This is a genomic window from Luteimonas sp. Soil_C_16 (assembly GCF_057657295.1).
The window spans coordinates 115,344-170,857 of record NZ_JBDGIS010000007.1 but is presented as its reverse complement, the minus strand read 5'-3'; the positions used below and the strand labels follow the sequence as shown (position 1 = coordinate 170,857).

General features: G+C 68.3%; 52 protein-coding genes (2 of these 52 cut by a window edge). 25 read left to right on the top strand and 27 right to left on the bottom strand.

Annotated features, from left to right (window positions below; all coding sequences use genetic code 11):
- Window positions 1-1,780: the 5' portion of a TonB-dependent receptor gene (locus tag AC3A5T_RS14060; protein WP_487629105.1), read on the bottom strand. It extends 416 nt beyond the left edge of the window; only the first 1,780 of its 2,196 coding nucleotides appear in the window; it begins with the start codon at window positions 1,778-1,780; the stop codon falls past the left edge of the window.
- A 74-nt stretch (window positions 1,781-1,854) separates the two neighbouring features.
- Between AC3A5T_RS14060 and AC3A5T_RS14055 the strand changes: the two genes are divergently transcribed.
- Window positions 1,855-2,250, top strand: coding sequence for a MerC domain-containing protein (locus tag AC3A5T_RS14055; RefSeq protein WP_487629104.1), 396 nt, complete (start codon window positions 1,855-1,857; stop codon window positions 2,248-2,250).
- 107 nt (window positions 2,251-2,357) lie between these two features.
- Entirely contained in the window at window positions 2,358-2,540 is a 183-nt protein-coding gene (locus AC3A5T_RS14050) for a 30S ribosomal protein THX (RefSeq protein ID WP_232134518.1), read from the top strand.
- Window positions 2,541-2,611: 71 nt separating this feature from the next.
- On the opposite strand, the gene hutI is transcribed toward AC3A5T_RS14050, so the two are convergent.
- Entirely contained in the window at window positions 2,612-3,832 is a 1,221-nt protein-coding gene (gene hutI, locus AC3A5T_RS14045; RefSeq protein WP_487629103.1) for an imidazolonepropionase, read from the bottom strand.
- Entirely contained in the window at window positions 3,822-4,040 is a 219-nt protein-coding gene (locus AC3A5T_RS14040; RefSeq protein ID WP_487629102.1) for a hypothetical protein, read from the bottom strand. The genes hutI and AC3A5T_RS14040 overlap by 11 nt, the downstream gene beginning before the upstream one ends.
- A gap of 61 nt (window positions 4,041-4,101) precedes the next feature.
- On the opposite strand from AC3A5T_RS14040, the gene AC3A5T_RS14035 reads away from it, so the two are divergent.
- Window positions 4,102-5,349, top strand: a complete 1,248-nt coding sequence (locus AC3A5T_RS14035; protein ID WP_487629101.1) for a formimidoylglutamate deiminase — start codon at window positions 4,102-4,104, stop codon at window positions 5,347-5,349.
- A gap of 132 nt (window positions 5,350-5,481) precedes the next feature.
- Here the strand turns inward: AC3A5T_RS14035 and AC3A5T_RS14030 are convergent, their stop codons facing one another.
- The 3 genes from AC3A5T_RS14030 to AC3A5T_RS14020 all read right to left on the bottom strand — a co-directional run bounded on the left by AC3A5T_RS14030 (window position 5,482) and on the right by AC3A5T_RS14020 (window position 9,168).
- Window positions 5,482-6,024: a methylated-DNA--[protein]-cysteine S-methyltransferase gene (locus AC3A5T_RS14030; RefSeq protein WP_487629100.1), complete on the bottom strand. Its 543-nt coding sequence runs from the start codon at window positions 6,022-6,024 to the stop codon at window positions 5,482-5,484.
- Window positions 6,021-7,562: a DNA-3-methyladenine glycosylase 2 family protein gene (locus AC3A5T_RS14025; protein ID WP_487629099.1), complete on the bottom strand. Its 1,542-nt coding sequence runs from the start codon at window positions 7,560-7,562 to the stop codon at window positions 6,021-6,023. Before AC3A5T_RS14025 ends, AC3A5T_RS14030 begins: the two co-directional genes overlap by 4 nt.
- Window positions 7,563-7,890: 328 nt before the next feature.
- A complete protein-coding gene (locus AC3A5T_RS14020; protein ID WP_487629098.1) occupies window positions 7,891-9,168 on the bottom strand; it encodes an alkaline phosphatase family protein in 1,278 nt (425 codons plus the stop codon).
- A 161-nt stretch (window positions 9,169-9,329) separates the two neighbouring features.
- On the opposite strand from AC3A5T_RS14020, the gene AC3A5T_RS14015 reads away from it, so the two are divergent.
- Window positions 9,330-9,650 carry a hypothetical protein gene (locus AC3A5T_RS14015; protein WP_332076446.1) on the top strand — a complete coding sequence of 107 codons (321 nt, stop codon included), beginning with the start codon at window positions 9,330-9,332 and terminating at the stop codon, window positions 9,648-9,650.
- A 60-nt stretch (window positions 9,651-9,710) separates the two neighbouring features.
- Here AC3A5T_RS14015 and AC3A5T_RS14010 read toward each other — a convergent pair whose 3' ends face one another.
- Window positions 9,711-10,475, bottom strand: a complete 765-nt coding sequence (locus tag AC3A5T_RS14010; protein ID WP_487629097.1) for a ThuA domain-containing protein — start codon at window positions 10,473-10,475, stop codon at window positions 9,711-9,713.
- A 106-nt stretch (window positions 10,476-10,581) separates the two neighbouring features.
- Between AC3A5T_RS14010 and hutU the strand changes: the two genes are divergently transcribed.
- Window positions 10,582-12,255 carry a urocanate hydratase gene (gene hutU, locus AC3A5T_RS14005; protein WP_487629096.1) on the top strand — a complete coding sequence of 558 codons (1,674 nt, stop codon included), beginning with the start codon at window positions 10,582-10,584 and terminating at the stop codon, window positions 12,253-12,255.
- On the opposite strand, the gene AC3A5T_RS14000 is transcribed toward hutU, so the two are convergent.
- Complete coding sequence (locus AC3A5T_RS14000) at window positions 12,195-12,515, bottom strand: hypothetical protein (protein ID WP_487629095.1); 321 nt, start codon at window positions 12,513-12,515, stop codon at window positions 12,195-12,197. The two genes, hutU and AC3A5T_RS14000, sit on opposite strands and share 61 nt — an antisense overlap.
- A 124-nt stretch (window positions 12,516-12,639) precedes the next feature.
- On the opposite strand from AC3A5T_RS14000, the gene AC3A5T_RS13995 reads away from it, so the two are divergent.
- Both AC3A5T_RS13995 and AC3A5T_RS13990 read left to right on the top strand, forming a co-directional pair.
- Entirely contained in the window at window positions 12,640-14,103 is a 1,464-nt protein-coding gene (locus AC3A5T_RS13995; RefSeq protein WP_487629094.1) for a leucine-rich repeat domain-containing protein, read from the top strand.
- Between the two features lie 134 nt (window positions 14,104-14,237).
- Window positions 14,238-15,020 carry a hypothetical protein gene (locus tag AC3A5T_RS13990; protein WP_487629093.1) on the top strand — a complete coding sequence of 261 codons (783 nt, stop codon included), beginning with the start codon at window positions 14,238-14,240 and terminating at the stop codon, window positions 15,018-15,020.
- Between the two features lie 145 nt (window positions 15,021-15,165).
- Here AC3A5T_RS13990 and AC3A5T_RS13985 read toward each other — a convergent pair whose 3' ends face one another.
- Complete coding sequence (locus tag AC3A5T_RS13985) at window positions 15,166-16,188, bottom strand: alpha/beta hydrolase family protein (RefSeq protein WP_487629092.1); 1,023 nt, start codon at window positions 16,186-16,188, stop codon at window positions 15,166-15,168.
- Window positions 16,145-16,597, bottom strand: a complete 453-nt coding sequence (copM, locus tag AC3A5T_RS13980) for a CopM family metallochaperone (RefSeq protein ID WP_487629091.1) — start codon at window positions 16,595-16,597, stop codon at window positions 16,145-16,147. The genes AC3A5T_RS13985 and copM overlap by 44 nt, the downstream gene beginning before the upstream one ends.
- A 280-nt stretch (window positions 16,598-16,877) precedes the next feature.
- On the opposite strand from copM, the gene AC3A5T_RS13975 reads away from it, so the two are divergent.
- From AC3A5T_RS13975 to msrB, 3 genes are all read left to right on the top strand, one after another.
- Window positions 16,878-19,691, top strand: coding sequence for a PAS domain-containing hybrid sensor histidine kinase/response regulator (locus tag AC3A5T_RS13975; RefSeq protein ID WP_487629090.1), 2,814 nt, complete (start codon window positions 16,878-16,880; stop codon window positions 19,689-19,691).
- Between the two features lie 107 nt (window positions 19,692-19,798).
- Window positions 19,799-20,377: a hypothetical protein gene (locus AC3A5T_RS13970; protein WP_487629089.1), complete on the top strand. Its 579-nt coding sequence runs from the start codon at window positions 19,799-19,801 to the stop codon at window positions 20,375-20,377.
- Window positions 20,378-20,446: 69 nt separating this feature from the next.
- Window positions 20,447-20,911, top strand: coding sequence for a peptide-methionine (R)-S-oxide reductase MsrB (msrB, locus tag AC3A5T_RS13965; protein WP_487629088.1), 465 nt, complete (start codon window positions 20,447-20,449; stop codon window positions 20,909-20,911).
- A gap of 75 nt (window positions 20,912-20,986) precedes the next feature.
- On the opposite strand, the gene AC3A5T_RS13960 is transcribed toward msrB, so the two are convergent.
- The 3 genes from AC3A5T_RS13960 to AC3A5T_RS13950 form a co-directional block, all read right to left on the bottom strand.
- Complete coding sequence (locus tag AC3A5T_RS13960) at window positions 20,987-22,150, bottom strand: zinc-dependent alcohol dehydrogenase (protein WP_487629087.1); 1,164 nt, start codon at window positions 22,148-22,150, stop codon at window positions 20,987-20,989.
- A 383-nt stretch (window positions 22,151-22,533) separates the two neighbouring features.
- Complete coding sequence (locus AC3A5T_RS13955; RefSeq protein WP_487629086.1) at window positions 22,534-23,190, bottom strand: hypothetical protein; 657 nt, start codon at window positions 23,188-23,190, stop codon at window positions 22,534-22,536.
- A 10-nt stretch (window positions 23,191-23,200) separates the two neighbouring features.
- A complete protein-coding gene (locus tag AC3A5T_RS13950; RefSeq protein ID WP_487629146.1) occupies window positions 23,201-23,698 on the bottom strand; it encodes an RNA polymerase sigma factor in 498 nt (165 codons plus the stop codon).
- 228 nt (window positions 23,699-23,926) lie between these two features.
- Between AC3A5T_RS13950 and AC3A5T_RS13945 the strand changes: the two genes are divergently transcribed.
- Window positions 23,927-25,300, top strand: a complete 1,374-nt coding sequence (locus AC3A5T_RS13945; protein ID WP_332076458.1) for an MFS transporter — start codon at window positions 23,927-23,929, stop codon at window positions 25,298-25,300.
- 95 nt (window positions 25,301-25,395) lie between these two features.
- Here the strand turns inward: AC3A5T_RS13945 and AC3A5T_RS13940 are convergent, their stop codons facing one another.
- Window positions 25,396-26,202 (bottom strand): dioxygenase family protein, encoded by an 807-nt coding sequence (locus AC3A5T_RS13940; protein WP_487629085.1) that lies wholly within the window; start codon window positions 26,200-26,202, stop codon window positions 25,396-25,398.
- 274 nt (window positions 26,203-26,476) lie between these two features.
- Between AC3A5T_RS13940 and AC3A5T_RS13935 the strand changes: the two genes are divergently transcribed.
- The 4 genes from AC3A5T_RS13935 to AC3A5T_RS13920 all read left to right on the top strand — a co-directional run bounded on the left by AC3A5T_RS13935 (window position 26,477) and on the right by AC3A5T_RS13920 (window position 30,030).
- Window positions 26,477-27,055 carry a sigma-70 family RNA polymerase sigma factor gene (locus tag AC3A5T_RS13935; RefSeq protein ID WP_487629084.1) on the top strand — a complete coding sequence of 193 codons (579 nt, stop codon included), beginning with the start codon at window positions 26,477-26,479 and terminating at the stop codon, window positions 27,053-27,055.
- The gene (locus tag AC3A5T_RS13930) at window positions 27,052-27,714 is read left to right on the top strand and encodes a ChrR family anti-sigma-E factor (RefSeq protein WP_487629083.1); all 663 of its coding nucleotides are present in this window, start codon (window positions 27,052-27,054) and stop codon (window positions 27,712-27,714) included. The genes AC3A5T_RS13935 and AC3A5T_RS13930 overlap by 4 nt, the downstream gene beginning before the upstream one ends.
- Before the next feature lie 83 nt (window positions 27,715-27,797).
- Window positions 27,798-28,835, top strand: coding sequence for an SMP-30/gluconolactonase/LRE family protein (locus tag AC3A5T_RS13925; RefSeq protein ID WP_487629082.1), 1,038 nt, complete (start codon window positions 27,798-27,800; stop codon window positions 28,833-28,835).
- A 34-nt stretch (window positions 28,836-28,869) separates the two neighbouring features.
- A complete protein-coding gene (locus AC3A5T_RS13920; RefSeq protein WP_487629081.1) occupies window positions 28,870-30,030 on the top strand; it encodes an AAA family ATPase in 1,161 nt (386 codons plus the stop codon).
- Between the two features lie 12 nt (window positions 30,031-30,042).
- Here the strand turns inward: AC3A5T_RS13920 and AC3A5T_RS13915 are convergent, their stop codons facing one another.
- From AC3A5T_RS13915 to AC3A5T_RS13900, 4 genes are all read right to left on the bottom strand, one after another.
- Window positions 30,043-32,121 (bottom strand): M13 family metallopeptidase, encoded by a 2,079-nt coding sequence (locus tag AC3A5T_RS13915; protein ID WP_487629080.1) that lies wholly within the window; start codon window positions 32,119-32,121, stop codon window positions 30,043-30,045.
- 143 nt (window positions 32,122-32,264) lie between these two features.
- Window positions 32,265-34,067: a M56 family metallopeptidase gene (locus tag AC3A5T_RS13910; RefSeq protein WP_487629079.1), complete on the bottom strand. Its 1,803-nt coding sequence runs from the start codon at window positions 34,065-34,067 to the stop codon at window positions 32,265-32,267.
- A 1-nt stretch (window position 34,068) separates the two neighbouring features.
- A complete protein-coding gene (locus AC3A5T_RS13905; RefSeq protein WP_232114558.1) occupies window positions 34,069-34,458 on the bottom strand; it encodes a BlaI/MecI/CopY family transcriptional regulator in 390 nt (129 codons plus the stop codon).
- 324 nt (window positions 34,459-34,782) lie between these two features.
- Window positions 34,783-35,406 (bottom strand): dihydrofolate reductase family protein, encoded by a 624-nt coding sequence (locus tag AC3A5T_RS13900; RefSeq protein WP_487629078.1) that lies wholly within the window; start codon window positions 35,404-35,406, stop codon window positions 34,783-34,785.
- A gap of 204 nt (window positions 35,407-35,610) precedes the next feature.
- Here AC3A5T_RS13900 and AC3A5T_RS13895 point away from each other — a divergent pair, with 204 nt between their 5' ends.
- Entirely contained in the window at window positions 35,611-35,985 is a 375-nt protein-coding gene (locus AC3A5T_RS13895) for a hypothetical protein (protein WP_487629077.1), read from the top strand.
- Between the two features lie 107 nt (window positions 35,986-36,092).
- On the top strand, window positions 36,093-36,479 hold the full coding sequence (locus tag AC3A5T_RS13890; protein WP_487629076.1) for a hypothetical protein: 387 nt from the start codon (window positions 36,093-36,095) through the stop codon (window positions 36,477-36,479).
- 67 nt (window positions 36,480-36,546) lie between these two features.
- Here the strand turns inward: AC3A5T_RS13890 and AC3A5T_RS13885 are convergent, their stop codons facing one another.
- Entirely contained in the window at window positions 36,547-37,659 is a 1,113-nt protein-coding gene (locus AC3A5T_RS13885; protein ID WP_487629075.1) for an alkene reductase, read from the bottom strand.
- A gap of 219 nt (window positions 37,660-37,878) precedes the next feature.
- Here AC3A5T_RS13885 and AC3A5T_RS13880 point away from each other — a divergent pair, with 219 nt between their 5' ends.
- On the top strand, window positions 37,879-38,400 hold the full coding sequence (locus tag AC3A5T_RS13880; protein ID WP_487629074.1) for an MgtC/SapB family protein: 522 nt from the start codon (window positions 37,879-37,881) through the stop codon (window positions 38,398-38,400).
- A gap of 116 nt (window positions 38,401-38,516) precedes the next feature.
- Window positions 38,517-39,338, top strand: coding sequence for a hypothetical protein (locus tag AC3A5T_RS13875; RefSeq protein ID WP_487629073.1), 822 nt, complete (start codon window positions 38,517-38,519; stop codon window positions 39,336-39,338).
- Window positions 39,339-39,589: 251 nt separating this feature from the next.
- Here the strand turns inward: AC3A5T_RS13875 and AC3A5T_RS13870 are convergent, their stop codons facing one another.
- Window positions 39,590-39,961 carry a DUF1428 domain-containing protein gene (locus tag AC3A5T_RS13870; RefSeq protein WP_487629072.1) on the bottom strand — a complete coding sequence of 124 codons (372 nt, stop codon included), beginning with the start codon at window positions 39,959-39,961 and terminating at the stop codon, window positions 39,590-39,592.
- A 140-nt stretch (window positions 39,962-40,101) separates the two neighbouring features.
- Window positions 40,102-40,491 (bottom strand): MerR family transcriptional regulator, encoded by a 390-nt coding sequence (locus AC3A5T_RS13865; RefSeq protein WP_487629145.1) that lies wholly within the window; start codon window positions 40,489-40,491, stop codon window positions 40,102-40,104.
- A gap of 88 nt (window positions 40,492-40,579) precedes the next feature.
- Between AC3A5T_RS13865 and AC3A5T_RS13860 the strand changes: the two genes are divergently transcribed.
- Window positions 40,580-41,359 (top strand): MauE/DoxX family redox-associated membrane protein, encoded by a 780-nt coding sequence (locus AC3A5T_RS13860; RefSeq protein WP_487629071.1) that lies wholly within the window; start codon window positions 40,580-40,582, stop codon window positions 41,357-41,359.
- Between the two features lie 21 nt (window positions 41,360-41,380).
- Here AC3A5T_RS13860 and AC3A5T_RS13855 read toward each other — a convergent pair whose 3' ends face one another.
- Window positions 41,381-44,278: a DUF2135 domain-containing protein gene (locus AC3A5T_RS13855; protein ID WP_487629070.1), complete on the bottom strand. Its 2,898-nt coding sequence runs from the start codon at window positions 44,276-44,278 to the stop codon at window positions 41,381-41,383.
- 138 nt (window positions 44,279-44,416) lie between these two features.
- Here AC3A5T_RS13855 and AC3A5T_RS13850 point away from each other — a divergent pair, with 138 nt between their 5' ends.
- Window positions 44,417-44,644, top strand: a complete 228-nt coding sequence (locus AC3A5T_RS13850) for a hypothetical protein (protein ID WP_232148123.1) — start codon at window positions 44,417-44,419, stop codon at window positions 44,642-44,644.
- A 53-nt stretch (window positions 44,645-44,697) separates the two neighbouring features.
- Here AC3A5T_RS13850 and AC3A5T_RS13845 read toward each other — a convergent pair whose 3' ends face one another.
- Entirely contained in the window at window positions 44,698-44,961 is a 264-nt protein-coding gene (locus AC3A5T_RS13845; protein ID WP_487629069.1) for a hypothetical protein, read from the bottom strand.
- A gap of 151 nt (window positions 44,962-45,112) precedes the next feature.
- On the opposite strand from AC3A5T_RS13845, the gene AC3A5T_RS13840 reads away from it, so the two are divergent.
- Window positions 45,113-46,681: an EAL domain-containing protein gene (locus AC3A5T_RS13840; protein WP_487629068.1), complete on the top strand. Its 1,569-nt coding sequence runs from the start codon at window positions 45,113-45,115 to the stop codon at window positions 46,679-46,681.
- Between the two features lie 195 nt (window positions 46,682-46,876).
- Here the strand turns inward: AC3A5T_RS13840 and AC3A5T_RS13835 are convergent, their stop codons facing one another.
- From AC3A5T_RS13835 to AC3A5T_RS13820, 4 genes are all read right to left on the bottom strand, one after another.
- Entirely contained in the window at window positions 46,877-49,882 is a 3,006-nt protein-coding gene (locus AC3A5T_RS13835) for a TonB-dependent receptor plug domain-containing protein (protein ID WP_487629067.1), read from the bottom strand.
- Between the two features lie 518 nt (window positions 49,883-50,400).
- Window positions 50,401-50,637 (bottom strand): hypothetical protein, encoded by a 237-nt coding sequence (locus AC3A5T_RS13830; RefSeq protein WP_487629066.1) that lies wholly within the window; start codon window positions 50,635-50,637, stop codon window positions 50,401-50,403.
- Window positions 50,638-50,832: 195 nt separating this feature from the next.
- Window positions 50,833-51,225 (bottom strand): MAPEG family protein, encoded by a 393-nt coding sequence (locus AC3A5T_RS13825; RefSeq protein ID WP_487629065.1) that lies wholly within the window; start codon window positions 51,223-51,225, stop codon window positions 50,833-50,835.
- Window positions 51,226-51,247: 22 nt separating this feature from the next.
- A complete protein-coding gene (locus tag AC3A5T_RS13820) occupies window positions 51,248-51,787 on the bottom strand; it encodes a type 1 glutamine amidotransferase domain-containing protein (protein WP_487629064.1) in 540 nt (179 codons plus the stop codon).
- A 157-nt stretch (window positions 51,788-51,944) separates the two neighbouring features.
- On the opposite strand from AC3A5T_RS13820, the gene AC3A5T_RS13815 reads away from it, so the two are divergent.
- From AC3A5T_RS13815 to AC3A5T_RS13805, 3 genes are all read left to right on the top strand, one after another.
- Window positions 51,945-54,374, top strand: coding sequence for a DEAD/DEAH box helicase (locus tag AC3A5T_RS13815; protein WP_487629063.1), 2,430 nt, complete (start codon window positions 51,945-51,947; stop codon window positions 54,372-54,374).
- Window positions 54,371-55,306 carry a ribonuclease H-like domain-containing protein gene (locus tag AC3A5T_RS13810; RefSeq protein ID WP_487629062.1) on the top strand — a complete coding sequence of 312 codons (936 nt, stop codon included), beginning with the start codon at window positions 54,371-54,373 and terminating at the stop codon, window positions 55,304-55,306. Before AC3A5T_RS13815 ends, AC3A5T_RS13810 begins: the two co-directional genes overlap by 4 nt.
- 162 nt (window positions 55,307-55,468) lie before the next feature.
- A protein-coding gene (locus AC3A5T_RS13805) for an APC family permease (protein ID WP_487629061.1) crosses the window boundary here: on the top strand, window positions 55,469-55,514 show its start. It continues 1,313 nt past the right edge of the window; only the first 46 of its 1,359 coding nucleotides appear in the window; it begins with the start codon at window positions 55,469-55,471; its stop codon lies off the right edge, out of view.

Genomic DNA, 55,514 nt, shown 5'->3' with positions numbered 1-55,514 from the left:
GCACCACGTCGCCGAACACGCGCAGGTCGAAATCGCCGGCGTCGGATTCGAGCAGGTGGAACTTCGCTTCGGCCTCGGCGCCGCGGAAGGTCGCATCGCCCTGCGTCCACAGCCGCACCGGGAAGCCCTGCTCGGCGACGCCCGTATCGGTGAGATAGGTGAAGCGCTTGAACTGCGTCTGATAGACGGCGGCCTTGAACTCGACGCGATCGGTATGCGCGTGCAGGCCGATCTCCAGGCGCTGGCCGCGTTCGGTGTCGAGATCCGCATCGCCGATTTCGATCGAGCGCGTGGCGATGTGGGGGCCGGCGGCGAACAGTTCCTCGTTGGTCGGCGCGCGCTCGGACACGTCGGCGCCGAAGCGCAGATCGAACACATCCGACAGATGCCAGATCGCCGCGCCCGACAGGCTGCTGGCGCTGAACTTGCGCGATTCGTTGGCGACCGGATCGATCTCGACGCGTTCGTGGCGGCCGCCGAACTCGAGCTTCACCGGGCCGAATTCCTTCTCCTGCACGACGAACAGGCCGAGGGTGTCGGTCACGCTCGGCGGCACGAAGGCTTCCTCGCCGACCGCGCCGAAATCGACGTGGCCGATCTGCAGACCGAACGCGCCGTCCCACCCGTTGAACGTTTTCTGCACCGCTTCGATGCGCGCCTCGGTGCCCTTGTTGGTGAAGCGTGTCGCCGGCGTGTCGCCTTCGAGTTCGACGTGTTCGTAATCGTTGTAGGCCGCGCGCACGTTCAAGGCGCTGAGGAACGGCAGCGGGTCGTAGAGGCCGCCCTTCAGGTCGACGCGGTTCTGCACCATGTCGATGCGCACCGAGCCGTGCTCGTCGTGACCCTCTTCTTCATGGTCATGGTCGTGATCGTGGTCATGGCCGCCTTCTTCGGCATGCACGTGCGCGCCGTCCGGCAGGCCGTAGTTGGTGCGGTAGGTGCTGACCGCGACGCCGAGATGACCGCGCTCGCCGAAGTAGGTCGCGCCGACGGCGCCGGCGCGCGTGCGGATCGAACTGTTGGGCAGGGTGCCGAAGGCGTTTTCCTCTTCCGCGTGTTCGTGGTCGTGATCATGGTCGTGATCGTGGTCTTCGGGCACCTGGGCAAAGCCCGGGATGTCGAAGTCGCCGGTGTTGCGGATCAGGCCGTCGATATGCAGCACGAGGTTGTCGCCGCTGACGCCGTCGAGGCGGAACATGCCGCTGCGCTCGTCGTTGCCGCTGGCGGCGCGCAGCTCGGCGCGGCCGCTGATCGGACGGTCCGGCACTTCGCGTGCGATGCGGCCGTCGACCACGTTGACCGCGCCGCCGATCGCGCCGCTGCCGTAGAGCAGGTTGGCCGGGCCCTTGAGCACTTCGATCTGGTCGGCGAGGAAGGGCTCGATGCTGACCGCGTGGTCGGCGCTGACCGTGGACGCATCCATGCTGCCGATGCCGCCGGAGAGCACCTGCACGCGCGGACCTTCCTGGCCGCGGATGATCGGCCGGCCGACGCCGGTGCCGAAGGAGCCGCTCTGCACGCCGGGCAGCGAGAACACGGTGTCGCCGAGGTTGCCGGACTTGCGATCCTCCAGCGCGTCGCCATACAGCACCTCCACCGGATGCGCGAGATCCTCGGCGTCGCCGCCGAGCGGCGTGGCGGTGACCTGCACGCGGTCGAGCGTGGTCGGATGCGCATGGGTCTGGCTGGTGGACTGGGCGAACGCGGCGGCCGGCAACAGCAGGGCGACGGCGATCGCGAGGCGGGTCGGGACGGGGGCGGAACGGCGGCTTGTGGTCATTGCGGATGCAGTACACTGGTGGGCGAAGAGGGAATGTTATAATGTTACGCAAATCCTCGCACCCCCCAAAAGACATGCCTGCACACAATTCCACCCTGCAGCGCGCAGACCGCGTCGGCTTCGCCGCGTCGTTCCTGTGCGCCGTGCATTGCGCGTTGCTGCCGGTCGCGCTGGCGCTGCTGCCGGCGTTCGGTCTCAACGTGGGCGGCTGGGTCGACATCGACCAGGCTTTCGTCGTGTTCGCCACGCTGCTGGGTGCGACGACGCTGACCCTGGGCTGGCGCCGCCATCGCGCATTCCACGCCTGGATGCTGCTGATTCCGGGTCTGGCGCTGGTCTGGGCCGGCTCGTTCACGCACCTGCACGACCACACGATCACCCATGCCGTGGTGATGACCGTCGGCGGCCTGTTGCTGGCCGGCGCGCATCTGCTGAACCTGCGTCTGACGCACGCCCGCGCGGGGCGCTGAGCGGCTTTACGGGCCGGGCCGCGTGCTAGAATCCGCGGTCCTGTGCGCCCTGGCGGCGCACATACGCGTCAAACGCATTCAACACGCAGCACTCCAGGAGCACAGTAATGGGCAAGGGCGACCGCAAGACCCTCAAGGGCAAGCGCTACAACTCGAGCTACGGCAACAGCCGCTCGAAGGGCCTGATCAAGGCCACCGGCACCGCGACCGCACCGGTCGTGAAGAAGGCCGCCGGCAGCAAGACCGTCGCCAAGGCACCGGCGAAGAAGGCCGTCGCGAAGAAGGCCTGAGTTCCAGGCCCCGCCGCGCGTCGAAAGCCCCGCATCCGCGGGGCTTTCGCGTTTCAGGGCCGTGATCGGCCTCAGGTCAGGCGCTTGCCACCGGCGAACGACATCGCCAGCAGCGGCCCCCCGAGCCAGTAGACGAGTTCGGCTGGCTGCGCGACCTGCCAGCAGGCGAAATCCGCGCGCTGACCGACGGCCAGCGTGCCGCGATCGGACAGGCCGAGTGCGCGCGCCGCATGCACGGTCGCGCCGCGCAGCGCTTCTTCCGGCGTCAGCCGGAAATGCGTGCACGACAGCTGCATCGCCTGGCGCAGCGACAGCAGCGGCGACGTGCCCGGATTGCAATCGGTCGCGACCGCCATCGGCACGCCGGCCGCGCGGAATGCATCGAGCGGCGGCAGTGTGGTTTCGCGGAGCACGTGGAACGCGCCCGGCAGCAACACCGCGACGGTGCCGGCCGTCGCCATCGCGGCAACACCGGCAGGCGAGGTGTGTTCGACATGGTCGGCGGACAGCCCACCGAACTCGGCCACCAGCGCGGCACCTGCGCCGTCGCTGAGCTGGTCGGCATGCAGCTTTACCGGCAGGCCGAGCGTGCGCGCGATGTCGAACACGCGGCGCGTCTGATCGACGCTGAAGGCGATGCGTTCGGCGAATGCGTCGACCGCATCGACCAGACCTTCGTCGTGCAGACGCGGCAACCACTCGCAGACCGCATCGATGTAGGCGTCACCGCGGCCGGTAAACTCCGGCGGCAGGGCGTGCGCGCCGAGGAACGTGGTGCGCACGGTGATGCCGAGCACCTCGCCGATCCGGCGGGCGACGCGCAGCATCTTGCGTTCGTTGTCGAAGTCGAGGCCGTAGCCGGACTTGATCTCCAGCGTCGTCGCGCCATCGGCGACCAGTGCACGCGCACGCGGCAACGACTGCGCGAGCAAGCTGTCCTCGTCGGCCTCGCGCACCGCGTGCACCGTCGACACGATGCCGCCGCCGGCGCGTGCAATTTCTTCATAGCTCGCGCCCTGCAGGCGCTGCTCGAACTCGGCGGCGCGGTTGCCCGCGAACACCGCGTGCGTATGGCAGTCGATCAGGCCGGGCGTGACCAGGCCAGTGGTCTCGACGACGAGATCGGCGTTGGCCTCCGCGTCCGCGGGCAGTCCGCTGCGCGGACCGGCGTAGACGATCACGCCATCGCGCCAGCCGAGCGCACCGTCGTCGATCAGCCCGTAGCCGCTGTCGTCCGCCAACGTCGCAAGCGTCGCGCCCAGCAACAGGCCATCCCAGGATTCAGTCGCCACCGCCGCCTCCATCACCGCCGCCATCCGAGCCGAAATCACCGCCGTCATGGCGTCCGTGTTTCGACCCGCCCTCGACCAGGGCGCCATTGCCGCCGGACGGCGTGTCGGACTGCCGCTTCCGGCTCGCGGACACGCCGGCGAACACCGCCACCAGACCGCCGGCGACGGCGATCAGTGCGCACAGCAGCGCGATCGAAGTTGGACTCATCGGATGTTCCCGGGCGGAAGACCGGCTAGCCTACCGCACACGTTTTCGAGGAGCCGGCCCGATGCACGATGTCCCTGCGATCCACGCCGCGCGCACGTCCGCAGGCTGGCGTCTGCCCGGTATCGCGAACCTGCATTCGCATGCGTTCCAGCGGGCGATGGCCGGCCTCGCCGAAGTGCAGACCGATCCTGCGGACTCGTTCTGGACCTGGCGCGAGACCATGTACCGCATGGCGGGGCGCTTTGATCCCGACACGCTGCGCACGGTCGCCACGCAGCTCTATGTCGAAATGCTGGAAGCCGGCTATACGACGGTGTGCGAGTTCCATTACGTCCATCACGCACCCGACGGCGCGCCCTACGCGCCTGCGAGCGCAATGGCCGATGCGCTGATCGACGCCGCGCGCGCGACCGGCATCCGGCTGACGCTGCTGCCGGTGCTGTACATGACCGGCGGTTTCGACGGGCGACCACTCGGCGAACGCCAGCGACGCTTCGGCCATGACGTCGACGGCTATCTGCGGCTGTTCGCCGATCTGCACGCGCGCCAGGACGACACGCTGCGCGTCGGCTGCGCGCTGCACAGTCTGCGCGCCGTGCCGGCCGGTGCAATGCACGCGGTGCTGACCGCACTGCCGGCGGATGCGCGCATGCACATCCATATCGCCGAACAGGTGCCCGAGGTCCACGAATGCATCGCGCTGCGCGGTGCGCGCGCGGTCGCCTGGCTGCTCGACAACGCGCCGGTCGATACCCGCTGGACGCTGGTGCACGCAACGCATCTCGATGCTGCGGAGATCGCCGGCATCGCCCGCAGCGGCGCGACCGTTGCGCTGTGTCCGACCACCGAAGCCAATCTCGGCGACGGCCTGTTTCCGCTGCGCGATTACCTCGACGCCGGCGGCGCCTGGGGCATCGGCTCCGATTCGCACATCTCGGTGTCGCCGGTCGAGGAATTGCGCTGGCTCGAATACGGACAGCGCCTGGTGACGCAGCGCCGCAACATCGCAGTCGCGGCCGCCACGCCCAGCGTAGGCGCCACGCTGTTCGCAGGCGTGCAGGCGAGCGCCGCAGCATCGACCGGTTTCGACGCGCATGACGACGCGGTGGTGCTGGACGCGGACGCACCACTGCTCGCGGGCGCGACGAAAGACGATGTGCTCGACCGCTGGCTGTTCGCCGGCAACCGCCCGCTGGTGCGCGAGGTGCACGTGGCCGGTCGGCAGGTCGTTGCGGATGGACGTCATGCATTGCACGCGGACGCCGCGCGCGGCTATGCGGATGCGATGCAGAGACTGCTGGCCGATTGAGCCGCTGGCGCGCGATCCGGTTGTCCTTAGCTGTAGATGCGACGATGCAGACGAGTCGTGGCATGCAGTACCGAACAGATCGCAACGGCGGGCGCATCCGACGCAGGCGTGATCGTAGACTCCGTACCGCGATCAGCCAGCGCGTGCGCCCGTCTTGATCGTGTCGAACAGATCGGCGCGGGGCCATGCGCCTTCGAGCGTCAGCAGGAATTCCTTGGTCGGCAGACCACCGCCGAAACCCGTGAGTGCGCCGCTGGCGCCGATGACGCGGTGGCAGGGCACGACGATCGACAGGGGATTGCGGCCGTTCGCGGCGCCGACCGCGCGGCTCGCATTCGGCTTGCCGACCATGCGGGCCAGTTCGACGTAGCTCGCGGTGCTGCCGTAGGGAATACGCGTCAGCGCGTCCCAGACCTTTCGTTGGAATGGCGTACCGCGCGCGGCGAACGGCAGGTCGAAGGTCTGGCGCTTGCCGGCGAAGTAGTCGGCGAGCTGCTCCGCGGTCGCATCGAGCACGGGATGCGCACCATCGCGCCAGTCGTCACCGCGCGGCACCGGATGCCGGTGCTCGGCGAACTCGACGGCGTGCAGGCCGGCATCGGATGCGGCGAGAAACAGCAGGCCGACCGGACTGGCGATGGTGCGGGTGAAGACCGTGGCGGTGTCTGGATTCATGGCGATGGACTCCGGGTGGAACGGGCGCGCGGGCGCGTCGGTGTCGCAGTACGCGCGGGCGTGGACGCAGACGCTTCGCGCCACAGATGGAAGACCGCGTAGCCGCGCCACGGGCGCCAGGCTTCCGCATGCGCACGCAGCGCGTTCGCGGTGATACGGCTGCCGTCGGTCGGCAGCATCTTCTGCAGCACGAGATCCTCGGCGGGAAACGCGTCGGGATGACCGAGCGCACGCAGCGCGATGTAGTGCGCGGTCCACGGCCCGATGCCGGGCAGGGCGACCCAGCGTTCGACGAAGTCGTCGAGCGTGCGGGCGCGATCGAAGTCCACGCGGCCGTCGCGCAGCGCGGCGGCAATGCCGCGGATCGTCGCGATGCGGCTGCCGATCAGGCCGAGACCGTCGAAATCGGCGTCGACGAGCGCGTCGGGCCTCGGAAACTGATGCGCGAAGCCCTGCGCGACGAACGGTTCCGGCAACGGCGTGCCGAAGCGCTGCGACAGCCGTGCGGTCAACGTGCGCGCGGCGGCGACGCTGACCTGCTGGCCGATGACCGCGCGCACCGCGATCTCGAAACCGTCCCATCCGCTCGGCAGGCGCAGGCCGGGGCGTGCGCGCAGCAATGGCGCCAGGCGCGTGTCCTGGGCGAGATGCGCGGCGATCGTGTGCGGATCCGCGTCGAGATCGAACATGCGGCGCACGCGCTGCACCGTGTCCTGCAGGCGCGTCGGCGGACACCCGTGCAGCTGCAGCCGCAACGCAGCCGGTGCAGGATCAGTGCGCGTGCCCGGCCACGCATCGACGCGCAGCCAGCCGGGCGTTTCCGCATCCCCGATGACGCGGGTGTAGGCGGTGTCGTCGACGCGCTCGATGCCGGGCAGCGCGCGGCCGCGCAGGAAGTCGAGCATCGCCGGCAGGTCATAGGGCGGGCGGTAACCGAGGCGCAGCGTTAACGCGTCGCCGGTCGCCTCGCGCGGCGCCTTGCGCAGATCGCGCGGCGGCATGCGGTAGGCGTCCTGGAACACGGCATTGAACCGCCGCACGCTGTTGAATCCAGCCGCGAGCGCGACCTCCGTGATCGGCAGCGCGGTTTCGGTCAACAACTGCTTGGCGAACAGCAGGCGCCGCGTACCATGGACACCGACCGGCGCGGCGCCGAGGCGTTCGACGAACAGACGGCGCAACTGGCGCTCGCCGATGTGCAGGCGCTCCGCCAGTTCCGAAAGCGGCGCTTCGTTCAAGGCGCCCTGTTCGATCAGGGCTAGGGCCCGCGCGACGATGTCGTCGCCGCGATGCCAGTGGCCATCCGACGGCGCGAGTTCCGGCCGGCAGCGCAGGCAGGGACGGAATCCTGCAGCTTCGGCTGCGGCGGCGTTGGGGTAGTAGACGACGTTCGCGGCCTTTGGCGCGGGCGCCGGGCAGACCGGCCGGCAGTAAATGCCGGTCGTGCGCACCGCCGTGAAGAACAGGCCGTCGAAGCGCACGTCCCGGCTCAGACGCGCTTGTTCGCAGATGTCGGTGGCGGGCAGGGGCGGGGACATGCGACGCAGGCTAGCACCGGGGGGCGGGTGATGACTGGCCGGATTCGGACATGGATGTTGTGGGGTGTGTCGCGAGGGTCTGCCCTCACCCCAACCCCTCTCCCGGGGGGGAGAGGGACTCAAGCGCGTCGTGATCGGATGGTCTCCTTCGGAAAGCTTCGACACATGACGCGGCAACGATGCAAAGCCCCTCTCCCCTTGGGAGAGGGGTTGGGGTGAGGGCAGACGCTCGCACCCAACTCGACCCCGAACCCGGAACTCCAAATTTCTACTCTCCGAAACGCAGCGGCACCCTCTGCGAATCCAACGCCGCGCAATCAGCCCTGCCTCAGCGCACTCCATCCCGCAACGCCGGCACCAGCGTCTGCGCATTCCCGTCGTTCTTCGCCGGCGTCACTCCGATCAACCGCGCCAGCATCGGATACAGATCGACGTTGTCGAACCCGTCCAGCGTCACGCCGGTGCGGAACGCCGGTCCATTCGCGATGAACGCCGCGCGCATCTCCGGCAGGGCGGGGTCGTAGCCATGCGAGCCGCGGGTGTGCGTCGGGCGTCGCGCGAATGCATCGCGCGGGATCGCGTCCCAGCCCTTGTGCATCTGGCAGACGATCGGCGGCACGCGCGGGTGTGTGCCGAACTGCCAGCGCGCCGGCATCTCGCCCTTGCGCCAGCAGTCGTACTGCGCGTGCGCACCGAGCAGCTTGCGGGCCACCTGCGCCTCGAAGCCGGCGTTGGGCACGATGCCGATGACCTGGCCGGTCGAGGTCACGCGCGCCTCTTCCATCGTCACCATGTCCTCGACCGCGATCACCTGGCCCGGCGGCACTTCGGCCATGCCGTGATCGGATACGACCACCAGGTTCACGCGGTCCTGCAGGCCACGCGTGCGCAGGCCGTCGACCAGCCGTCCCAGTGCCGCGTCGACCGCCTGCAGCGTGGCGTGCAGCTGCGGCGAATCCGGGCCGTAGTCGTGGCCGGCCGCGTCGGTGTGTTCGAAATACAGCGTCGCGAATGCGGGGCGCGTGGCGGTGGGTTCGGACAGCCAGTCGAGCACCATGTCGACGCGCGTATCGAGCGGGCGCGTGTCGTCGAAGGGATACCAGCGCGTCGGACGCACGCCGTGCACCGGCGCCTCGCTGCCCGGCCACGACAGTGTCGCGGTGCGCAGGCCGGCGTTCTCCGCCGTCACCCAGAGCGGCTCGCCGTCGCCGTACCAGGCGCCATTGCCGACCGCGTCTCGGTCCGACAGGCGGAAATCGCCGAGCGTCGAATCCACCATCGAGTTGTGGATCAGGCCGTGGTGGTCGGGGCGCAGGCCGGTGACCAGCGTGTAGTGGTTCGGAAAGGTCAGCGACGGGTACGAGGGCCGCATCCAGGCCTGCACGCCGCCGCGCGCCAGCGCATCGAGATGCGGGGTTTCGCCGCGTCCGAGGTAATCGGGGCGCAGGCCGTCCAGCGAGACCAGCAGCAGCGTCGGGCGTGCATCCGCGGCGGGTGTCGAGGCGGATGCGGCGGTGGATTCGGACGGTGTCGCGACCGTGGCACAGGCGGTCAGCAGCAACAGCGGGAGCAGCGCAGACGCGCGCAGACAGGTCGATCGAGACATCCGTACAGGATACCGGCGGGACATGACGGCTCGCAGTCAGCCGCATGAAGCCATGCACAACGCAGTCGACACGCGGGCTGAACATTCACCCCCCGCAGACCACGCCGCGGCGCAGCGCGCGTATCGTGTGGCCACCGATGGACTGCACCGGGAGGTGCCCAATGAAGCATGCATGGTGGACGGCGGCGATCTTCGCCGGCCTCGCGTTCGGTGCGGTCTCACAGGTCGCCCACGCGCAGCAGCAACAGGAAGAGGAAGAGGAATCCGCACGCGACCGTGGCCAGCGCGCCAGTCCGTCGGATCGTTTCTGCATCCGCGAAACCGGTTCGCGCGTCACCGCGGCCCGCAATGCGCGTTCCAAGCGTGCCGAGCAGGAATGCACCACGGGCGGCGGCCGCGTCTACACGCGCGAGGACATCGACCGCACCGGTTCGGCCGACATCAAGGACGCGTTGCGCAGGCTCGACCCCTCGATCTTCTGACCGGGATCGATCGCCGCACACACAACGCCCGGCTCGCGCCGGGCGTTTTCGTTGCGGGCGTCAGCAGGCGTCGCTGCGACCAGTGGTCCACCGCAGGCCGCGCAGCAGCTGCGCGCGGAATACGGGGTCGGCATACAGCGCCGGATCGTGGCCGAGGCCGGTGTACCAGGCGCGGCCGCCGGCGTTCGTATGGCACCAGGCGATGGGATGGTCGTCGCCCATGCGGCCGTCGGGATGCGAGGCCGGATCGATCGATGCGGTCACCTGCACGAACGGCCGTGGATTGCGCCGGTAGTCGTAGATCTCGTCGGTGACGCGCCAGTCGCGCAGTCCGTCCGGCCCGGCGCCGTGTTCGAACACCACGCGCACCGACTGCAGGCCTTCGGGATGCCGCGCGAACCATGCGCCGACCAGATCGCCGTACCAGGGCCAGGTGTAGCCGCTGTCGGCTGCCGCATGCACGCCCATGAAGCCGCCGCCTGCGGCGACGTAACGTTCGAACGCGGCCTGCTGCGCGGGGTCCAGGACTTCCCGTGTCGTGCTGACGAAGACGACGGCCTTGTAATGCGCGAGTCCGGCGTCGGTGAACCGCGTGGCGTCCTCGGTCGCATCGACCTCGAATCCGGATTGCGCGCCGAGGAACTGCAGAGTGTCGAGGGCGACGGGGATCGAGTCGTGGCGGAAGCCTGCAGTGCGCGAGAACAGCAATACGCGCGTCGGCGCGGCATCGACCGCCTGCGTGGCGGGTGGTGTCGATCTGGCGTGCGTGGCGCAGCCGGCGAGGGCCATCGCGCAAGCGGCGGCGAATACGGAGCGAGAATTCATGGTGCGAGGATAGGGCGGCGGCGCATCTGCGCTCACGCCGCAGCGCACCAGTCGGCGCCGGTATGCGATGCGATAATCGCGCCATCGACTTCAACGGAACGCCGCAATGACCGACGCCTCGCGCCACGACCCGTCCCGCACGATCCGCGCGCCGCGCGGCAGCGAGCTGACCTGCCGGTCGTGGCTCACCGAAGCGCCGTTCCGCATGCTGCAGAACAATCTCGATCCCGATGTCGCCGAGCGGCCCGAAGACCTCGTCGTCTACGGCGGCATCGGCCGCGCCGCGCGCGACTGGGCCTGCTACGACGCGATCCTCGAATCGCTCAAAACCCTCGGCGACGACGAAACGCTGCTGGTGCAGTCCGGCAAACCCGTCGGCGTGTTCCGCACCCACAGCGATGCCCCGCGCGTGCTGATCGCCAACTCCAACTTGGTGCCGCACTGGGCGACGTGGGAGCACTTCCACGAACTCGACCGCAAGGGCCTGGCGATGTACGGCCAGATGACCGCCGGCAGCTGGATCTACATCGGCAGCCAGGGGATCGTGCAGGGCACCTACGAGACCTTCGTCGAAATGGGTCGCCAACACTACGGCGGCGACCTGACCGGCAAGTGGATCCTCACTGCCGGCCTCGGCGGTATGGGCGGCGCGCAGCCGCTGGCCGCGAGTCTCGCCGGTGCGTGTTCGCTCACCATCGAATGCCAGCAGAGCCGCATCGATTTCCGCATCAAGACGCGTTACGTCGACGAGCAGGCCACCGATCTCGATGACGCGCTTGCGCGCATCAAGAAGTACACGCAGGCCGGCGAAGCAAAATCCATCGCGCTGCTGGGCAATGCGGCCGAAGTGCTGCCGGAACTGGTGAAGCGCGGCGTGCGCCCGGACTGCGTCACCGACCAGACCAGCGCGCACGATCCCGTGCACGGCTATCTGCCGATCGCCTGGAGCGTCGAGCGCTGGATCGCCGAGCAGGCCGCGAATCCCGAGGCCGTGCGCGATGCCGCGAAGGCGTCGATGCGTGTGCACGTCGAGGCGATGCTCGCCTTCCACGCCGCCGGCATTCCGACCGTCGACTACGGCAACAACATCCGCCAGATGGCCCAGGACGAAGGCTGCACCAACGCCTTCGATTTCCCCGGCTTCGTGCCGGCGTACGTGCGCCCGCTGTTCTGCCGCGGCATCGGCCCGTTCCGCTGGGTCGCACTGAGCGGCGACCCCGAGGACATCGCCAAGACCGATGCCAAGGTCAAGGAACTGATCCCCGACGATGCGCATCTGCACCGCTGGCTCGACATGGCCGCCGAGCGCATCGCCTACCAGGGCCTGCCCGCGCGCATTTGCTGGGTGGGTCTGGGCGTGCGCGACAAGCTCGGCCTTGCGTTCAACGAGATGGTGCGCAACGGCGAGCTCAAGGCCCCGATCGTAATCGGCCGCGACCATCTCGATTCGGGCTCGGTCGCCTCGCCGAACCGCGAGACCGAAGCCATGCAGGACGGTTCCGATGCCGTCAGCGACTGGCCGCTGCTCAACGCGATGCTCAACGTCGCCGGCGGCGCGACCTGGGTGAGCCTGCATCACGGCGGCGGCGTCGGCATGGGCTACTCGCAGCACTCGGGCGTGGTCATCGTCTGCGACGGCACGGAAGAGGCGGACAAGCGCATCGCCCGCGTGTTGTGGAACGATCCCGGCACCGGCGTGATGCGCCACGCGGATGCGGGCTACGACATCGCAAAGGACTGCGCGAAAGCGCAGGGGCTGAATCTGCCGATGTTGGGCTGAGGCGCGAACGCCTTCAGGCAAACGCCGATATCGATCGCGCGCGTGTGCAGGCGACCCATGGTCGCGGCCCGCGCCTGATCGACGACGTTGTAGGCGGGCGTGACAGCAGGCATCCAATTTTCCGGGAATGGTGCGATGAAGTGCGTTGAACGTCTGGCTGCGTGCGCTGTGTTGTCGATCTCGATCGCCCCGTCCGCGTTGGCCGCGCCGCTCTTGCGTGGCGACGCGCTGCACGTCTGCAACGCGCTGAGTGGCTTCACCAATCTGCGCGACGGACCTGGCGCCAGCAGGTCCGGCGTCTTGGCCCGGATGCCGAACGGCCACCGGCTCCGATTCGCGAACGCCGAGCGGACGCCCGAGGGGAATGTCTACTATCGCGTCGCCATGCTGGATGCGGAGGGCGACGCGATGCGCAGTGGCTATGTGGACCACGAGGCCGTGCGCGCGAAGTGCGACATGCCTGCCACCCAGAACGATGCGCTCGCGCGGCTGGCGGCCAGCATCGCCGCGGACAATCCGGAGCTCGCTGCGTCCGACATCGTGGCCGTCAATGCAGACTTCGATGGCACCTCGATCGACCTCAAGCATCTGCCGCAGCTGCAGAACCTCTCCGCACTGGCGGCGTGGAAGACGCTCGAGTTCATCGACCTCACCGGGTCGGGCGTCACCGATCTGGCGTCGCTCTCCGGCCTGCAGGCGCTGAAGACGTTGAGCCTGTACGAGACGGCAGTGCGCGACATCACGCCGCTGTCGAAGTTGCGTACCCTGGAAACGCTGAATCTTCACGGCACGCAGATCGCCGATGTAGACGCGCTGTCGGGCCTGCAGAGCCTGCAGACGCTGTACCTGTCGACGAGTCGCGTGCGCGACATCGGCGGGCTCGCCGGTCTGCCCGATCTGCGCGTGCTGACGCTGTCGGAAACGCAGGTCGACGATCTGTCGCCGCTCGCATCCTTGTCGTCGCTGCGCAATCTCACCCTGTCCAGTGCCGGTGTGCGCGACACCGCGTTCCTGCGCGACAAGCCGCTGCTGAAAACGCTGGATCTCGACGGCAACGACATCGACGATCTGTCCGTGATCGCAGCGCTGCCCGCGCTGGAAAGCGCGATGCTCAGCACCAACCCGTTCACCGACATCGCGCCACTGGCGCAGATGACGACGCTGCGCACGCTGTCGCTGGCCAACAGCACCGCGGCGGACTACAGGCCGCTGGCGAAGCTGACGGGTCTGACCCGTCTGGAACTCGCCGGTAGCGGCATCGTCGATCTCGCGCCGCTCGCCACGCTCACCCGGCTCGAATCGCTTGCGCTGGGCGGCACACGCGTTGCGCGCATCGATGCCGTCGCCCGGATGCCGTCGTTGCGCATGTTGTATCTATTCGACACGCAGGTTGCCGATCTCGCGCCGCTGGCGGGTCTGCGGCAGCTGGAACGGCTGTCGCTCGGCAGCACGCCCGTCGCCGATCTGTCGCCGCTCGCCGGCCATCGCGCGCTGCGCGTGCTCGATCTGCGACGGACGCGTGTCATGGACTTTTCGGCGATTGCGCCGATGACTTCACTCGTGGAGCTGGATATGGCCGGCACCTCGTTCACTGCGATGTCGACGCTGGCGCCACTGAAAGCGCTGCAGACACTGGATCTCTCAGAAACCGCCGTCGACGACGTCTCGGTGCTCGCGACCCTGCCCGAACTGCGCTGGGTGCGGCTGGAGAAAACGAATGTGCGCGACGTGTCACCGCTCCGGTCGATGACCACGCTGCGTTCCCTGCGGCTGACCGGATCGCCGGTCGGGAATGTGGACGTGCTGTCGGTGCTGGCGGACGCGGGGCTAGATATCCGGACCGACTAGTGCAATCGGGAGTGACGGGTCCAGGGTCAATTCTGGGCGTGCACCTCTTCCAAAGGCCCACCAGGCACGGGTGTTGTGTGGTGGACTGGCGCCTCGATGGCGGCCGTATCCCCCTTCCAATGAGACATCAGGTGATGACCATGAACGCTTGTGCGCGCGGGGCGATCGCTACGCTGGTGCTGTTCCTTGCATGCGTCGCCCATGCGCAGGAGCAGCGACCGCTACTGGACGCCCTGCAGGCGATGGGTGTGGGAACAGCAGCGGTCGATTCGAAAGCCGGACGCGGTGATTCGACGTTCAACGGACCCGAGTTCGACCAGGCCAGCAACGAGTGGCGGATGATGATCGAACGCGGCGACGGTGCCACGTACCGGAGATTCTTCGTGTCGCTCAACGAGTCTTCCGGCGTGGTCTGCGTCCATGAGCTGGCCAGCGAGTGCGCGCAACGCGACGACGCCGTCTTGGCATTGCAGGCTGCTCGAGACAAGCGCCGAGGCCTTGCCGATGCGGCGCTGAATCCACCGCCCGATCTTCAGGGCGTCATGATCGCGGTGATACGTCAACAGCGGAGCTCCGGCGGTTACCTGGCGGGCAACCGCATGCCGCTGTACGTAACGCTGCATTCACCTGGTGGCGATCGCCCGATCTACCTCTCCGCGGAATCGATTCGATCGCTGGGCGATACGGGCCTGCAGCTGCGGGCGGGCTCAGACTGGAAAGCGCCGGAGAGTGGTGCGCAAGAGCACGTTGCAATGACGATGAGCGTCGGCACGCCTACGCGACGGACGGACGGGGACTACGACATCACGTTCGGATTCTGGTGCGGTCCGCTCTGCGCCTCCAGCCATAGGGCGGTCCTGCGCCATGGAGCGTCGGGATGGCGTGTGATCTCTTCGCAGATGGACTGGATCTCGTGATCAGCAGCGAACGGTTCCAGGTTCGCTTGCCGAGCGGAAGAAGCGCTTCCAGCTTCGGTTGAATGCCTGCATGTGAGTCGGGCTGGTCTGGTCAGAACCCGATGACGATGCTGCACCGTCGTCGCAGGTGCTCACTGCGAAGCCTTCAACCAGACACGCGTTGTACGAGCCATTCGACGATCGCATCGAACCGTTCCTGCTCGAGCGCGTGTCCACGCGCGACGCGCAGCGCGGTGATGAAGTCACCAGCGGCCCGCGCCACGACCTGATCCGCGTCCCGCGAATATTTGTCCTCGGTCCCCGAGACGACCAGCGTCGGGCGCGGAGCAATGGCCGACAGCACATCGTGCGTGTCGATCAGCTGCGCGAGGCCGGGCACCGCTTCGAACAGGGTGATGCCTGTCTCTTCGCGGCGGCGGGTGTCGAAGCTGCAGATCGCGCCGCTGATGCACGCGAATCGGCAGCGCGGGTCGACGGCGGCGTGGTACAGCGCGGTGTAGCCGCCGTAGGAATGACCGGCGATGCCGACGCGGCGTTCGTCCAGTCCGGCGGCGTCGATCAGCACGCTCAACGCGCGCTGGGCGTCGTCGAGGCCTTTGCGCATCAGCGTGTCGCCGTCGAGCAGGCGGTAGCTCATGGCGCTGTAGTGCTGCAGCCAATCGTAATAGTGTGGCTCCACGCCGTGCACGTTGCCGCGGCGATCCTCGAACGTGAGGGCGTCCGGCGCCAGCACTGCGAGGCCGCGACGCGCGAGCGCCGGGCCGAAGGCCTGGAACGGGCTGCCGACATCGCCAGCGATTTCGCTCTTGCCGAAGTGGAACTCGCCGTTGTGCTGGTGGAAGAACACCACGCCGCCGCGGGCACGCTGCGCCGTGGGCATGAAGAGGAGCGCTGGAATGATGTCGCCTTCGAGGCCGCGGTACTCAATCCGTTCCCGGGTGAATCCGTCGAACGTATCGACGTCGCCATGTTCGAACGCGACGGCCGCAGGCGCCGCAAGCCGGAGGCGCTCTCGAAGCATTGCGCCGATGTCGCTGGTCATGACGTTCCCGGAGAAGGTGTGCCGATTCCCAATGTTCGATTCGCGTTCCTGATGCCCGCGCATGTGTCGAACGCACGAGCGCTCAATGATGCGTGTGCGCGTCGGTATCCGAAGCAGGCGCGTCAACAGGAACGCCGCGGTCCTGCAGCCAACGCTGCATCTGCGCGATCTCGGTTTCCTGTGCAGCGATGACCTGCTGCGCGAGAGCGCGCACTTCCGGGTCGGTGCCGTGTTCGAGCACGACGCGGGCCATGTCGATGGCGCCCTGGTGATGCGGAATCATGCCGCGCATGAAGTCCACATCGGCGTCGCCGGTGAAGCCGGCGCCCATGCCGGCGTGCATGGTTTCGTTGATGCGCTGGTAGGCCACCGTGGACGCGCTCGCGGTGTCGCTTTCGGCTGCTGCGGCCGCGTGCACGGATTCGATTGCTGCAGACGGTGTCGCGTCAGCGTCGCGCATGGGTGCGGTGTCGGCGGCATCAGGCGCACAGGCCGCGAGCAGGGCGGTCATCGCCATCAACGGGATCAGGCGCATGCAGAAGGACCTCGGATATGCGTGGAGCGCGACACCTTGCCCGGTCGACGCAGCGCTTGTCCAATACGCGGCCCCAAATGCAGGGTGCTGTGGCGCTGACGCTTTGGAGGTGTGGGCAGACGACCCGAATGCGCTGCCGTCCGAGCGCGTGTCGCGGCGAACAGGGGCCCCGCAGGTCAGTGGATTTGCGCAGGAATCGGTGCGTCCGGGTCCGGAGTCGCCGAACCGCCCGGCAGCTGGGAGAATGGCCGGGCCTGCCCCGTCCCTGCCCGAGACCACCTTGACCCCTTCGGATCCGAACGATTTCCATGGCGCGCGCGATGCCGAGCGCGTCGAGCTCGCGCTGGCTGCCGGCGCGATCGTCGGCACGTGGTTCTGGGACGTTCTGCGCGACAACGTGACGATCGACGACGCGCTCGCCGAAGCCTTCGGGCTGGACCCGGATGTCGCACGCGGCGATCTGCGGCTGGAGGAGATCGTTGAGTACGTGCATCCCGAAGACCGCGCTGGCCTGAAGGCGGCGATCGAAGAAGCCGTGCGCCGCGGCGGACGCTACGCGCACGCCTATCGGACGCTGGGCAAGGACCGCGAGTACCGGTGGATCGAGGCGATCGGCCGCGTCGATCTGGACGCCGACGGCAAGGCCGTCGGGTTTCCGGGCGTGCTGATCGACATCGAGGAGCGGCGGCGCGTCGAGGCCGAGCGCGACCAGGCGCAGACGCTGCTGCGTTCGTTCGTCGAGAGCGCGCCGGGCGTGATGTACGCCAAGGATCGGCGGGGGCGCATCGTGATCGGCAATCGCGGCACGACCGAGCTGATCGGCCGACCGCCCGAGGCCTACATCGGACGGACCGACGCCGAACTGCTCGGCGATCCTGCGCAGGCCGCCGCGGTGATGGCGACCGACGAGCGCATCATGTCGAGCGGACGCGCGGAGCAGATCGAGGAGGAAGTGAGTTTCCCCGATGGTCGGCGCGCGTGGTGGCTGTCGACCAAGGCGCCGTTGCGCGACGCGGATGGCACCGTCACCGGGCTGGTCGGCACCTCGCTCGACATCACCGATCGCAAGGCCGCCGAAGCGCGGCATCACGAGATCGAGGAGCGCTACCGGCTCGCAGCGCGCGCCACCAACGATGCGATCTGGGACTGGCGCATGGACGACGGCCACGTGATCTGGAACGAGGCGCTGACCACGTTGTTCGGCCATCCCGAGTCCGAGACGGATGCGAACTGGTGGATCGACCACATCCATCCCGACGACCGCGCGCGGATCGACACGCAGATCCACGCGGTCATCGAAGGCGAGGGCTCGGTGTGGACCGGCGAGTACCGCTTCGAGCGTGCCGACGGCAGCTACGCATCGGTGCTCGACCGGGGCACCGTGCTGCGCAACGCGGCGGGCGAGCCGGTGCGCATGATCGGCGCGATGCTGGACCTGTCGGCGAGCAAGGCCGCCGAGGCGGCGCTGACGCAGAGCGAGGAGCGTCTGCGTCTGGCGACCGACGCCGGCGACATGGGCTTCTGGGATGTCGACATGGTGCAGGGCTTGCTGATCTGGCCGCCGCGCACCAAGGCCATGTTCGGCATCTCGGCCGATGCGGACGTCTCGCTCAGCGATTTCTACGACGGCCTGCATCCGCAGGACCGGGACGCCACCAGCGCCGCATTCGATGCCGCGGCCGATCCGCAGCGACGCGCGTTCTACGACGTGGAATACCGCACCGTCGGCAAGGAGGACGGCATCGTGCGCTGGGTCGCGGCCAAGGGGCGCGGCCTGTTCGAGGGCGACCGCTGCCTGCGCGTGCTCGGCGTCGCCATCGACGTGACCCAGCGCAAGCGCGCCGATGCGCGGCTGCAGGAGTTGAACGAAGAACTGGAAAGCCGCGTACGCGCGGAGGTCGCCGAACGCACGCGCATCGAGGATGCGTTGCGGCAGAGCCAGAAGATGGAAGCCGTCGGCCAGCTGACCGGCGGCATCGCGCACGATTTCAACAACATGCTCGCCGCCGTCGTCGGTCCGCTGGATCTGCTGGCCTCGCGCCTCAAAGACCATCCCGACCCGCGCACCAGGCGTTACATCGACATGGCGATCGACGGGGCCAGCCGCGCTGCGCAGCTCACCCAGCGCCTGCTCGCGTTCTCGCGCCAGCAGCCGCTGCAACCGGTGCCGTTGGATGCGAACCGGCTGGTCGCAGGCATGTCGGATCTGCTGGCGCATTCGCTGGGCAGCAGCGTGCGGCTGCAGACCGACCTCGCTGCGGACCTGTGGCCCACGCACGTCGATGCAAACCAGCTCGAGAACGTGATCCTCAATCTCGCGGTCAATGCGCGCGACGCGATGCCCGGCGGCGGGCGATTGACGATCGCCACCGCCAACAGCGTGACCGAGCCGGCCTACTTCACCGGGCTGCAGGACGTGCCGCCCGGGCAGTACGTGCGCATCACCGTGTCCGACGATGGCGCCGGCATGCCGCCCGAGGTGATGGCCAAGGCCTTCGATCCGTTCTACACGACCAAGAAGGTCGGCAAGGGCACGGGTCTGGGGCTGTCGCAGGTCTACGGCTTCGTCAAACAGTCGGCCGGCCACGTGCGGATGGCGTCGGAGGTGGGGCAGGGCACGGTGGTGCAGATCTGGCTGCCGCGGCTCGAAGGCGACGCCGAAATCGCGGCACCGGCCGGTGCGGAAGCTACGGAACTGCCGCATGGGCACCAGGAACTGGTGCTGGTCGTGGACGACGAGCCGGCCGTGCGGCAGTTCTCCACCGACGCCTTGACCGAACTTGGTTATCGCGTCGTCGCCGCCGACGGCGCGGCGCGTGCGCTGCAGCTGCTCGACCTGCATCCCGACGTCGCACTGCTGTTCACCGACGTGGTGATGCCCGAGGTCAACGGCCGCCAGCTGGCCGACGAAGCGCTGAAGCGGCGTCCGGATCTCAAAGTGCTGTTCACCACGGGCAACAGCCGCAACACCCTCGTCCAGGATGGCGTGCTGGCGCCCGGCGTGCAGCTGATCGGCAAGCCGTTTACGGTCGACGCACTGGCGGCGCGCGTGGGCGCGGTGCTTGCTGCGACAGGCGAGACGCCGACGGGCTGAGTGCAGCCGGCGGGCGATGTCCGTCGCCGGAAGTCACGATGGCGAACGCCACGGGTGGATCTCGGCGATGCGGCTTACAGTCGATTGCAGATCGAAGGGGAACGCTGATGCATGCACGAACGGACCGAAGCGCGCAGCCGGGATCGCACGCCTGGCGGGTGTGGCTGGTCGTGACGGTGCTGCTGGCCGAGCTGGCGCATCTGGCCTGGGAGCACGCGCACGGCGGCATCGTCAGCCACCATCTGCTCGCGCGTCCGGACCTGCCTGCGGTGTGGAACGGCTGGGGTCTGGTGCTGCTACCCGCATTGGCGTGGTTCGTCACCGGGCGTGTCGCGCGGCGCATCGCACGTCACATCGACAGGCGTCGCGGGGTCCGTGTCGCGTGGCTCGGCTTTTGCGTCGCTGCGGCGGCGGGGGCCGCACTCTCGGTCGCCTTTGTCAGCGGCGTGGAAGACGCGGCGTTCGCGGTGCTGGTGTCGGCGCTGGTGCTGGGGCTGCTGTTGCCTGCGTACCGCGCCGAATGCCTGCTGGGCTTCGTCCTCGCGATGACCTTCACCTTCGGTGCGGTGCTGCCGCTGCTGATCGGCGGCATCGTGGCGACCGTCTCGGCCATCGCGCATCTGGTCCTGTATGCGCTGGCGCGGCATGTGTGGCACCGGACGCGCGGGCGCGCAGCGGTCGCCTGACACGCAACGGCTTGTGCAGCGGCCCGTGCGTCGCCATCTTGTGGGGACCCGCGAACTGCCGGAATCCCCATGAGCCGTTTCGATCTCACCCCGCCTTCCGCCGAGCAGCGCGCCGCGCTGGAAGCCGACCTGTCCGCCGACGAGCGCCGAGTGCTCTTGCAGCACGGCACCGAAGCGCCGTTCTGCGGCGTGTTCCTTGACAACAAGCGCGAGGGCGTCTATTGCTGCCGCCTGTGCGCGCTGCCGCTGTTCCGCTCCAGCGCCAAGTTCGATTCGGGCACCGGCTGGCCGAGTTTCTTCGCGCCCTACGATCCCGCGCACATCACCCTGATCCGCGACACCAGCCACGGCATGATCCGCGTCGAGGAAGTCTGCGCGCGCTGCGGCAGCCATCTGGGCCATGTGTTCCCGGACGGCCCGCCGCCGACGCACGAGCGGCATTGCCTCAATTCCGTGGCGCTGAGCTTCGTCGGCGAAGGCGAGGCGCTCGCCGATCCGCTGCAGCGGGGCGGCGCCGAGGGCGGCACCGCCTGAGGCGACGCTCCGGTCCGCACAGGCAAACGGCGCCCTCTAGGCGCCGTTTGCGTTTGAACGAGCCGGGAGTTCCGATCAGGGCGTCAGCACGACCTTGCGGCAGGCGTCTTCCTTGCCGTCGAAGATCTCGTAACCCTTTGCCGCATCGGCGAGTGCCATGCGGTGCGAAATGATCACGTCCGGCTGCAGGCGGCCTTCGCCGATGTGTTCCAGCAGTTCGGGCATGTACTTCTGCACGTTGGTCTGGCCCATCTCGAAACGCAGGCCCTTGTCGAAGGCGTCGCCGAACATGAAGGCATGGATGAAGCCCGCGTACACACCCGGCACGCTGACCGTGCCCGCGCGACGCGTCGCCGCGATGCACTGGCGCAATGCGGCGCCGCTGCTGCCTTCGAGCTTGAGTTGTGTGGCGAGGGTATCGGCCTTGCTGCCCTTGGCTTCGAAGCCGACCGCGTCGATCGTCGCGTCCACGCCGCGGCCGTTGGTCTGCGAGATGATCTCTTCGGCCGGGTCGTCGGTCTCCTCGAAATTGATCGGAATCACGCCGTAGGTCGCGACGGCGAAATCGAGACGGTACTGGTAGCGGTCGATCATGAAGATGCGCTCGGCGCCGAGCATTTTCGCGCACGCGGCGGCCATCAGCCCGACCGGGCCGGCGCCGAAGATCGCGACCGTCGACCCCTGGGTGACGCGCGCATTGAGCACGGCCTGGTAGCCGGTCGGCAGGATGTCGGACAGGAACAGCACCTGCTCATCCGGCAATGCGTCGGGCACGACGATCGGCCCGACATTGCCCTTGGGTACTCGCACGTACTCGGCCTGCCCGCCGGGCACGCCTCCATAGAGATGGCTGAAACCGAACAGCGCCGCGGGCGGGCGCATGCCTTTGGAATTGAGCGCGGCGCCTGTGCCCGTGTTGGTGGTTTCGCAGGCGGAAAACTCGGCCAGACGACAGTGGAAACAGTCGCCGCAGGCGATCACGAACGGAATCACCACGCGGTCGCCCTTGCGCACGTTGGTCACGTCCTTGCCGACGTCCTCGACGATGCCCATGAACTCGTGGCCGAGGATGTCGCCCTTGTGCAGTTCGGGAATCTTGCCGCGGAACAGATGCAGGTCGGAGCCGCAGATCGCGGTGGCGGTGACGCGCAACAGGATGTCGTCGGCGTCCTGCAGCACCGGATCGGGCACGGTGTCGACCCGGACATCCTTGCTGCCGTGGTAGGTGAGCGCTTTCATGGGGTGAGCCTGTGCAGTGGGGTCGCCATGAGGCACAGATCCGATGGCAGGTGCGTGTGACGCGGAGATCGCGCTGGCGTGATGTGAGTGAAGGCGGCCGATGACTGAACGCGCACGGGATCGCGGTGCACGGGGGATGGCGGGGTGGGCGCGGCGATCCGACATCCGCCGGAGCGCGCGTGGATGCGAGTCCGATGAATACGCGCACGGTGGTCGGTGGGCCAGACCGATGCGCGAATCGCGACGCGTGATGCCACTCGCATCGTGTGGATGGCTGCAAGCTGCAGCTTGACCTGACGCGCGTCGCGCGTCGGCCATCGATCGAGTCCGGTGCAGTCCGCTTTCCGAAAAGAAGAGATGCGGAGGCACCGAGCGGCCCGCACTCAACCCGCCTCGAACGCCGCGATTTCGTCGAGCAGGCGCTGGCTGCGGCGGATGCCGTCTGCGCCGTCGGCGCAGTTGATCGGGCCATCCGTCCTGGCGAGCAGACGTGCGCGGTTGCGCCAGGCGTAGAGCCAGGTCGCTGCGAGACCGACGCCGCCGATGACCAGGCTCCAGACGATCCACGCGGGTGTGGCAGCTGCCGCCGGCGCATCGCCGAGACCGGCGAATGCGACCACGACCGGCAGCCACATGATCCACCACGGTGCGCCGCACAGCCCCGCATTCAATGCGTAGACGCGCAGCAACGCCGCCAGCTGACGCTGGATCTGCAGCACCGGCGCGGCGTAATCGACGCGGCCGGCGAGTACCAGCGTTGCGGTGGCGCCGAGGATCGTCAGCACGCCGAAGGCATGCACCGCGATGCCGGCGACCAGCAGTCCGGCGACGTCTGTGTTGCGGGTCCAGCAGGCGACGCCGAGCACGATCAGCGCAATGCCCAGCGCGGCCTGCACCCAGTGGCCGATCTTCAGCGGGCGCAGCTGTCCCTTCGCCCGCAGCAGCCGGGTTTCGCGCAGCAGAGCGCGCTGCACGGCATCGCTGCGGGCCATGCGGGCTTCCAGCGATTGCCAGGCGGTCTTCAGGTCATCGGGTTCCATGGCAGGTCCTCTAGAGTTCGTGGCGGATGCGCTGGCGCAGCCGGCTGATCTTGGTGGCGACGTTGGTCTCGGAGAGGCCGAGGATGTCGGCGATGTCGCGGTGGCTGCGGTCGTCGAGATAGAGCAGCAGCAGGGCGCGATCGAGCGGCGCCTGTGCGTGGATGAAGCGGTGCAGGGCGCGGACCTGCTGTTCGGCCTGCGGGTCGCGCGGCGCGGGATCGGCGAGGTCGTGCAGGGTCTCGTCGAACGGCACCGCGTGGCGATGGCGCACGGTCGCACTGCGCACCGCGCTGATCGCCACGTTCAGCGCGATCCGGTACATCCAGGTGCTGAAGGTCTTCGCCGGGTCGTATTTCGGCCACGCGCGCCACAGGTGCACGGCGATGTCCTGCGCCAGGTCGGCGCGGTCGTCCGGATCCCGGCAGTAGCTGGCCGCCACGGTCGCGACGATGCCGTGGTGGTCCTGCAGCAGCCGGGTGAATGCGGCGCGGTCGTGCGCAAGCGGCATCGTGGTGTCCATGGGAGTCCGTGTCGAACCTGTCATGAGGTGGTTCGCACGGGCGCGGCAGATATCACACGCCCACGCCGCCGCGCGCGCAAACCGCCCGTCGGCGCCGGCCCGACGCGGCGGGCCCGGGCAGGGCCTGCATCTAATACCTCTTCGCTATTGACGCCGATCCCACCCGCTCCGGTGCCTATACTCGCCATCCCTTGCCCCCACGCAGGCCCATCCAAGATGACTGCTTCAAGCTCCGTGGCGTCACCCGCCGCCCCCAATGCGGCCCGGCCGGCCAGCCTGCGCCGGTCCGTGTCGAACACCCTGAAGGGTTCGGCCGGCAACCTCGTCGAGTGGTTCGACGTCTATGTGTACTCGGTGTTCGCGGTCTATTTCGAGTCGCAGTTCTTCTCGCCCGACGACAAGAATTCCACCCTGTACGTCTGGGCGATCTTCGCCGCGACCTTCCTGATGCGCCCGATCGGCGCGTGGTACTTCGGCCGCTTCGCCGACCGCTACGGCCGGCGCCTGGCGCTCACCGTTTCGGTGTCGGTGATGGCCGGGTGCTCGTTCCTCATCGCGATCAGTCCGACCGCCGAACAGATCGGCATCTGGGCCGCGGTGCTGCTGCTGATCGCACGTCTGGTGCAGGGCTTCGCGACCGGCGGCGAGTACGGCGCCAGTGCGACCTACATGTCCGAGGCCGCGATTCCGGGCCGTCGCGGCTTCCTGTCCTCGTTCCATTACGTGACCCTGGTCGGCGGCCACGTGCTGGCGCAGGCGACGCTGCTGGCGATGCTGCTGATGCTCGACACCTCGCAGATCTCCGAGTGGGGCTGGCGCGTCGCGTTCGGCATCGGTGGCCTCGCGGCGATCGTGGTGTTCTGGCTGCGCCGCACGATGGACGAATCGCTGGAATCGGATTCCATCAAGGAGGCCAAGACCGGCGGCGCGCAGGCTTCGGGCTCGATCCGCGAGCTGTTCGTGAACCAGTGGCGTCCGCTTTTGCTGTGCTTCCTGATCACCGCAGGCGGCACGGTCGCGTTCTACACCTACTCGGTCAACGGTCCGAAGATGATCCAGACCGCATTCGCCGGCGACGACGTCATCGTGGGCACGCTGATCAATCTGGGTCTGCTGACGTTCCTGATGCTGTTGCAGCCGATCGGCGGCTGGCTGTCGGACAGCGTGGGCCGCAAGAGCCTGCTGGTGTTCTTCGGCATCGGCGGCGTGCTCTACACCTGGTACCTGGTGACGGCGCTGCCGCAGCAGACCAGCGCACTGTCGGCCTTCGTCATCCTGGGTATCGGTTTCATCATCCTGACCGGCTACACGTCGATCAACGCGGTGGTGAAGGCGGAACTGTTCCCGACGCACATCCGCGCGCTTGGCGTGGGCCTCGGCTACGCGCTGGCCAACTCGGCCTTCGGCGGCACCGCGCCGCTGCTGTACCAGGCGGCGCTGAAGTCGGACCAGGTGATCACCTTCGCCGTGTATGCCACCGCCATCATCGCGGTCTCGCTGGTGGTCTACGTGTTCTTCCTGAAGAACAAGGACCAGAACTGGCTCGACGACGAAGCGCACATGCGCGACCGGATCAGCAAGCGCGGCTGATCCTCGCGTGACCTCCGAAGCCACCCGCCCCGTGCACCGGAGCGGGTGGCTTTTTCTTTGGGCGACGTGACCGCACGCCCGTCCCGCAGCGCCACTTACTCGTGCGTCAGCGCGCCCGGTGCCCCATCGAACCGGTAGATGTCCATCGCCAGAAAGCCCATGTCGATGCCGGCATCGATGCGCTGCGCGTGCATCGGCGTGCCGGCGGCGCCCATCGCGACGTACAGCGGCAGCAGGTGTTCGTCGGTGGGATGCGCGCGTTCGGCGAACGGCGCCTGCTTCCGGTAGTCGAGCAGCGCATCCACGTCTTCGGCCGCGAGCCGCTGCTCCACCCAGTCGATGAAGGGCTGCACATAAGGCGCCTGACGCGCGTCGTCATAGCTGCGCCAGTCGTGCAGGTTGTGGGTGATGCTGCCCGAGCCGATCACCAGCACACCCTCGTCGCGCAACCGCGCCAGGGCGCGGCCGATCTGGAACTGGTGCACCGGGCCGAGACCCGGCTGGATCGACATCGGCACCACCGGAATGTCGGCATCGGGATACAGCAGCCGCAGCGGCACCCACACGCCGTGATCGAGGCCACGTTGCGGATCGAGCTGCGGCGCCAATCCGGCCGCCTGCAGCAGGTCCGCCACGCGCGCGCCGAGCGCGGTGTCGCCGGGCGCGGGGTAGCGGATGTCGAACAACGCCTGCGGAAAACCGCCGAAATCGTGGATGGTCTCCGGCATCGCCGCGCCACCGACCAGAGGCGCACGCGCCAGCCAGTGCGCGGATGCGATGACGATCGCCCGCGGCCTGGGCAGTGTGCGTGCGAGTTCGGCCAGGCGTTCGCCGACCTGGCCCGGCGCCAGCGCGGTCATCGGCGAGCCGTGCGAGATGTAGAGGGTGGGCAGGCGGGTCATCGGTGTACTCCGGCGCGCGCGGCGCCGGGCGCCGTCACGATGCGGACAGGCTATGCCTCGCGCCGCAGGCGTTAAACGGCCCCGCCAGCGAAGAACTGTTGCGGAGCGGGGACAATCCCGCCGCGACGCGTCGAAGCGCGCCGGGGAGGCATCCAATCGCGCCCCTGCGGCGTATGACCCCATGTCTCCGCCTGCACGTTCCCCACACGGCGCCATGCCCAAGCTGCCTGCCACCGCCGTCTCGAAGGTCACGCCCCTGCAAGGGGCGGTTCGCATGTCCAAACTGCTCGCCGATCCGGCTCCCGATGCGGTGTTCTGGTCCGACCAGATGACCCGCGTCGCGGCGAACGCCGACGTGGACTGCTTCATGCGCATCTACGACCACTTCGCGCCCCGGCTCAACCGGTATCTGCTGGGCCAGGGTATTCAATCCGCGCAGGCCGAGGATCTGGTGCAGGAAGCGATGCTGCGGCTGTGGCGCCGCGCGCGGTCCTTCGATGCCACACGCGCCAGTCTCGGCACGTGGCTGTTCCGCATCGCGCGCAACCTGCACATCGATTCGCTGCGTCGCGGCGCCTCGGCGACCGCGTGGCCCGACGATGTCGACCTGCTGCACGACGACGATGGCGAGGTCGGCGCGAGTGGGCCGGAAGCCTTCACCGATCACGTCGGTCTGGGGCGTGCGATCGACGCACTGCCGGTCGGGCAGGCGCGCCTGATCCGCATGTCGTATCTCGAATCCAAGAGCCACTCGGAAATCTCCAACGAACTCGGCATGCCGCTGGGTTCGGTGAAGTCCACGCTGCGGCGCGCGTTCGCCAAGCTGCGATGCGGGCTGGGAGGCGAGGCGTGAACGTGCCGGTCCGGCATCTCGATCACGCCACGCTGGTCGGCTATTCGGCCGGTGCGCTGCCGGTCGCGTTCGCGGCCGTCGTCGCCAGCCATCTGGAACTGTGCGCGAGCTGCCGCGAGCAGCTGCGTGCGGCCGATGCCATCGGCGCGCGGTTGATCGAGCAGCAGGACGGCGCGCCGCTGTCGGCATCGGCGCGCGATGCGTTCCGTGCGCGGCTCGAAGGCGCCACGCCTGCGCCGCCGGTGGTCGTCGCCGAGCCGGCGCCGGTCGATCCCGACCTGCTGCCGACGCCGCTGCGGCCCTGGTTCGGCGAACGTTATTCCACGCTGCGCTGGCGTGCGGTCGGCCCGGGCATCCATCTGCTGCGCGCGCAGGACGCCGCGCTCGGCGCGCAGTTGCTGATGCTGCGCACGGCGTCCGGCAAGCGGATGCCGATGCACAGCCATGGCAACAACGAACTGACCCTGATCCTGCGCGGCGCCTACGACGACGTGCTCGGCCATTTCGGTCCGGGTGACGTCGCCGATCTCGATCACGAGACCGAACACCAGCCGGTCACCAGCCACGGCGTGCCGTGCATCTGCGTCGCCGCGTCCGATGCGCCGATGCGGTTCAGCGGCTGGATCGCGCGCGCGATGCAGTCCGTCCTGCGGCTCTGACACGCGCTCGGAGGGGTGCGTCTGGCGCACCGTCGCGTGCGTCGTGGCAGGCTGTGCGGCCCGATCACTTGCGAGGCAGGCCGATGCAGCCCTTCCGTCTCTTTTCCGGCCTGGTGTGCGCCGCATTGCTCGGCGGTTGCGCGGGCGGTGCCGCGATGTCGACGAGCGAGCGCCCCGCGATCGGCGGATTGACCGCGTACGCGCCGGGCTTCGATGCCGTCGTCGCGCCCGACGCGACGATCGAGCGTCTGGCCGACGGCTTCACCTGGGCCGAAGGTCCGGCATGGATGGAGGATGGCGGCTATCTGCTCTTCACCGACGTGCCGGAGAACCGGATCCATCGCTGGTCGGAGGCGGATGGTCTGTCGGTATTCCTCGAACCGTCCGGCTACGACGGCCCGCCGACCGGTGTGCTGCGCGAAGCCGGCGCGAACGGCCTGTTCGCGGAACCGTCAGGCACGGTGCTGCTGGCCGATTCCGGCAGCCGCACGCTCGCGCGGCTCGATCCGCGGACCGGACAGAAGACCGTGCTCGCGCGCGCATACGACGGCCGGCGCTTCAACAGTCCCAACGATGTCGTGCGCCGTAGCGACGGCGCGATCTTCTTCACCGATCCGCCGTACGGGCTGAAGGATCTCGATGAGTCGCCGGTCAAGGAATTGCCGTTCAACGGTGTCTACCGGCTCGATACCGACGGCCGCGTGCATCTGCTCGACGACGGCCTGACCCGCCCAAACGGCATCGCGCTGTCGCCCGACGAACGCACGCTTTATGTCGCCAATTCCGATCCCGAACGCGCGATCTGGATGGCGTACGCGCTCGACGCAGAAGGCGACGTCATTTCGCGACGCGTGTTCGCCGATGCCGGTGATCTGGTCGGCGACGCGGCGCCCGGTCTGCCGGACGGCATGACCGTCGCTGCCAATGGCACTGTGTTCGCGACCGGCCCCGGCGGCGTGCTGGTGTTCGCGCCGGATGGCATGCGGCTGGGCCGGATCGAAACCGGCAGCGCGGTCGCCAACGTCGCCTTCGGCGACGACGGCCGCACGCTGTATCTGGCGTCGGACAGCATCCTCGCGCGCGTGTGTCTGAAGATCGCAGGGCCTGCGACCTCGCGCTGATACACCACAAAGCGCGCCCGGATCGCTCATCTGCATGCTCACCACGCTCGCCATCGCCCATTACCGTTCGCTGCACACGCTGGTGGTGCCGATGGGGCGGTTGAATCTCGTCACCGGTGCCAACGGCAGCGGCAAGTCCAGCCTGTATCGCGCGCTGCGCCTGCTCGCCGAAACCGCGCAGGGCGGCGTGGTGTCGGCGCTCGCGCGCGAAGGGGGCCTGCAGTCCACGCTGTGGGCCGGGCCGGAAACGCTCAGCGCGCGCATGCGTCGCGGTGAGGTGCCGGTCCAGGGCGGGCCGCGACAGCAGCCCGTGTCGCTGAAACTCGGCTTCGCCGGCGCACAGTTCGGCTACGCGATCGATCTCGGCCTGCCCGTGCCCTCGCAGTCGCTGTTCGCGCAGGACCCCGAGATCAAGCGCGAGGTGATCTGGGGCGGCCCGTTCCTGCGGCAGGGCAACACGCTGGTTGATCGCCGCGGTGCGCTGGTGCGGGTGCGCGACGGTCGCCAGTGGCGGGTCGCCGGCGAACATCTGAATCCGTTCGAAAGCCTCTTCGGCCAGATCGCCGATCCGCGCAATGCGCCCGAAGTGCTGCAGCTGCGCGAGACGATCCGCGGCTGGCGTTTCTACGATCACTTCCGCGCCGATGCCGATGCGCCTGCGCGTCTGCCCCAACTCGGCACGCGCACGCCGGTGCTCAGTCACGACGGCCACGATCTCGCCGCGGCCTGGGCCACGGTCCGCGAGATCGGCGATGTCGAAGCGCTGGACGCCGCGGTCGCCGACGCGTTTCCCGGCGCGCGCGTCGAGGTGCTGGTGGAGGGCGGACGCTTCTCGCTGCAGTTCCGCCAGCACGGGTTGCTGCGGCCGCTGTCGGCCGCCGAACTGTCGGATGGCACGCTGCGCTATCTGCTGTGGATCGCCGCGCTGCACACACCGCGTCCGCCGCCGCTGATGGTGCTCAACGAACCCGAGACCAGCCTGCATCCTGATCTGCTGCCGGCACTGGCGCGGCTGATTGCCGGTGCATCGCGACGCACCCAGGTCTGGGTGGTCTCGCATGCGACGCGGCTGATCGCCGCGCTGGAACAGAGTCCCGACTGCAATCCGGTCCAGCTGGTCAAACGCGACAGCCAGACGACGATCGAAGGGCAGGGGATGCTGGACGCGCCGGCGTGGTACTGGCCGGAGCGCTGAGCCTGCAACGGTTCACCAGATCGACGCGCGGGCCGATGGCGCGACGAACAGGGCGTTGCCCTCACGCACGTCGAACGCGTCGTACCAGGCCTGCAGATTCCGCACGACGCCGTTGACCCGGTAGCGCGCGGGCGAGTGATAGGCCTGCTCGATGTCGGACTTCAGCGAGGCTTCGCTGTCGAGACAGCGCCACAGCTGCGCCCAGCCGAGGAAGAACCGCTGTTCGCCGGTGAAGCCGCCGCGCGTCGCGCGGGTGTCGATGCCGTGTGCGGCGGCGTAGAGACGGTAGGCATCGAGCGCGACGGTCACGCCGACCAGATCCGACAGGTTCTCGCCGAGACTGCGGCGCCCGTCGAGATGCGCGCCGGGCAGCGGCTCGTACGCATCGAACTGCGCGACGAGCACCTCGGTGCGTGCATCGAACGCCGCGCGTGTCGCAGGCGTCCACCAGTCGCGCAGATTGCCCTGGTCGTCGAAGCGCGAGCCCTGATCGTCGAACCCGTGCGCCATCTCGTGGCCGAGCACGGCGCCGATCGCACCGAAGTTCACCGCGGCGTCGGCCGTCGCATCGAACGCGGGCGCCTGCAGCAGGCCGGCCGGAAACGTCACCACATTGAGCTGCGGACTGAAGCTGCCATCCACCGACTGCGGCGGCAGATGCCAACGGTACGGCAGCGCGGGATCCACGAGGTGACGCGATTCGAGCGCCACCTGCGCGGCGAGCAGGCGATGGATGTTGCCGATGGGATCGGTCGGCGAGATTCCGACGTCGGCGTAGTCGCGCAGATCATCCGGATAGCCGAGCCGCAGGCCCATCGCGTCGATCTTCGCCAGCGCGGTCGCGCGCGTGTCGGCATCCAGCCAGTCCGCGGTCTCGATGCGCGTGCGGAAGGCCTGCTTCATGAAGGGCGCCATCGCATCGATCGCGTCGCGGTGGTCCGGCGGGAAGAACTGCGCGACGTACCTCGCACCGACCAGCTCCGGAAGATTCTGGCTGACGAACTGGAGGCCGCGGTCCGCGCGCGACCGCCGGGTGGTCTGGCCGCCCAGCGTGGTGCCGTAGAACTGGAAGCTGGCGTCCTGGTAGGGCGTCGGCAGCAGATGCGCGTGGTTGTGGATCCAGTGGAACGCGAGATACGCGCGCCACGTGTCCAACGGCGTCTCGGCGAAGATCGCCGCGCAATCGCGGATTGCGGTGTCCGTGTTGAGCACGATGGTGTCGACCGGCGGATGACCGGTCGCTGCGAGATACGCGGCCCATGGGAAGCCGGGCGCATAGGCACCGAGTGCCGATACCGGCATGAGGTGATAGTTGCGCCTGCGATCGCGCAGCCATTCGGCGTTCCACTGCACCGCGGAGAGGCGCGTTTCCAGCGCGAGCACGGCAGCGCCGCGTGCGGCACCGTCTTCGATGCCGGCACGCGTCAGCGTCTGCGCGATGTAGTCGACGTAGGCCGCGCGTTGCGCGGCGCTGGTGGCGTCGGTCAGTGCGTACTGGCTCGCCCGCGGCAGGCCCACGACGCGGCCGCCGGCGATCTGCTGGTCGAGATGCAACAGGCTGCGGCGTGTGTCGCCCGCATCGAGGAACACGTAGGCGCCGACGATGGTGTGCGACATCGGATGCGCCATCCGTGCGGCGACGCCGTCGGGGCTGTCGATCGTCATGATCGCGTCCAGGTCCGCCTGGATCGGCTGCAGGCCCGCGCGGTCGATCGCCGCGACGTCGGTGTAGCTGGTGTAGAGATCGGCGAGCCTGCTGCTGCCCGGCGGCTGCGCCACCGCGTCTTCGAGGAGCGTGCGGATGCGCGTCTGCGTGCGCAGGAACATCGCGTTCAACTCGTTGTACTGCGCGTAGCCGGCGGGACGGACGGCGCTGTCGAGCCAGCCCGTGTTGACGTAGGTATAGAAATCGTCGCCCGGCGCGATACCGGGTTGCATGGAGGTGAGATCGATGCCCCAGCCACCCCCCGCCTGCCCGTCAGGCGCTGCGAAGGCGCGCTGCGTCGCGATGGCCAGCGGCAGCAGTGCGAGACCTGTACACAGCCGGCGACGTGCGCGATTCAAGTCGGGGGATGCAGAGGATCCGGACATCTCGACTCCATCAAGTCGGCGGAGACTGCGCGGCCGGCGAGCGGTTGTGCGCGTGGTTACCACCGGCGCTGGTGTCAGGCCGGTGGTGCAGGACATGACAGTTCGCCGCGCAGCGACCGGCTGCGCTGCGCAGGCCGCCGGAGTCAGAGACGCTCGGTCAGACCGTTGCGGATCGCGGCATCCATCAGCGCACGGGCTTCGCGTTCGGCGCGCGCGCTGGCGGTCTGCTGGCGCGTGGCGAGTGCAGTCTGCTCGCGCGCCAGTCCCAGCTGTTGCGTGGCCAGACGCTGCATCTCCGCCTGCATGCCGGCCTGCTCGCGCTGCAGCGCGGCGCTCACGCTCGCATCCACCTGGGCCCGGACGTTGACGTCGGCCAGCGCGCGTGTCGCGGCCTGCACGGCGATCTCCGCCTGGCGTGCGCCCAGCGTGCCCTGCTGGCCACCGAGCTCGCCCTGCAGCGCGCCGAGTTCGCCCTGCGCTTCTCCAAGCGCCGTCACTTCGGCGTAGGCGTCGCGGATCGCTTCGATCGTGGCGCGGTCGCGCACCACGTAGCGCGCATCGCCGCGGCGCATCCACAGCAGCGGTGCATCGCCGCGACGCGCGGCCTGCGCCTCGCGGAGCTCGTCGGTCGCGCTGACCGCGATGCTGTGATCGTCATCGAGCAGCACGAACGCGTTTTCGCCGCGCTGCGTGCCGAGGGTGAAGGTGCCGCGCAGGGCGCCGGTCGGCGGGGCCGGCGGTTCGGGCGGCGCGACCGGTGCAGCCGGGGCGACGGGCGCCGGCGGTGCAGGCGGATCCGGCATGTCGGCCGGGTCGACCGGCACGCCGTTGCGGGTCGCGGTCCGCGCCGTCGTCGTCGACGTGCGCGAGGTCGCGGTTGCCGGTTTCGGGGCAGGCGCGGGACGCGCGGCGGGTGCCGGCGTTTCCGGTGCGACGGCCGGCGTCGCGGCGGTCAGGCGATAGGGCATGACACCGACGACGCCGATCGCGACGGTCATCAGCACCGCGACGACGCGCGGCAGGGACGAAGTGGTCTGGAGCATGGTGAGTCTCCGCTTGAGGAGGGTGAAGTCGGGCGAGGCACTGGCCAGCCCGGCGCAGGGACGCGGCGCGACGCCGAGACGCAGTAGCAGCTGGCCGTACTCGCGTGCGCAGTGACGGTTGCCTTCGAGCACGGCGGCATCGCAGGCGGCTTCGCGGCTCAGGCCGTATTCGCGTGCGGCCAGATGGGCGAGGGGATGGAAGAAGAACAGGTGCTGCGCGAGTGCGGGCACCAGGCCGAGCCACAGATCCCGGCGCTGCAGATGCACCAGTTCGTGGGTCAGCGCCATGTCGAGTTCGTCGGGCTGCATCGAGTCCGCATGGTGCGCGGGCAGCAGCAGGACCGGACGCCACGGGCCGACGAGCTGCGGCGAATCGATTGCATCCGACAGGCGCAGACGCGGCGGCGCATGCAGGCCGTGCGCCTCGGCGGCGAGCGCGAGTGCGTGCAGGAGGCTGCGGTCGCGACAGGGCATGGACGCGCGCAGCAGGCGCCGCGTCGCTAGGCAGCCGCGCAGGCTGCGCGTGACCATGACGCTCAGGCCCAGCAGCCATGCCACGGCGAGCGCCAGCGGCCACGACCACGTGGGCGACGCCGCAGCCGACTGTGTCGGTGCGAAGACGATCGAGGCCTCGTCCAGCGTGATCGCCGGTGCGACCTGCGCGACCTGCAGCGCGGGCTGCACGGTCTCGGCCGGCAGCAGCGGAAGGGCCATCGGGCTGGACCACGCCAGGCCGACCAGCAGCTGCAGCGCGACCAGCCACCACAGCCAGCAACGGGTCGCGGCCGACAGGCGCGGCACCAGGCGGCACAGCGCCCAGACCACCGCGACGAGGATCGTGGACTGCACGCTCGCGGCCAGCAGGCGCGGCAGCAGGATGTCGCTGATCAGTTCGAGGGCCATCTCAACGCTCCTTGCGCTTGGACTGCAGGTTGGCGACCAGCGCCTCGAGTTCGGCGAGTTCGTCGGCGCTGATGTCCTTGCGCTCCGACATCCACGCGACGAACGGCGACACCGAGCCCTGCAGCGTCTTCTCGACGAAACTGCCCACCGCGTTGCGCACCACGTCGTCCTGGCGCGCGGTGGCCGAGTAGCGGTACACGCCGCCGTCGCCCTGCTTGCGCTTGAGGTAGGACTTCGCGCGCAGGCGTTCCATCATCGTCAGCACCGTGGAGCGGGCCAGCCCGCGCGGCTCGCCGAAGGTGGCGGCGACCTCGCCGACGGAGGCGGCCTCGTGTTCGGCGATGTGCTGCAGCAGGGCCAGTTCCTGGTCCCCGACGGTCTTGTTGCGCATGGCACGTTCCCTGGTGACTACAACTGTAGGCAGATTGCGCCTGACTACAGATGTAGTCAATAGGCGGGAAGTCATTCCGTCGTCTGGCGGCGGCAGCGCTCGTGTCCACGCGCGATGCCGGCTGCCCGTTGGCAGTCCGTGGGTGTTCTGTCGTCAGCCGCGCGCGTTTCCGTCGACATCCGTCTGGCAGGCATGAGGCCGCCGCTGTCGATGCCCGTACGTGCGTGCCGACACCGGGGTGCGGCGAACAACGAATGACGCCGGCCTGCGGGCCCGTGCGTGCACTGCAGGCGTCGCACGCACAGTGCCGTCGCCGCAACGCGCTCAGTCGAGCCCGAACGATCCGGTCTCGACCTCGCCGGCACGCTGGTAGCGCGACACGACGATGCCGGTCGGCGAGACGACGGAGCTCTCGAGCGAGAAGGTCACCGCCTGCGCGTCGTCGCCGAACAGCCGCTTGCCTGCGCCGAGCAGCACCGGGAACGTCATCAGCTGCAGAGTGTCGACGAGATCAGTCGCCAGCAGTTGCTGCACGAGCGCACCGCTGCCCTGGGTCAGCAGGTCGGAGCCGTCCTGCGCTTTCAGCGTGCGCAGTGCGCCGATGACGTCGTCGCCGAGCGCGCGGCTGTTCTGCCAGTCCAACGAGTCCGGTCGATGCGTGGCGACGTGCTTGGTCACGCCGTTGAACAGCGTGGCGAGACCGGCATCGCCGTTGTCGGCCGGCACGCGCGGCCAGTGCGCGGCGAAGATGTCGTAGGTGCGGCGGCCGAGCAGCAGGTCGAAGGGCCGTGCGAACAGCGCGTCGATGGACGCGCCGAAGACCGGATCGGCGAAGTGCACGGTCCAGCCGCCGTGGGCGAATCCGCCGCTGGTGTCTTCCTGCGGGCCGCCGGGGCCTTGCAGGACGCCGTCGAGGCTGACGAAGGCGGCAACGATGAGCTTGCGCATGGTGTGTCTCCGGTTGCGTGGTGGCCGCCGGGTGGCGGTCTCGTCATGACGACGCATGCAGGTGTGCAAAATCGACATCCGATGCGTGCGATCCCGCAACGCATGACGCAGCCACGTGGGGTCGTACGCGCTGATGCAGGCGTGCGCACGGGTTCACATCGGCGTGGCTAGACTCGCCGCCACTCCTCCAGCGGACCTCCCGTCATGATCAAGCGCCTCGCTTCCGTCGCACTCGTCGCCCTGCTAACCGCGTGCAGCGCGCCCGCCGAACGCAGCACCGCTGCGGTCACGCCGGTCGGCGGCCCGGACAAGGCAACCGTCACCAACGAAGCCGACTGCCAGCGTGTGGGTGGGCAGTGGACCCAGCTCGGCCGCGCGCCGGTCAAGCAGTGCCTGCGCCAGACCACCGACGCCGGCAAGGCGTGTACCGATTCGGAGCAGTGCGAAGGCCAGTGCCTCGCGCCTGAAGGCAGCGCCGACGGTACCCGGGTCGGCGGCAGCTGCAGCGTCGACACCAACGCCTTCGGTTGCCAGCAGCGTCTGCGTGATGGCGTGGCGTCGACGATCTGCGTCGACTGAACGGCGCGCATTGCCCGGCGTGATGCCGGGCGATGACCGCGGCAACTTCATGGGGCCTGCATAAGCCGGAGCATAGGGTCGAGGCTCACCCGCGCCCCGGAGGCGTCATGACCCGTCCCATCTTCAAAGTTGGTGTGCCGATGCTGCTCGCGCTCGCATCGGCGCCCGTGTTCGCCCAGCAACTCCAGCAGCCCACGACGCCGGCACGTCCGGCCATGCAGCCCGCAGCCGCACCGGTGACGCCTGCCGTGCCGGCGACGCCGTCGCAGCGCGGTCAGCCGCCGGGCACGATCCCGTCCACCGGTCCGGCGCCGCAGATGCGTCCGCAGCCGGCACCTACGGTCAACCAGCCGATCGCGCCACGTGCGATGCCGACGCAGATGCGCGATGCGCAGGGCCGGATCGTGCCCGGCGCGCAGGAAGTCGCACCCGGTCGTGCACGTGATCCGGTGACCGGTCAGGAGTTCCAGACCACGCCGCCCCCGCGTCCGTGAGCGGTTGCTGACAGCACATCTCCGAAAAGAAGCGCGCCGCCGATGACCGGCGGCGCGCATGCGACGCTCAGTCGAGCGTCGGATAGTCCGTGTAACCGGCGTCGCCGCCGCCGTAGAACGTCGCCTGATCCGGCGTGTTGAGCGGCGCATCCTCGCGCAGACGTCGCACCAGATCCGGGTTTGCGATGAAGGGCCGTCCGAAAGCCACCGCATCGGCGTGACCGGACGCTACTGCGGCTTCCGCATCGGCCTTGTCGTAATCGTTGTTGACGATCCACGCACCGGTGCCACCGGCCTTGGCATACGTCGCCTTCAACGCGGCGTAGTCGAAGGGCGCATCGCCCTGCGTGTAATCGCGCTTGCCGCCGGTCGCACCTTCGATGACGTGCACGAAGGCCAGATCCAGCGGCGCCAGCACCTCGACCACATGCGCGAACAGCGGCTGCGGATCCGGATCGTGCGCATCGTTCGCCGGCGTGACCGGCGAGATCCTGATGCCGGTGCGGTCGCCGCCGATCTCCTCGACCACGGCGCACATGACTTCGCCCAGGAACCGTGCGCGATTCTCGATGCTGCCGCCGTAGGCATCCGTGCGCGCATTGCTGCCGCTACGCAGGAACTGGTCGATCAGATAGCCGTTGGCCGCGTGGACTTCGACACCGTCGAAACCGGCGTCGATCGCGGCGCGCGCGGCGCGGCGGTAGTCCTCGACGATGCCGGGCAGCTCGTCGAGCGCCAGTGCACGCGGCGTGGACGTGTCGACGAAGGCGCCGTTGCCGTCGGCGTCGTGGATGAAGGTCTTGCTCTTGGCCGCGATCGCCGACGGCGCGACCGGCGCCTGGCCATCGGGCTGCAACGAGGTGTGCGAGATGCGACCCACATGCCACAACTGCACGACGATCCGGCCGCCTTCGGCATGCACGGCATCGGTGACGCGGCGCCAACCCGCGAGCTGCTCGGGCGCGTACAGCCCCGGCACATCGGCGTAGCCCTGTCCCTGATGGGTGATCGCGGTGGCTTCGGTGACCAGCAGGCCCGCGGTCGCGCGCTGCGCGTAGTAGAGCGCGGTGCGCGGTGGCGGAATCGCGTTCGGCGAACGGTTGCGGGTCAGCGGCGCCATCACGACGCGGTTGGCGAGCGACAGCGCGCCGGCGGTCAGGGGATCGAACAGAGTGGGCATCGGGCGGTTCCTGGCAGTGAACGCCCGAACTGCTGGGCCGGGCCGCGTTTTTCAAGCGCGGCGCGGGCACGCGCGGCGGGATGCTCCGTTGCGATGGTGCACGCGGCCGTCATCGAACCGTCATCACCGCAGGCCAACCGGACAGACGTTAGCGTCCATTCACCTGACGCCGAGTCCACCCCCGATGCCGCACGCGAACCTTCGTCATCCACCCAACGCATGCACGGCGACGCGGCGGTGAGCGTGCTCGACCAGATCGGCGCCGCGGTCGCACGCGAGCTGGCGCTGCCCGACGTGGACACCTCGACGACGATCGTCGTGCGCGTGCTCGTCGCGGCGATCCTCGGCGGCATGGTGGGCTGGGAGCGCGAGCACAAGGGCCGCGCGGCGGGACTCAAGACCCACATCCTGGTGTCGATCGGCTCGGCGCTGTTCGTGCTCGCGCCGCTGCTGAGCGGCATCGAAGGCGGCGACGTGACGCGCGTGATGCAGGGCATCGTGTCCGGCATCGGGTTCCTCGGTGCCGGCGCGATCCTCAAGCTCGACAAGGGCGAACGCATCGAGGGCCTGACCACCGCGGCCGGCGTGTGGATGACCGCAGCGATCGGCATGGCCGCGGGCATGGGCCAGGAAATGGTCGCGCTCGCGACGACGGTGATGGCGTTGCTCGTCGTCAGTGCGCTGCCGAAGCTGCAGCGACCGAATCCGGAATCGCGGGACCGCATGCACCCGGACGATTGATCCATCGCGCTCCGGACTGAACGGTTCCCCTGCGCATTCGGGATTTCGCGACGGCGGTTTCATCTGCGGCCCCGCACGGTGGGTCTTCGAACCAAACGCAAGCGGAGATTCCCCAGATGAGCCACAAAGACGAAATCAAGGACGGCGGCCGCGATCTCAACCGCGACCCGATCACCAAAGCGCCGGGTGCGCATCCGATCGGTGTGGGCGTGGGCGGCGCCGCCGGCGGCGCGGCTGCTGGCGCTGCTGCGGGCACGGTGTTCGGACCGGTCGGCACCCTGATCGGTGCAGCGATCGGTGTCGTCGCCGGCGCAGCCGTCGGCAAGGGCGTCGCCGAGCGCATCGATCCGACCGGCGAAACCGAGTACTGGCGTGACGCGCACCGCGAACGCGACTACGTCAAGGCCGATCACGACTACGACCGCGACTACGCACCTGCCTACGGCCTCGGTCTGCAGGCCCGCGAAGCGGAGCGCACCCGTGACTGGGGCGAGTCGGAAGCGACGCTGCAGAAGGAGTGGGAATCGGCCCGCGGTGAATCGCGTCTGGGCTGGGAGGATGCGCGTCCCGCCGTCCGCGATGCATGGGATCGCACCGACCGCACCTACGATCTGTACGAGCGCAGCGATGCCTATTTCGCCGACGCGTTCGAGCGCGCGCCGTATCGCGACGCCGATGCCGAATACAGCCACTACCAGCCGGCCTATCGCTACGGCGCCTATGCGCGCACCCGTCATGCGGATCGCGCCTGGGACGATCGTCTGGCAGCCGAGCTTGAAAGCGACTGGACCAACCGTCGTGGCAATTCGCCGCTGGACTGGGATCGCGCGAAGGCCGCGGTGCAGGACGCGTACGTCTCGCACGAGCATTACGCCGGTGGCAGCTATCTCCGTGACAACAGCGGCCGTGATGACACCGACCGGTTCCGCGTCGGCTGAGTCCGCGGGTTGATGGGAAAACGAAAGGGCGCGCCGGTTGGCGCGCCCTTTCTGTTTCTGCGAAGCGCGTGCTCGTGATCCGTTGGTGCGCTGCGCGTTTTGACTGCACAGCGCGAATGGATCCCAGCGCACGCGGGGATCCATCTTGATCTTCGCGTCGTCCTACACGGAAACTGGCCGGCCGGCACGCGCGTGATGCAATGCACGTCCGCGTCGTCCTCAAGCGCTGCGACGACAGCACGACATTAACCTCAGCCGTTCCCGCCCAACTCCACCACCGGCTTGAACCCGCCATAGATCATCCGCTTGCCATCGAAGGGCATCGGGTTCTTCTCGGGATCCATGCGCGGATCGCTGCCGTCCATCATCTTGACGAACGCGGCATCGCGCGTGGCCTTGTCGGGCCACTCGACCCACGAGAACACCACGGTCTCATCGTCCTTGGCCTGTACCGCCTTGCGGAAGTCGGTGAGCGTGCCGTCGGGCACATCGTCGGCCCAGCATTCGAGGATGCGCGTGGCGCCCAGTTCCATGAAGAACGCATCGCCGCTGGTGGCGTGGTCGATGAACTTCTGCTTGTTGGCGGTGGGGACGGCGAGAACGAAACCATCGATGTAGGACATGGTGGAACTCCTGTCGATGCGCGGGTCGCGCGGGTGTACTGCGGCAGTCTGCTGCAGGCTTCATCGGGACGACGCGGTTGCGCCCCGGATTTCGACATCCTCACTGCAGCGTATTCAGCGAAGGCCGGGTCCGGATGCGCTCAGGGCGTGGATGGCGGGTCGAACGCGCCGAGGATCGGGCACGGGCCACGACCGCCCCGGCCGCAGCGGTGCGCCAGCGCGGCCAGCGCGTCGCGGGCCTGCTGCAGTTCGGCGATGCGGGCATCGAGGGCGGCGATGCGTTCGGTGGCCAGAGCGCGCACCCGGCTGCGATCGCGGGTCGCATCGAGCGCCAGCAGTTCGGCGATCCCGTCGAGGGTGAAGCCCGCGGCCTGCGCGCTGCGGATGAATCGCAGCCGGCGCAGGTCCGTCTCGCCGTAGCGGCGGATGCCCGCGCCGCGCGACGGTATGTCCAGCAGACCGCGGCGCTGATAGAAGCGGACCGTCTCGACGCCGACACCGCCTGCATCCGCCAATGCGGAAATCGTCATCGCGTCCACGCTTGACTCCGTACCCTGGTACGCACGGTATACAGGGCGGTATCCGGCGCCGGCAAGGCGTCGACCCGAGGAGTTTCCGATGACGACGTCCACCTCCCGCCCGCGCGCGGTGCTCCATCGCATGGTCATGCCCGGCCATGTCTGTCCGTTCGGCCTGAAGGCGCGGCATCTGCTGCGCAGCCACGGCTACGACGTCGAAGACCACTGGCTGGAAACGCGCGAGGCCACCGATGCGTTCAAGGCGACGCACGACGTCAAGACCACGCCGCAGGTCTTCATCGACGGCGTGCGCATCGGCGGCCACGACGACCTGCGCCGCTTCCTGGGCCTGAAGGTGCGCGATCCGAAGGCGACGACCTATCGACCGGTCGCCGCGCTGTTCGCGATGACGGCGTTGATGGCGCTCGCGCTGTCCTACGCGGTCTACGGCAGCGTGCTGACGGTACGCGCGGCCGAATGGTTCGTGGGCTTGAGCATGTGCGTGCTGGCGCTGCTGAAACTGCAGGACGTGCAGACCTTCTCCAGCATGTTCCTCAACTACGACCTGCTGGCGAAGCGCTGGGTGCCGTACGCGACGCTGTACCCCTTCGCCGAAGGACTCGCCGGCGTATTGATGGTGGCCGGCGCGCTGACCTGGTTCTCCGCGCCGCTGGCGCTGGTGATCGGCGGCATCGGTGCGGTCTCGGTGTTCAAGGCGGTCTACATCGAGAAGCGCACGCTCAAGTGCGCCTGCGTCGGGGGCGGCAGCAACGTGCCGCTGGGCTTCGTGTCGCTGACCGAGAACCTGATGATGGTCGCGATGGCGGTCTGGATGCTGCTCGCGCCACTGCTGTGGCCGGGCCTGCACGCGGCGATGTGAGCCGCGCGCAGGCGGGTCGCATCACTTCACTTCGAACTCGCCGACGAACACCGTCTCGCGCGCGTCCGACAACCGCAGCGTGATGCGCTGGTCCACCTGCGTCGCGGTGCCGAAGCCGGTGCTCAGCCAGAGCTGCAGCGTGGTCGCGCCGGTGACCAGTTGCTGGCGCTGGCCGAAGAAGTTCGCTTCCACACGGTATGTGCCGGGCTTGGCATCGCGCAGCGCAAATTCCTCGGGGCCGTAGCCGCGGGTGAAATCCGGTGACATGCGCGCGCCCTGGCGGGTCAGCCGATTGCCGTAGTAGGCCTTCTCGCCGTCGGGATCGGTGACCCACAGATCCATGTCGCTGTCATCACTGTCCCAGCTCAGCACCGCGCGCAGGGCCAGCGGCAGGTTGCGCAGCAGGCGCGGATCGATGGCCGAGGTATCGAGCGGCGCAGGCGCGGTTGCGACCAGCGCGTTGAGTTCGGCCAGCGCGGTCAGTTCGATCTCGGCGAAGCGGCCGTTCCAGTCGCCGTCGACGATCTCGGCCAGCAGATCGATCGCGCGCTGGCGGTTTCCGGTTGCCGCCTGCGCGAATGCGAGATCGCGCAGGCTCTGCGGTTCTTCCGGCCGCATCGCCAGCACGCGTTCGAGCACCGGCACGGCGAGGTCGTCGCGCTTTAGCTCGCGCAGGCGGTAGCCCAGCACGCGCAGCACATTCGGGTTGTCGAGATCCAGTTCCGCGAGGTTCGACAGCACGCGCAGGGCGAGGGCGGTCTCGCCGCGACGCTGCAGCACGTCCGCCGCATCCAGATAGAACGCGGTGCCCTGGACCTCGGCGTCGCGTGCATCGAGATAGCGCGCGTAGACCTCGCCATCGGGCGCCTCGCGCAGACGGCGGGCAAGCGGCGCGTCGGACTGCCAGGGGTTGAGGCGGATCGTCGCGGTCGACGGCGACGCAGCGACGGACGCATCCGCCGGCGCACGCGCACCGAGTACGAGCGGCGCCGGCGCGGATCGCATCGCCATCGGCGCCGCGGCGGCTTCGGCCATCATCATCATCGGCGCGGCGGCAGGGGCGGGTGCAGGCGGTGGCGGTGGCATCGGCAGCACGCGGCTGGACGCCTGCACCTCCTGCGCTGCGGCGATCTGCGGCGGCGCATCCTTCGGAAAGACGCGTTCCCACCACGCGATCCGATCGGCCCAGCCGCGCGCGACGGCATCGCGTCGTGTCTGCCGGTCGCGCGCCTGCGCGGCCGCGGTCTGCAGGCGTGCAGGGGCCACCGCTTCGGCGATGGCCGCCGGCGCCGCGATGTCGAAGCGCACGTAATCCTCGATGCGTTCGAGCACCAGCAGAGACGTGCCCGGGGTCACCAGTCCGAAGCGCTGCCCGAGTGCGGCGATGCGCTGGCGGTTGCGCTCGGGTTCTGCCTGCAATGCTGCGAGCTGGAAACGCGCCCACTGCAATGCCGCGAGTTCGCCCTGGGGCGTGCGCGCGGCATCGATCGACAGCGGGATGCGCTGCGTGCGGCCGCCGTTGCGCACCGCCAGGGTCAGGTCGGCGCGCGATGCATCGAGGCGCCCCGCGATGCGCACGACGCCGGGCATCGCCACGTTCGATTCGGCGACGAGATCACGCGCGCCGATGCCGTCGATGGCGACGAGAGCCGGTGCGTCGTGCAGCAGTGCGCGCGTCGCCGCGGGCAGTGCGCCGGCATCGCGCAGATCGATCGCGCGCCCATGGCGCGCCTGTGCCAGCGCCGCCAGCCGTGCGGCGTCGCCGTTGGCGGATTGCACGGTGTACAGACGCTGGCCTTCGGCGAACGCGGGGAACGCATCGGCCCCGTGGTTGAACAGGCCGTCGCCGAACAGCAGGAATTCGGGCGTGTCCGCTGCAGGGGTCCAGCCGCCAGCTGCGGTGGCGCCGTCGTACACCGTCGACTCCAGTTCCCGGCGCAGCGCCCGCCAGTCGCCTTCGCGCACCTGGAACCGCTGCGGCGTGTCCGCGACATCGCGCAGGCGCAACAGCTCGACCTCGATGTCGCCGGCCGCGCGGAAGTACGCATCCAGCAGCGCGAACTCCAGTGCGTGCGCACGCGTGCGGCCCGACATCGAACTGTCCCACAGCAGCGCGACGCGACGCGGCAGGGCGCGCGGTGCATCGGGCGCGTCCACCGGCACCTCGGCCACGAACCACGTCGCGCCGTCGCGACGCTGCAGCTGCACAGCAGGTCGGCGTTCGTAGGGCACCCGCAGCGTCGCGCTCCCGGCGTCCGGGATGTCCGCTGCGCGCAGCGTGGCGCGATATTCCGCGCCGGCCCGCGTCAGTGTGGCTGCGTCGACGAGGCCGGACAGTGCCGGTCGACCGGACGTCGCCAGCGTCAGCTCGATGTGGTCGATCTGGCGCGCGAAAGCGAGCGGCAGCGTCACTGCGTCCACACGCCCGTCGCGCTGCAGCGGTGCCAGCAGCACCAGCCGCACCTGGCGGGTGCTGCCGGGGGCGAACGGATAGACGCGCAGCCGGAACGCGTCACCCGCGGTCTGTTCGAGCAAGCCCGGATCGACACCCTCGCGGACGATGGTCTCGAAGACCTCGCGGCCGCGATCCTTCGGGACCGGCACCGCGTCGCGCATCGTGCCGTCGATGTCCAGCGCGAAGCCGACGATCTGCTGGCCTGGCGCGAGCGGGAACTGCAGATTGCTTTCGAGCACACGGCCGGTGGGATTGCGGAGCGTGAGGTCGATCGTCGTGCGCGCGACACCGGCGCCGGTGTCCACGCGCATCGACGCGGATTCGAGCCGCACCGGCGATTCGCCGGCATCGGCGACCAGCAACGGCGGTGCGATGAGGTCGGGCACACGCTGCGCCGTGGTCATCGTCGGCAGCAGTACGGTCAGGCAGAGCAGGGCACGGAGGCCGAAGCGGAGACGGGACATGGCGACATCCTTGGGCAGTACTGTCGTCAACGCACGTCGATCGCGAACGGGGTTGCGGCTGACGCGCACCGGCCTTCACGTGCCCATTCAGATTGATGGGCGACGATCGCGGCCTTCGAGAATCACCGGAGCATCTCCATGAGCGCACAGGGTTCGGCTGGCAACGTCATCGCCGCGATCTGCAGTTTCTTCGTCCCCGGACTCGGCCAACTGGTACAGGGCCGCATCCTGTCGGCCATCCTCTGGTTCGCCGCGGCGTGCATCGCGTTCGTGATCACCTGGCTGCTCACGGTGTCGTTGTTGCCGTTCGGCTGGTTCGTGGTCAGCATCTTCGCCTGCATCAACGCCGCGGTGTATCGCCGCTGAGACAGGACGGGCCGGCAGTGCCGGCCCATGTCTGCATGTGAACCCGGCGGGCCTTACTTCGGCTCGCCGTTTTCCACGCCGGTATCGCTGCGGACATCGTCCGCGAACGAGCGGCCCGTTGCATCGCGATCGCCCAGCTGATCGTCGAGTTCCGCATCCAGCAGATCGGCCTGGTCATCGAGTCCGATGTTGTCGATCGCGGACTGCGAGCGCGGATCGCGCAGCGGCGGATCGTCGGTCTCCGGCAGATCGTCGTGATCGCGCAGTGTCTTTTCGTCCAATGGGGCAGCCGGACGCGTGGGGTTGGACGTGCTCATGTGAGTCTCCTCGGGTGGAGCTGCAGCCTGCGCGCGCGAATGTCATGCCGCCGGCAAGCGGATGTAAACCCCGCGCGATGGCCGGTGCTCCCGACGCGCAGCTATAGTGCTGCGGACGGCTGCCGGACGCGGCCGATGTCGGGGAGGCGAGGTGGACGACGCGCAGGCGAAGGGACAGCGGATTCTCCGCACGGCGACGATCGCGGGATTCGCGCTCGCCGGTGCGCTGCTGGCGGCGTACGTGTCGTGGCAGGTCGTGATCCACATCGCCGAGCAGCGCCTCGGCGGCTACGCGACGATGCTGCTGGAGCGCGCACGGGAACTCCACGACGAGTCGCGCCAGACACTCGACACCTTCAACCGCCAGCCGCAGGCGCGCTGCACGGATCGCGAATTCGAGCAGATGCGCGAAGCGGTGTATCGCACCTACTTCGTCAAGGACATCGGCCGCGTCGAGAACGGGCAGCTGCGCTGCACGGCGAGTCTGTTCCGCCTGCCCGTGCCGATTGCCGTCGAACGGCCGCAACTGGTGACCCGCGACGGTCTGCAGGTCGCGACGATGGAACTGCAGCTGCTCGCCAGTGGCAGTCGCGCGCCGGTGCTGGCGCTGGGCGACACCCGGGTGATCCTCGATCCGCTGGCGTTCCGGCTTCGACCCGCGCCGGACATCGGTTTCACGATGGGCTACGTCGACGACGGTGATCGCTTCCTGCCGCTGTACGGCGCCGCCACGCAATTCGACGCGAGCACGCTGCGCGCCGGGCGGCCGCTCGATCGCGACGGCGTGCTCGTCTATCCGATGTGCGCGCGCGAGCACGCGGTCTGTGTCGCCAGCACGCTGTCGAGGGCTGCGCTGTCCGACAGCCAGTGGCCGCTGCTGCTGGTGTGCACGGTGCTCGGTGCGGGCGCGGGTGCAGCGGTCGGACTGGCGCTGCTGCTGGCGCATCTGCGCCGGCATTCGCTCGAAGGCCGCCTGCTGCGCGCGATCGATCAGGACGCACTCGACGTCGAATACCAGCCGGTCGTGCGGATCTCCGATGGCGCCCTGGTCGGCGCCGAAGCGCTGGTGCGCTGGCGCGACCACGACGGCCGCATAGTCTCGCCGGTGCGCTTCATCCCGGTCGCCGAGGAGAACGGCAGCATCGGCCGCATCACCCAGCTCGTGCTGCGCCGCGTGGCCGCCGACTTCGGCGACGTACTGGCCGCGCCGGGCGAATTCCGCATCAACGTCAACATCTCGGCCGCGGATCTCGACAACAGCCGCTTCCACGCCGGCATGGCGCAGATACTCGACACCGCCGGCATCGCACACGACCGCATCGGCATCGAACTCACCGAACACTCCACCACCGCCCGCGACATCGCCGTGTCGGGCACGAAGCGACTGCGCGAACTTGGTCACCACGTCTACATCGACGACTTTGGCACCGGCTATTCCAGCCTCGCGTATCTGGCCGAACTCGACGTGCACGCACTGAAGATCGACCGCTCGTTCACCCGCACCATCGATACCGATGCGGTGAAGGTCAGCCTGGTCCCGCAGATCATCGACCTCGCCCGCACGCTCGGCCTGCAGGTCGTCATCGAAGGTGTCGAAACCGAAGCACAGCGCGACTGGCTGCGCGCGGTCGATTACCCGCTGTACGCACAGGGCTGGCTGTTCGGCCGGCCGGTGCCGGCGGCGGAGCTGCGTGCATTGCTGGAAGCGCAGACGCGCTGAGCCACATGCACGGACGCGCGCATCGCGCTCGCACCGAACTTGCAACAAAGGTCATGAGACCCCGATTACCAAGCTGCCAAAGCCGGTGGCTCCACGACTGCGGTGCTTTTCCGTGGTGCCCGCATCAGCTCAACGGGATACAAAAAACACGGCCCCTTTCGGGGCCGTGTTTGTAACGCATGTGCGGTTCCAGGATCAGAAACGCTGGGTGTAGCGCATGTAAAGGAAACGACCGATGTCGAAGCCGCCGTAGTACGACGTGTTCGAGCTCGGCTGCGTGTACATGACCGGGCCTACCTTATCGAACACGTTGTTCGCGCCGATCGAGATCGTTGCATCCCACGGTGCATTATAGCGGATCTGCACATCGTTGAACGTGACCGAGCCCGTCCGCTTGCGACGGCTGATGGAGCTCGTGGTGCCGGTCAGGTTGCCCGTGGGTGCGATCACGATCTCATTGCACTCCAGATTCGGCTCGGTCGAACCGGAAATCACGTAGGTGCAGTTTTCCTTCATCGACGAGTAGAAGCGTGCACCCCAGGTCACGCCGAAATCACCCATGTCCCAACTTACGCCCGTGTTGGAGCGGATGCGGAACTGGCTGGTGAAGCCGACGCCGGACAGTGCGAGACGCGGATCGTTGGTGCTGACGAAGTAGTCCTTGGCGGTATACGTGCTGTTGGACGTGAACGCGAAGTTGCCGTAGTCGGTGCCCCAACGGTAGGACACATCGAAGTCGAAACCTTCAGCCTTGCGGAAACCAGCGTTGCGGTTGCCGTATTGCATGAAGTTGATGTAGCCCAGAGCGGCATCACGTGTGAACAGCTGCGGCGAGCACCGGCTGGTGATGCCGTTGATGTAGCAGTCGTTGAGGATCGTGGTCGGCGCGTCCTGCACGATGGTCTCGGAGATGCGGATCTTCCACCAGTCGAGTGCCACGTTCAGACCCTCCACGAACGACGGGCTCCACACCGCACCGATGGTCTGCGACGTCGAGACTTCAGGTGTCAGCAGGGGATTGGCACCCTGGGTGAAGGCGACGGGAGTCTGCGAGTTCGCGGTATTGACCGGGTTGAAGCCCTGTCCGAGCTGGCGATACGTATTACCGAGCGCGCCCAGTGCCGCCACGCAGTTCGCGCGTGTGGTCGGATTGCTCGCAGAGCTGCCGAAGTTGGTGTCGCAGGGATCGGTAAACGATGCGAAAGTCTGCGAGCCGCCGCCGAAGAGATTGGCGATGGTGGGTGCGCGGAATCCATCGGCGATGGTGCCGCGGAGCAACAGCGAATCGATCGGCTTCCACTTGATGCCAAGCTTGTTGTTGGTGGTATCGCCGAAGGTATCGTAGTCGGAGTAACGACTGGCCAGGCTCACCGTCAGCTCCTGCGCGAACGGAATGTCCGCCAGCACCGGCACCTCGACTTCTGCGTAGACCTCGTTGACGCGATAGCTGCCACCGGTCGGGCCCGACGCGAGGTTGGTGGATTCGCCGGTCACCGCAAGTGCGTCGGGGATGAACGTACCGCTCTCCTTGCGCGACTCGACGCCCACTGCGAAGCCGAGGTCACCAGCTGGCAACGTGAACACCGACCCGGCGATGTTCGCGTTGAACACCTCGGTCTTGGTCTCGCCGGTCGCGTGTTCTTCCTGGAAGAGGTAATCCCGAAGTGCCTTGTTGTTGGTCAGACCGCCCGGACCTTCGACCCCGAATGGCAGGAAAGGATTGAACGGCACGCAGCCCGCGATCACCGTTGCCGCCGTGGTGCCGGCGGCCGGGGTTCCGCAGACCACCTGGCCTTGTGCATTGACGTAGGACGGGCCAACGGCCAGACGGGTGCGCGTCAGGTTCAGATTGCCGTAGGAGGACTGCAGGGAGTTGCTCTTCGAGAACTGATAGCCTGCGTCCCAGTCGAAGAAACGATCGCCGACCTCGAAGCTGCCTTCGAGCGCCGTCGAGAAACGATAGGTGGTCTGCTCGGCGCGGCTGACGCGTGGCACTTCCCAGGTACGACGCCACCAGTTGCTGATCGTCGCACCGGTGGGGTTGAAATAGCTCTGCGCGGACATCGGGGTCCCGAACGACGCCGCCTGCATCGGATAGCCGGCAACCGTACGCTGCGAATCACGATAGCTGTACAGGAAGTTGCTGCGGAGGCGGATGGTGTCGGTCAGATCGTAGTTGGTGTCGACGAAGAGGCCGCGACGCTCGATCGGCGTGCGCAGGTCGGTCTGTTCGTTCGTGTTCGACTTGTGCAGGGTGGAACCCGGCGTGCATCCTGCTGCAGTGCAGCCGCCGACATTCTGATTCTGCGGGATGTAATCCGCCCTGACGCGTGGATTGCCGCCTTCACGCAAGACGACCCGGGTGCCGACAGGAAGATTGACTCCAGGGCGGCTGGGGTCCGGCACGGTGGTCCCTGCAGTCGTGACGAAGCCACCGAACTGGCCAACGGTCGTCCAAGCGTCCGTCGGATGCAGATCCGAGCGCGGGAACGCGCTGTAGGGACGATCGCTTGCCGCGACCTCGTCTTCCTTGCCCCACTCGGCCGCGATGGTGACCGAACCCCGGTCGCCCGAGAAGCCCATCACGAAGTCACCCTTGGTGATCGCGCCGTCGCCTTCACCGTACTGGCCGTAGTACGCGGACGCAGATGCGCCCTCGTAGTTCGTGCGGGTAATGATGTTGACGACGCCGCCGATCGCGTCGGAGCCGTAGATCGAGGATGCGCCATCCTTCAGCACCTCGATGCGCTCGACCGCGACTGCTGGAATCGCCGAGATGTCGGCAAGACCGCCCGTGGTGATCGGCATGCGACGGCCGTTGACCAGCACCAGGGTGCGCTCGGCGCCGAGGTTGCGGAGGCTGATGTAGGTGCCACCTGCAGCTTCACCGGCCGACAGTGGCGACGCGCGGCTGATCGGCGGTGCGCCTGCAGCGGAGATGTTCTGAAGAATATCGGCAACCGACTGGAAGCCCTGACGCTCGATCGCCGCGCGATCGATCAGGAGCACCGGCTGTGCGGTCTCGGTGTCGACCTGGCGAATGCGCGAACCGGTGACCTGGATGCGGTCAAGGTTCGTGGCTCCCTCGGTGGTGTTGCTGGTGGCAGGCACGCCCTGAGCGTGCGCGACGCTCACGAGTCCACTGCCGACTACGAGTGCGAACGAAATCGCATCACGCAACTTGGTCGTCTTAAAAGCCATCTCTCTACTCTCCCCAATAGATCCGTTTGAAAAATCCCCAGAGCGCTCTGTCCGACCGATGAGCCCATCGAGCGGACGGCGCTTTCGGATCCTATACGCCGTTAAAAAATAATAAAACTAGCGTTACGAAAATTTTTTGACGCGCAGCCGGTAAGCGAGTCGCCAGCAATTGCAAAGTATTGATTTGAAAGGAGATGGCCTGTTACACGAACGAGCGCGCTTGCAGCTGAACGGAGGTCGGGCGCTTGCTGCAAGGAGAATTCCTACACCGCAGCGCGCCATAGTCGCCCGCGATCGGGGGCAATTCTCACGGGGGCGACGCCAGTCAAGCCCGCTGCCGGCATGTGTGAAAAACCGCGCAGAGTGGTTTGGGCCAACGGACGAGGTTCGCTGCGCTTACGCAGAACGGAGCCAGGAGCCTTGCATATCGGCTCCTCGACACTGCGGCCGGTCACGCGGGCCGAAAGAGATCACGCATTAGACGACGATACGAGCGTATCCAGCGCCCGCGCACTGACTCAGGCAGCGCGATTGCGCTCGAGCGCGCGGCGTGCGCGCGGGGCCACCAGATCGTCGCTGGCGCGCCAGGCGGCCTGGACTTCGGCGCGCACGTCGTGCCAGGCGCGGAGGCGGCCGTCGAATTCCCACATGCGGCGCAGCACGGGCTCGATGTCTTCCCACGGACGTTCGGGATAGGACGCACGGCCGTTGCGGCCGAGCGAGATCACGAGGGTGCGGTCCGAGTCGTGCTTCATGCGGAGGTACTGCCGGTTGGGAGCGCGCAGGCTACGGTCCGCTTCGTCTCGTTTCCGTGAACCCGACATTCGATTTCGATGACAACGCACGTACGTTCAGCGACGGCTGCGGCGTGTCGCGGACGCGCGAAATCTGCGAGGGATTGCGACTGCGCGGAAGCGCGCAGTCATGCAACCGCGTTGCTGCATTGCAACTCAGAACAATGGCTTGATGATCTGGATGGTGCCCCACAGAGAGACCACCCAGATCGCGCTGCGCAGGTACGGGATGCCGATGGCATACACCGGCAGATAGGCAACGCGCGCCCAGACATAGACCTGTGCGCCGAGTGCGGTGCCGGCATCGGCGCGGCCTGCGAAGACGACCGCCAGCACTGCGGCGGCGAACAGCGGAAATGTTTCGAGGAAGTTGCGACTGGCGGCCGCAGTACGCACCGCGGCGCCGGTCAACGGCGGGATGTCCGCGCCATCCCGATTGCTGGCGTTCCAGCGCACGCCGCGCTGTGCCGTCGCGAACGCGGCGGCCACGCCGATGTGGACGAGGCCGAGGACGATCGCCCAGCCGAGCATCTGCAGTTCGATCGTCATCGTCCGGTCTCCTTGCGTGGTGTCAGCCGGCGACCGCCTTGGCGATCGCCTCGTTGAACGCCGGAATGTCGTCCGGCTTGCGGCTGGTGATGAGGTTGCCGTCGACGACGACTTCCGAATCTTCCCAGTGTGCGCCGGCGTTGACGAGGTCGGTCTTCACCGATGGCCACGAGGTGACCTTGCGGCCCTTCGCCAGGCCGCTTTCGACCAGCAGCCACGGGCCGTGACAGATCGCCGCGACCGGCTTGCCGGCATCGCCGAACGCGCGCACGAAAGCCACCGCATCCTTGTCGGCACGCAGCACGTCGGGGTTCATCTGGCCGCCGGGCAGCACCAGGGCGTCGTAGCTGCCGGGGTCGGCTTTGGACAGCGCGACGTCGACATCGACGCCGCGGCCCCAGTCCTTCTTGTCCCAGCCCTTGATCGAGCCGGCGTCGCCGGGCGAGACGACGTCGACATGCGCGCCGGCGTCCTTGAGCGCCTGAAGCGGCTTTTCGAGCTCGGACTGTTCGAAACCGTCGGTGGCGAGGATGGCGATCTTCTTGCCGTCGAGATTCTGCATCGGGATATCTCCGGGGGAGTGGAGCAACCGATGCTGGGCGACGCGAAGTCCCCCGGCCGTGAAGCAGCCGTTTGCCGCGTATGCGCCTGCAGTCTCGCCGGGTGAGACGCGCGGCGGCCACGCTTGCGCCCCGTCATCGAACGCGCCGGAGCAGGCAGTGAACGCGATCCTCAAACCTGTCCAGGCACTGGCGACCACGGGCGATGCCGTCTCCGGCAGCGCGCTGGCCACGAAGCTGGCGGCGAAGTATCCCGGTCGCGTGACCGGCACGCTGCTGCTGCCGGGACAGGCCGGCGACTACGCGCCCTTGCCCGACGATGTGCCCGAAGCCCTGGCGCGCGCGTTGCGCAGCCGCGGCATCGACAGGCTGTATCGCCATCAGGCGGAAGCCTGGAAGGCGACCCAGGCGGGCCGCCATCTCGTGGTCGCGACGCCGACCGCCTCGGGCAAATCGCTGTGCTACACGCTGCCGGTGCTGTCGGCGGCGATCACCGCGCGCAGCAAGGCGCTGTACCTGTTCCCGACCAAGGCGCTGGCGCAGGACCAGGTGGCGGAACTTCTGGAGCTCAACGCGGCCGGCGAACTCGGCCTGCGCGCAGCGACCTTCGACGGCGACACACCCGGCGACGCACGCCAGGCGATCCGCATCAACGGCGACATCGTGGTCAGCAATCCCGACATGCTGCACCAGGCGATCCTGCCGCATCACACCAAGTGGGCGCAGTTCTTCGAGAATCTGCGCTATGTGGTGATCGACGAGATCCATACCTATCGCGGCGTGTTCGGCTCGCACGTCGCCAATGTCATCCGCCGGCTCAAGCGTGTCTGTGCGTTCTACGGCGTGACCCCGCAGTTCATCCTGTGCTCGGCGACGATCGGCAATGCGCGCGAGCACGGCCGCGCGCTGGTGGAGGTGGACGATGCGGCGCTGGAATCGATCCTCGAATCCGGTGCACCGCGCGGCGACAAACATGTGCTGCTGTGGAATCCGCCGGTGATCAATCCCGATCTCGGTCTACGCGCATCCGCGCGTTCGCAATCCAACCGCATCGCGCGCACGGCGATCCGCGCCGGGCTCAAGACGCTGGTGTTCTGCCAGACGCGGTTGATGGTCGAGGTGCTGACCAAGTACCTCAAGGAAGTCTTCGACCATGACCCGCGCAAGCCCAAGCGCATCCGCGCCTACCGGGGCGGCTATCTGCCGACCGAGCGCCGCGCAGCCGAGCGCGAAATGCGCGCGGGCAATATCGACGGCATCGTCAGCACCTCGGCGCTGGAGCTCGGCGTCGACATCGGCAGTCTCGATGTCGTGGTGCTCAACGGCTATCCGGGCAGCATTTCGGCGACGTGGCAGCGTTTCGGCCGCGCCGGGCGCCGGCAGCAGCCGTCGGTCGGCGTGCTGGTCGCGAGTTCCGAACCGATGGACCAGTACGTGGTGCGGCATCCGGAGTTCTTCGCCGACGCCAATCCCGAGCACGCGCGCATCGAGCCTGACCAGCCGCTGATCCTGCTCGACCACATCCGCTGCGCCGCGTTCGAACTGCCGTTCGTCGATGGCGACATGTTCGGACCGGTCGCGCCCTTGCCGTGGCTCGAGGTGCTGGCCGAATCCGGCGTGCTGCACCACGAGGGTGATCGCTGGGAGTGGATCGCCGACAGCTATCCGGCGCAGGCGGTGAACCTGCGCTCGGTCGCCGACGGCAACTTCGTCGTCGTCGACCGCACCGATGGCCGGCAGACGATCATCGCCGAGGTCGACTACTCGGCCGCGGCGCTCACGCTGTACGAAGGCGCGATCCACATGATCCAGTCGGAGCCCTTCCAGGTCGAACGCCTCGACTGGGAAGGCCGCAAGGCCTACGTCACGCGGACGAACGTGGACTACTACACCGACGCGATCGACTACACGAAGCTGAAAGTTCTGGACGATGAGGAGCAGGCCGACGCGGGGCAGGGCAGTGCGCACCTCGGCGAGGTGCACGTGGTGCGCCGCGTGTCGGGCTACAAGAAGATCCGCTTCCACACCCACGAGAACATCGGCTACGGACCGGTCAACCTGCCCGACCAGGAACTGCATACGAGTGCGGTGTGGTGGCAGCTGCCGCAGCAGGCACTGGATCGCGCATTCGATGCACGCCACGAAGCGCTCGATGGCTTCCTCGGTGCGTCGTATGCGCTGCATCTGGTCGCGCAGGTCGCGGTGATGGCCGAGAGCCGCGATCTGCAGAAGGCGGTGGGCAGCGGCGATGGCACCTGGTTCGCGACCGCCGACCAGCGCGGTCGCGGCCAGTTACGCGATGGCGATGGCGCAGCGCTGGACTTCGAAGGCATCGGCCGGTTCACGCCGACGCTGTATCTCTACGACAACTACCCGGGCGGTGTGGGGCTGTCGTCGCCGTTGTACGAGCGGCGCGACGAACTGCTGGCGCAGGCGGCGGCGCTGGTCGCGTCCTGCAGCTGCCGCGCAGGCTGCCCGGCCTGTGTCGGGCCGATCCTCGCCTCGGAAGAAGATGCCGAACGCACGCCGCGCCATCTGGCGGCGCGCGTGATCGAACTGCTCGTCCAAGCGCTACAGCTGCCGGCATGAGTGCACTCGCCAAACGCCTCGGCCTGTTGCGCAGTCAAGCCGGCACCGCCTTGCCGTCGGTGACCCCGACGCCACCGATGCCGACCACCGCGCCGCGCGCGCAGTGGCCGCGCGCCGACGGCGCGCGCTCGCCGGAACAGGTCGTCGCGCAGCTGCGCAAGCTGATGAAGCTGCGCGTGCCGACGCCGGTCGCGCGCCCGACCGGACCGATCGATCGCGCGCTGCCCGGCGAGGAGATCGCGCCCGGCCTGCGCTATCTCGAACAGACCGCGCCGTGGCCACACCACGATGCCGAACTCGCGCTCTACGACATCCGCCACGAGCCGGCGCAACGTTCGGATCTGCTGGCCTTCGACACCGAGACCACCGGACTCGCCGGCGGTACCGGCACGCGTGCCTTCATGATCGGCGCCGCCGATTTCATCGATGGACGCATGCGCATCCGCCAGCTGTGCATCACCACGCTCGGCGGCGAGCGCGAGATGCTGAAGACGTTTTCGAAATGGCTGCGGCCGTCGACTGTGCTCGTCAGCTACAACGGCCGCAGCTACGACCGGCCGCTGCTGACCACGCGCTATCGCCTAGCGCGGCTGCGCGATCCGCTGATCGAACTGCGTCATGTCGATCTGCTGCATCCGGTGCGGCGTCGCTATCGCGGCGTCTGGGCGAACTGCAAGCTGGCGACGGTCGAGCGCGAACTGCTCGGCGTATTGCGCGAGGACGATCTGCCCGGCAGCGAAGCGCCTGCCGCGTGGCTGGATTACCTGCGCGGCGGCAGCGCGGACAAGCTGCGGCGTGTGGGCCTGCACAACGCGCAGGACCTGCGCAGCCTGTTCGGCGTGCTGGAGGCAATGCGCGACGAGGCCGTCGTCGATACGGTGGTCGTGCGCGACGATGTGGACCCTGCAATGGCAGATACCGACTTCGACTGAGCCGGATGGCACGTGCCGGCGAAGCGATACCGTCGCACGCCCACGCTCCATCGCGTCGCATCGCGTTCACGTGATCTGAATCGCGACGATGTTTGAATCGGGCGGCCCAGCAGTCCCGAATCGCCATCCACCGGCGAGCAGTCCGCGCCACTCTGGAGCCTCATGGAACTACGCGAACGCCGGCCAGTGACGGCCGACCCTGTGCCAC

Excerpts from the sequence above, each read along its gene's own strand:
- AC3A5T_RS14055 (WP_487629104.1), top strand. The coding sequence starts at position 1,855 with ATGCCTGCACACAATTCCACCCTGCAGCGCGCAGACCGCGTCGGCTTC.
- AC3A5T_RS13970 (WP_487629089.1), top strand. The coding sequence starts at position 19,799 with ATGCATGCACGAACGGACCGAAGCGCGCAGCCGGGATCGCACGCCTGG.
- AC3A5T_RS14030 (WP_487629100.1), bottom strand. The coding sequence starts at position 6,024 with ATGAATCCAGACACCGCCACGGTCTTCACCCGCACCATCGCCAGTCCG.
- AC3A5T_RS13845 (WP_487629069.1), bottom strand. The coding sequence starts at position 44,961 with ATGAGCACGTCCAACCCCACGCGTCCGGCTGCCCCATTGGACGAAAAG.
- AC3A5T_RS14050 (WP_232134518.1), top strand. The coding sequence starts at position 2,358 with ATGGGCAAGGGCGACCGCAAGACCCTCAAGGGCAAGCGCTACAACTCG.
- AC3A5T_RS13960 (WP_487629087.1), bottom strand. The coding sequence starts at position 22,150 with ATGAAAGCGCTCACCTACCACGGCAGCAAGGATGTCCGGGTCGACACC.
- AC3A5T_RS13950 (WP_487629146.1), bottom strand. The coding sequence starts at position 23,698 with ATGCCGCTTGCGCACGACCGCGCCGCATTCACCCGGCTGCTGCAGGAC.
- copM (WP_487629091.1), bottom strand. The coding sequence starts at position 16,597 with ATGCGCCTGATCCCGTTGATGGCGATGACCGCCCTGCTCGCGGCCTGT.
- AC3A5T_RS13895 (WP_487629077.1), top strand. The coding sequence starts at position 35,611 with ATGATCAAGCGCCTCGCTTCCGTCGCACTCGTCGCCCTGCTAACCGCG.
- AC3A5T_RS13860 (WP_487629071.1), top strand. The coding sequence starts at position 40,580 with ATGACGACGTCCACCTCCCGCCCGCGCGCGGTGCTCCATCGCATGGTC.
- AC3A5T_RS13850 (WP_232148123.1), top strand. The coding sequence starts at position 44,417 with ATGAGCGCACAGGGTTCGGCTGGCAACGTCATCGCCGCGATCTGCAGT.
- AC3A5T_RS14020 (WP_487629098.1), bottom strand. The coding sequence starts at position 9,168 with ATGTCTCGATCGACCTGTCTGCGCGCGTCTGCGCTGCTCCCGCTGTTG.
- AC3A5T_RS13835 (WP_487629067.1), bottom strand. The coding sequence starts at position 49,882 with ATGGCTTTTAAGACGACCAAGTTGCGTGATGCGATTTCGTTCGCACTC.
- AC3A5T_RS13855 (WP_487629070.1), bottom strand. The coding sequence starts at position 44,278 with ATGTCCCGTCTCCGCTTCGGCCTCCGTGCCCTGCTCTGCCTGACCGTA.
- AC3A5T_RS13990 (WP_487629093.1), top strand. The coding sequence starts at position 14,238 with ATGACCATGAACGCTTGTGCGCGCGGGGCGATCGCTACGCTGGTGCTG.
- AC3A5T_RS13880 (WP_487629074.1), top strand. The coding sequence starts at position 37,879 with ATGCACGGCGACGCGGCGGTGAGCGTGCTCGACCAGATCGGCGCCGCG.
- AC3A5T_RS13995 (WP_487629094.1), top strand. The coding sequence starts at position 12,640 with ATGCTGGATGCGGAGGGCGACGCGATGCGCAGTGGCTATGTGGACCAC.
- AC3A5T_RS14015 (WP_332076446.1), top strand. The coding sequence starts at position 9,330 with ATGAAGCATGCATGGTGGACGGCGGCGATCTTCGCCGGCCTCGCGTTC.
- AC3A5T_RS13935 (WP_487629084.1), top strand. The coding sequence starts at position 26,477 with ATGTCCAAACTGCTCGCCGATCCGGCTCCCGATGCGGTGTTCTGGTCC.
- AC3A5T_RS14010 (WP_487629097.1), bottom strand. The coding sequence starts at position 10,475 with ATGAATTCTCGCTCCGTATTCGCCGCCGCTTGCGCGATGGCCCTCGCC.
- AC3A5T_RS13905 (WP_232114558.1), bottom strand. The coding sequence starts at position 34,458 with ATGCGCAACAAGACCGTCGGGGACCAGGAACTGGCCCTGCTGCAGCAC.
- AC3A5T_RS13870 (WP_487629072.1), bottom strand. The coding sequence starts at position 39,961 with ATGTCCTACATCGATGGTTTCGTTCTCGCCGTCCCCACCGCCAACAAG.
- AC3A5T_RS13910 (WP_487629079.1), bottom strand. The coding sequence starts at position 34,067 with ATGGCCCTCGAACTGATCAGCGACATCCTGCTGCCGCGCCTGCTGGCC.
- AC3A5T_RS13890 (WP_487629076.1), top strand. The coding sequence starts at position 36,093 with ATGACCCGTCCCATCTTCAAAGTTGGTGTGCCGATGCTGCTCGCGCTC.
- AC3A5T_RS13830 (WP_487629066.1), bottom strand. The coding sequence starts at position 50,637 with ATGAAGCACGACTCGGACCGCACCCTCGTGATCTCGCTCGGCCGCAAC.
- AC3A5T_RS13945 (WP_332076458.1), top strand. The coding sequence starts at position 23,927 with ATGACTGCTTCAAGCTCCGTGGCGTCACCCGCCGCCCCCAATGCGGCC.
- AC3A5T_RS13810 (WP_487629062.1), top strand. The coding sequence starts at position 54,371 with ATGAGTGCACTCGCCAAACGCCTCGGCCTGTTGCGCAGTCAAGCCGGC.
- AC3A5T_RS13915 (WP_487629080.1), bottom strand. The coding sequence starts at position 32,121 with ATGTCCGGATCCTCTGCATCCCCCGACTTGAATCGCGCACGTCGCCGG.
- AC3A5T_RS13925 (WP_487629082.1), top strand. The coding sequence starts at position 27,798 with ATGCAGCCCTTCCGTCTCTTTTCCGGCCTGGTGTGCGCCGCATTGCTC.
- AC3A5T_RS13920 (WP_487629081.1), top strand. The coding sequence starts at position 28,870 with ATGCTCACCACGCTCGCCATCGCCCATTACCGTTCGCTGCACACGCTG.
- AC3A5T_RS13940 (WP_487629085.1), bottom strand. The coding sequence starts at position 26,202 with ATGACCCGCCTGCCCACCCTCTACATCTCGCACGGCTCGCCGATGACC.
- AC3A5T_RS14035 (WP_487629101.1), top strand. The coding sequence starts at position 4,102 with ATGCACGATGTCCCTGCGATCCACGCCGCGCGCACGTCCGCAGGCTGG.
- msrB (WP_487629088.1), top strand. The coding sequence starts at position 20,447 with ATGAGCCGTTTCGATCTCACCCCGCCTTCCGCCGAGCAGCGCGCCGCG.
- AC3A5T_RS14040 (WP_487629102.1), bottom strand. The coding sequence starts at position 4,040 with ATGAGTCCAACTTCGATCGCGCTGCTGTGCGCACTGATCGCCGTCGCC.
- AC3A5T_RS14025 (WP_487629099.1), bottom strand. The coding sequence starts at position 7,562 with ATGTCCCCGCCCCTGCCCGCCACCGACATCTGCGAACAAGCGCGTCTG.
- AC3A5T_RS13865 (WP_487629145.1), bottom strand. The coding sequence starts at position 40,491 with ATGACGATTTCCGCATTGGCGGATGCAGGCGGTGTCGGCGTCGAGACG.
- AC3A5T_RS13900 (WP_487629078.1), bottom strand. The coding sequence starts at position 35,406 with ATGCGCAAGCTCATCGTTGCCGCCTTCGTCAGCCTCGACGGCGTCCTG.
- AC3A5T_RS13820 (WP_487629064.1), bottom strand. The coding sequence starts at position 51,787 with ATGCAGAATCTCGACGGCAAGAAGATCGCCATCCTCGCCACCGACGGT.
- AC3A5T_RS13955 (WP_487629086.1), bottom strand. The coding sequence starts at position 23,190 with ATGGAACCCGATGACCTGAAGACCGCCTGGCAATCGCTGGAAGCCCGC.
- hutU (WP_487629096.1), top strand. The coding sequence starts at position 10,582 with ATGACCGACGCCTCGCGCCACGACCCGTCCCGCACGATCCGCGCGCCG.
- AC3A5T_RS13825 (WP_487629065.1), bottom strand. The coding sequence starts at position 51,225 with ATGACGATCGAACTGCAGATGCTCGGCTGGGCGATCGTCCTCGGCCTC.
- AC3A5T_RS13885 (WP_487629075.1), bottom strand. The coding sequence starts at position 37,659 with ATGCCCACTCTGTTCGATCCCCTGACCGCCGGCGCGCTGTCGCTCGCC.
- AC3A5T_RS13875 (WP_487629073.1), top strand. The coding sequence starts at position 38,517 with ATGAGCCACAAAGACGAAATCAAGGACGGCGGCCGCGATCTCAACCGC.